The 48,750-nt window shown below is 41.8% G+C and carries 44 protein-coding genes and 1 pseudogene; 21 read left to right on the top strand and 24 right to left on the bottom strand.

The genetic code is table 11. The features are described from left to right. Positions 1-157, bottom strand: a 157-nt coding sequence (locus tag F607_RS36000; protein ID WP_169719775.1) for a transposase, incomplete at its 3' end; no start/stop codon positions are given. 642 nt (positions 158-799) lie between these two features. Between F607_RS36000 and F607_RS32655 the strand changes: the two genes are divergently transcribed. Further along, positions 800-3,403 carry a collagenase gene (locus F607_RS32655; RefSeq protein ID WP_027707704.1) on the top strand — a complete coding sequence of 868 codons (2,604 nt, stop codon included), beginning with the start codon at positions 800-802 and terminating at the stop codon, positions 3,401-3,403. 249 nt (positions 3,404-3,652) lie between these two features. After that, complete coding sequence (locus F607_RS0108135) at positions 3,653-4,444, top strand: Cof-type HAD-IIB family hydrolase (protein WP_027707703.1); 792 nt, start codon at positions 3,653-3,655, stop codon at positions 4,442-4,444. Positions 4,445-4,497: 53 nt separating this feature from the next. Here the strand turns inward: F607_RS0108135 and F607_RS28695 are convergent, their stop codons facing one another. The 3 genes from F607_RS28695 to F607_RS28690 form a co-directional block, all read right to left on the bottom strand. Next, a complete protein-coding gene (locus tag F607_RS28695) occupies positions 4,498-5,466 on the bottom strand; it encodes a DMT family transporter (protein ID WP_038290603.1) in 969 nt (322 codons plus the stop codon). Positions 5,467-5,672: 206 nt separating this feature from the next. After that, positions 5,673-6,803, bottom strand: a complete 1,131-nt coding sequence (locus tag F607_RS0108125) for a pyridoxal-phosphate-dependent aminotransferase family protein (protein WP_027707702.1) — start codon at positions 6,801-6,803, stop codon at positions 5,673-5,675. Between the two features lie 266 nt (positions 6,804-7,069). After that, positions 7,070-8,254: an MFS transporter gene (locus F607_RS28690; RefSeq protein WP_211233611.1), complete on the bottom strand. Its 1,185-nt coding sequence runs from the start codon at positions 8,252-8,254 to the stop codon at positions 7,070-7,072. Between the two features lie 300 nt (positions 8,255-8,554). Here F607_RS28690 and F607_RS28685 point away from each other — a divergent pair, with 300 nt between their 5' ends. Beyond that, positions 8,555-9,334 (top strand): AraC family transcriptional regulator, encoded by a 780-nt coding sequence (locus F607_RS28685; protein WP_051311118.1) that lies wholly within the window; start codon positions 8,555-8,557, stop codon positions 9,332-9,334. Between the two features lie 60 nt (positions 9,335-9,394). On the opposite strand, the gene glyA is transcribed toward F607_RS28685, so the two are convergent. Next, positions 9,395-10,654 (bottom strand): serine hydroxymethyltransferase, encoded by a 1,260-nt coding sequence (glyA, locus tag F607_RS0108110; RefSeq protein ID WP_027707701.1) that lies wholly within the window; start codon positions 10,652-10,654, stop codon positions 9,395-9,397. A 461-nt stretch (positions 10,655-11,115) separates the two neighbouring features. On the opposite strand from glyA, the gene ettA reads away from it, so the two are divergent. From ettA to F607_RS28680, 7 genes are all read left to right on the top strand, one after another. Further along, complete coding sequence (gene ettA / locus F607_RS0108105; protein WP_027707700.1) at positions 11,116-12,780, top strand: energy-dependent translational throttle protein EttA; 1,665 nt, start codon at positions 11,116-11,118, stop codon at positions 12,778-12,780. Between the two features lie 156 nt (positions 12,781-12,936). Further along, complete coding sequence (locus F607_RS0108100; RefSeq protein WP_027707699.1) at positions 12,937-13,308, top strand: PilZ domain-containing protein; 372 nt, start codon at positions 12,937-12,939, stop codon at positions 13,306-13,308. Positions 13,309-13,464: 156 nt separating this feature from the next. Continuing rightward, complete coding sequence (radA, locus tag F607_RS0108095) at positions 13,465-14,826, top strand: DNA repair protein RadA (protein WP_027707698.1); 1,362 nt, start codon at positions 13,465-13,467, stop codon at positions 14,824-14,826. Positions 14,827-14,921: 95 nt separating this feature from the next. Then, positions 14,922-15,545, top strand: a complete 624-nt coding sequence (thiE, locus tag F607_RS0108090; protein ID WP_038290601.1) for a thiamine phosphate synthase — start codon at positions 14,922-14,924, stop codon at positions 15,543-15,545. Positions 15,546-15,580: 35 nt separating this feature from the next. Further along, positions 15,581-16,864 carry a glutamate-1-semialdehyde 2,1-aminomutase gene (hemL, locus tag F607_RS0108085; RefSeq protein WP_027707696.1) on the top strand — a complete coding sequence of 428 codons (1,284 nt, stop codon included), beginning with the start codon at positions 15,581-15,583 and terminating at the stop codon, positions 16,862-16,864. 7 nt (positions 16,865-16,871) lie between these two features. Next, positions 16,872-17,510 carry a DUF6962 family protein gene (locus F607_RS0108080; RefSeq protein WP_027707695.1) on the top strand — a complete coding sequence of 213 codons (639 nt, stop codon included), beginning with the start codon at positions 16,872-16,874 and terminating at the stop codon, positions 17,508-17,510. Between the two features lie 473 nt (positions 17,511-17,983). Continuing rightward, entirely contained in the window at positions 17,984-18,595 is a 612-nt protein-coding gene (locus F607_RS28680; RefSeq protein WP_051311117.1) for a tetratricopeptide repeat protein, read from the top strand. Between the two features lie 28 nt (positions 18,596-18,623). On the opposite strand, the gene F607_RS0108070 is transcribed toward F607_RS28680, so the two are convergent. Together F607_RS0108070 and F607_RS0108065 are read right to left on the bottom strand one after the other, a co-directional pair. Further along, entirely contained in the window at positions 18,624-18,902 is a 279-nt protein-coding gene (locus F607_RS0108070; protein ID WP_027707694.1) for a hypothetical protein, read from the bottom strand. Positions 18,903-19,053: 151 nt separating this feature from the next. Beyond that, entirely contained in the window at positions 19,054-19,383 is a 330-nt protein-coding gene (locus F607_RS0108065; protein ID WP_038290597.1) for a DUF1820 family protein, read from the bottom strand. 322 nt (positions 19,384-19,705) lie between these two features. On the opposite strand from F607_RS0108065, the gene miaB reads away from it, so the two are divergent. The 5 genes from miaB to lnt all read left to right on the top strand — a co-directional run bounded on the left by miaB (position 19,706) and on the right by lnt (position 25,319). Beyond that, positions 19,706-21,052, top strand: coding sequence for a tRNA (N6-isopentenyl adenosine(37)-C2)-methylthiotransferase MiaB (miaB, locus tag F607_RS0108060; RefSeq protein ID WP_027707692.1), 1,347 nt, complete (start codon positions 19,706-19,708; stop codon positions 21,050-21,052). Between the two features lie 327 nt (positions 21,053-21,379). Continuing rightward, a complete protein-coding gene (locus F607_RS0108055; RefSeq protein WP_084611159.1) occupies positions 21,380-22,381 on the top strand; it encodes a PhoH family protein in 1,002 nt (333 codons plus the stop codon). 1 nt (position 22,382) lies between these two features. Continuing rightward, on the top strand, positions 22,383-22,877 hold the full coding sequence (ybeY, locus tag F607_RS0108050) for an rRNA maturation RNase YbeY (RefSeq protein ID WP_420864429.1): 495 nt from the start codon (positions 22,383-22,385) through the stop codon (positions 22,875-22,877). Then, on the top strand, positions 22,874-23,728 hold the full coding sequence (locus F607_RS0108045) for an HlyC/CorC family transporter (RefSeq protein ID WP_027707689.1): 855 nt from the start codon (positions 22,874-22,876) through the stop codon (positions 23,726-23,728). The genes ybeY and F607_RS0108045 overlap by 4 nt, the downstream gene beginning before the upstream one ends. 19 nt (positions 23,729-23,747) lie before the next feature. Then, on the top strand, positions 23,748-25,319 hold the full coding sequence (gene lnt / locus F607_RS0108040) for an apolipoprotein N-acyltransferase (RefSeq protein ID WP_027707688.1): 1,572 nt from the start codon (positions 23,748-23,750) through the stop codon (positions 25,317-25,319). A gap of 5 nt (positions 25,320-25,324) precedes the next feature. On the opposite strand, the gene F607_RS0108035 is transcribed toward lnt, so the two are convergent. Together F607_RS0108035 and F607_RS0108030 are read right to left on the bottom strand one after the other, a co-directional pair. Then, entirely contained in the window at positions 25,325-26,098 is a 774-nt protein-coding gene (locus tag F607_RS0108035) for a YdcF family protein (protein WP_027707687.1), read from the bottom strand. A gap of 325 nt (positions 26,099-26,423) precedes the next feature. Continuing rightward, entirely contained in the window at positions 26,424-26,726 is a 303-nt protein-coding gene (locus F607_RS0108030) for a hypothetical protein (RefSeq protein WP_094786111.1), read from the bottom strand. Between the two features lie 244 nt (positions 26,727-26,970). Between F607_RS0108030 and leuS the strand changes: the two genes are divergently transcribed. The 4 genes from leuS to F607_RS28675 all read left to right on the top strand — a co-directional run bounded on the left by leuS (position 26,971) and on the right by F607_RS28675 (position 33,122). Continuing rightward, positions 26,971-29,577, top strand: a complete 2,607-nt coding sequence (leuS, locus tag F607_RS0108020) for a leucine--tRNA ligase (RefSeq protein WP_027707685.1) — start codon at positions 26,971-26,973, stop codon at positions 29,575-29,577. A gap of 11 nt (positions 29,578-29,588) precedes the next feature. Beyond that, positions 29,589-30,239, top strand: a complete 651-nt coding sequence (locus F607_RS0108015; protein ID WP_027707684.1) for an LPS-assembly lipoprotein LptE — start codon at positions 29,589-29,591, stop codon at positions 30,237-30,239. 171 nt (positions 30,240-30,410) lie between these two features. After that, a complete protein-coding gene (gene holA / locus F607_RS0108010; RefSeq protein WP_027707683.1) occupies positions 30,411-31,442 on the top strand; it encodes a DNA polymerase III subunit delta in 1,032 nt (343 codons plus the stop codon). Between the two features lie 378 nt (positions 31,443-31,820). Next, the gene (locus F607_RS28675) at positions 31,821-33,122 is read left to right on the top strand and encodes a tryptophanase (RefSeq protein WP_211233610.1); all 1,302 of its coding nucleotides are present in this window, start codon (positions 31,821-31,823) and stop codon (positions 33,120-33,122) included. A gap of 66 nt (positions 33,123-33,188) precedes the next feature. On the opposite strand, the gene lipA is transcribed toward F607_RS28675, so the two are convergent. The 13 genes from lipA to F607_RS28655 form a co-directional block, all read right to left on the bottom strand. Then, complete coding sequence (gene lipA / locus F607_RS0108000; RefSeq protein WP_051311115.1) at positions 33,189-34,172, bottom strand: lipoyl synthase; 984 nt, start codon at positions 34,170-34,172, stop codon at positions 33,189-33,191. A gap of 3 nt (positions 34,173-34,175) precedes the next feature. Next, on the bottom strand, positions 34,176-34,820 hold the full coding sequence (gene lipB, locus F607_RS0107995; protein ID WP_027707681.1) for a lipoyl(octanoyl) transferase LipB: 645 nt from the start codon (positions 34,818-34,820) through the stop codon (positions 34,176-34,178). Then, a complete protein-coding gene (locus F607_RS0107990) occupies positions 34,820-35,095 on the bottom strand; it encodes an HP0495 family protein (protein ID WP_027707680.1) in 276 nt (91 codons plus the stop codon). The genes lipB and F607_RS0107990 overlap by 1 nt, the downstream gene beginning before the upstream one ends. Before the next feature lie 97 nt (positions 35,096-35,192). Beyond that, the gene (locus F607_RS0107985) at positions 35,193-36,080 is read right to left on the bottom strand and encodes a D-amino acid aminotransferase (protein ID WP_027707679.1); all 888 of its coding nucleotides are present in this window, start codon (positions 36,078-36,080) and stop codon (positions 35,193-35,195) included. Positions 36,081-36,101: 21 nt separating this feature from the next. Next, positions 36,102-37,280 (bottom strand): D-alanyl-D-alanine carboxypeptidase family protein, encoded by a 1,179-nt coding sequence (locus F607_RS0107980; protein ID WP_027707678.1) that lies wholly within the window; start codon positions 37,278-37,280, stop codon positions 36,102-36,104. Positions 37,281-37,437: 157 nt separating this feature from the next. Then, a complete protein-coding gene (locus F607_RS28670; protein WP_051311114.1) occupies positions 37,438-38,298 on the bottom strand; it encodes a septal ring lytic transglycosylase RlpA family protein in 861 nt (286 codons plus the stop codon). Positions 38,299-38,496: 198 nt separating this feature from the next. After that, positions 38,497-39,513 (bottom strand): lytic murein transglycosylase B, encoded by a 1,017-nt coding sequence (gene mltB, locus F607_RS28665; protein WP_051311120.1) that lies wholly within the window; start codon positions 39,511-39,513, stop codon positions 38,497-38,499. 238 nt (positions 39,514-39,751) lie between these two features. Next, on the bottom strand, positions 39,752-40,879 hold the full coding sequence (gene rodA, locus F607_RS0107965; RefSeq protein ID WP_027707677.1) for a rod shape-determining protein RodA: 1,128 nt from the start codon (positions 40,877-40,879) through the stop codon (positions 39,752-39,754). 7 nt (positions 40,880-40,886) lie between these two features. After that, positions 40,887-42,794 (bottom strand): penicillin-binding protein 2, encoded by a 1,908-nt coding sequence (gene mrdA, locus F607_RS28660; protein ID WP_051311112.1) that lies wholly within the window; start codon positions 42,792-42,794, stop codon positions 40,887-40,889. A gap of 30 nt (positions 42,795-42,824) precedes the next feature. Beyond that, positions 42,825-43,292: a 23S rRNA (pseudouridine(1915)-N(3))-methyltransferase RlmH gene (gene rlmH, locus F607_RS0107955; RefSeq protein ID WP_027707676.1), complete on the bottom strand. Its 468-nt coding sequence runs from the start codon at positions 43,290-43,292 to the stop codon at positions 42,825-42,827. Between the two features lie 29 nt (positions 43,293-43,321). After that, complete coding sequence (gene rsfS, locus F607_RS0107950) at positions 43,322-43,672, bottom strand: ribosome silencing factor (protein ID WP_027707675.1); 351 nt, start codon at positions 43,670-43,672, stop codon at positions 43,322-43,324. Between the two features lie 82 nt (positions 43,673-43,754). After that, the gene (locus F607_RS0107945) at positions 43,755-45,011 is read right to left on the bottom strand and encodes a glutamate-5-semialdehyde dehydrogenase (RefSeq protein ID WP_027707674.1); all 1,257 of its coding nucleotides are present in this window, start codon (positions 45,009-45,011) and stop codon (positions 43,755-43,757) included. 377 nt (positions 45,012-45,388) lie between these two features. Next, positions 45,389-45,988 carry a DUF2845 domain-containing protein gene (locus tag F607_RS28655; RefSeq protein ID WP_038290591.1) on the bottom strand — a complete coding sequence of 200 codons (600 nt, stop codon included), beginning with the start codon at positions 45,986-45,988 and terminating at the stop codon, positions 45,389-45,391. Positions 45,989-46,206: 218 nt separating this feature from the next. Between F607_RS28655 and F607_RS0107935 the strand changes: the two genes are divergently transcribed. Further along, a complete protein-coding gene (locus tag F607_RS0107935) occupies positions 46,207-47,043 on the top strand; it encodes a BPSS1780 family membrane protein (RefSeq protein ID WP_027707673.1) in 837 nt (278 codons plus the stop codon). A gap of 77 nt (positions 47,044-47,120) precedes the next feature. Here the strand turns inward: F607_RS0107935 and F607_RS0107930 are convergent, their stop codons facing one another. Both F607_RS0107930 and F607_RS0107925 read right to left on the bottom strand, forming a co-directional pair. Beyond that, positions 47,121-47,471 carry an SET domain-containing protein gene (locus F607_RS0107930; RefSeq protein ID WP_027707672.1) on the bottom strand — a complete coding sequence of 117 codons (351 nt, stop codon included), beginning with the start codon at positions 47,469-47,471 and terminating at the stop codon, positions 47,121-47,123. Between the two features lie 265 nt (positions 47,472-47,736). After that, positions 47,737-47,934 carry a hypothetical protein gene (locus tag F607_RS0107925; protein WP_027707671.1) on the bottom strand — a complete coding sequence of 66 codons (198 nt, stop codon included), beginning with the start codon at positions 47,932-47,934 and terminating at the stop codon, positions 47,737-47,739. Positions 47,935-48,200: 266 nt separating this feature from the next. Here F607_RS0107925 and F607_RS35995 point away from each other — a divergent pair. Further along, positions 48,201-48,750 (top strand): annotated as a pseudogene (locus F607_RS35995) (IS982 family transposase); the annotation flags it as partial.

Raw genomic sequence — 48,750 nt, 5'->3', positions numbered from 1 at the left:
AGCGATAACGTTTTCGGGCAATTTGCTTTTGATGATTACCATTGCCTTCTACTTGTTGAGACTGGCAGTGAGGGCAGCTGACGCCATCAGGCCAACGTCTCTGACGAATAAACTGGTAGCATTGCTCATCATTTACCAGTTGTTTGATATTGATCATTCTTTGCTTATTACTGACTTAATTTACCCAAATAGACGTGCATAATACATCTTTGGTTGTATTATATGCTACCCCCTAGGAATCCATATAGAGCCAAACGAAAGTATTAACGCTTTCAACAAACAGAGAAAGATCGAGAAGGAGGTTAACAGTTAGATAAACAATTGATTTAAGTGTGCTTCTTTATTAAATAATTAAGCCAAATATACTGATGCTTATTTGAGTTGCTATTAACATTAAGGTTGCTATACCTGATATCTTTAATAGACTGATTTCAGTTGCTTCCAACATTAATACATTTCTAACTAACCAGTTCATCCTATATCACAACCTGCTATTTCTAGGGTAAAGGCAGGTTATTCTAGCTTTTTAGTACCTATAGACCAACGAAGCACTTCAATACATGAACGCTGAATGCATCACCTTTTCACAATACTTTTTGTGAAGACAAAGCAATCTTAACCCCACCACCATTTACTGCACCCTAGTTCAGAAAACTTCATCACAATTATCCTGACTAATTGCCCTGCACAACAAACCGACAAACGCACGTTTAAACTGTGAACCAATTCAACACGATTCATTTTAAACAATTCATAATTCGCCACGCTAAACACATAATTATTACTCAGGGTTAAGAAAATGGCAGTTTTCCGCAAGAAATCGCTTGGTCTATCAATATCCTTATGTCTTAGTGCCTTTGCATGTGCCAGCTTCAGCAATGCAGCACTTGCTAATCAAGCACCAATCACCATGAGCCAAAGCAACCAGGTTAAAGCTGGTGAAATGCTTAATGCATGGGTGTGGGGCAACGATCCAGAAGGACAAAAGCTTTATTATGAGTTAGTGACAACTACCGCCCATGGTAAGCTTCAATTTAATAATTATAAAGGCACCTTTACTTATACAGTAACCTCACCTAGCGCAAAGTACGATGAGTTTAAGTTTCGTGTATCCGATGGCAAACAATACTCTAATATATCTGTTGTTCAGCTAATCATTGAACCATCAAAAACTGTCTCAAAAAACAACACCCCACCCAAAACCCTCGGTCAAAGCAACTATGTTACTGCTGGACAGCTCTTAAAAAGCCACACTTGGGGTGAAGATGATGATAAAGATAAGCTGACTTATAGCGTTGTTTCCTGGCCTAAATATGGACAACTACGACTTGACCCCCAGTCAGGTGATTTTACTTATTTTTCTAATCAAAACGTTGCTAAGGATATCTTTAGTTTCCGGGTAAATGATGGCCAAGCAGACTCTAATGTTTCTCAAGTTCATTTACTGTTTACTGGCAACACCACAACAAACAAGCCGACCACGCCCACTAAACCAAAAACAACATCGAAACCCACTACACCTACAAAACCAAAAACACCAACAACAAATAAACCAACAAAACCGACTAATCCTGAAAAACCTAAAACAACAAATCCAACACAATCAGTTTATCCTTCATCATGGACAAGTAAAAATGACTTTCCCGCTCTAGTACTACGTGTACTGAATACGAGTGATACACGCTTATTCTATAACGATGACTTTAACCATGTATCAACTGATGGGTTAAGCGAGATTTTCCAGGCGTTAGCGTTTCTTGCAGACCAGAATGATATTACAGATAAAGACCTGCAACAGCTCTTCACCTATTTAAGAGGTTGGAATTACTCTAGAGAAGTCAAAAATATTAAGCCATCAGTAGCTAAAATAGCGGATCAAGCACTGATGAAAGTGACTCAAATGAGTGATTTCTACACAGTAAAACCTGATGCAGCTGCAGCATTGGAAGGCTATGTTGTTGCGCTTAATGGCTATATTCGTATACCTGAAACGGACTCATTTTTTGCAAAGCATGTCGACATACTCAATCAACTGGTTGATCATTTAGTTAGCAATGCTGACTCAGTCAATGGTACAGCGGGCTACAGCTCTGCAATCTTTGAGCTCACCACGACTATCGATATTTTAGGATTCCAGGTTGCGCAACCAAGCAAAACGGGTAGTGCATTAAAATCTGCTTTACTGGCAACCAACCTTCCTGAAAGTATCGCTGAATTAGGCAAGCGTTCAGCTTTGGGCATTTGGTCTGACCGTTATGGACGCAAAGATCCATTCATCCTAATGAATGCCATTGAAGCATTAGGTAATTTATTTATCGATAATGAAAGTAGCTGGAATAAGCGCTTAGATAATGCCGCAATCAGCCTAATTAAAGATCATAATGACTATAGTGATCAAAAAGAATTAAAAGCAAACTTTTACAGTTACTACGTGACCAAAACACGTAAAAGCAATCCAGAAAATAGCTGCTCTACTGAGTTTGCTAATTTCTGCTATCAATACAAAATAAGTGAAGTATTACCGTACACCCACCAGTGTAGCAGCTCACTTACTTTGCGCTATCAACAGCTAGACACCAGTCAAGTCAATGAAGTCTGTCAAAGACTAAAACGCCAAGAATATGAGTTCCATTCACTCATGGCAACGAACTGGAAACCTGTTGATGAAGATAATAATACTGATTTAGAACTTGTGATTTTTGACGAGTCATCAGAGTATAAAAAGTTTGGTGCATTACTTTATAAAATAGCGACCAACAACGGCGGTATTTATATCGAAGGTGAACCAAATCAAGCTAATAACCAAGCTCGTCTGTTCGTCTATGAGCGCCCTAATGGCAAAAAGTGGGATATATGGAATCTAAACCATGAGTATGTACACTACCTCGATGGTCGATTCGACTTATATGGACGCTTTGCTTACTACCCACTAAACAAAACTACATGGTGGACTGAAGGTTTAGCCGAGTTTATCGCATGGAGTGATGATTTCCCACGTGGGATGAATGATGTAAGTAGTGTCAGCCCTTCTGCGCGTCCTTCACTACAACAAATTGTTAACATGGACTACTCATCTGGTACCTCCATGGTTTACCACTGGTCTTATACTCTGCACAGATTCTTGCAAGAAAGACATTCTGCAGAACACTTAAAGCTAGCTGAATACCTAAGAAGTAATCAGCTTGAAGCCTATAACAGTCATATACAAACCTTAGCAAGTAACTATGCGAGTGAGTACCAACAGTGGTTAGGTCAGTTAATTAGTAACTGGAAACAAGCAAACCCTTACGCAATTGGCGATCAAGTGCCTACAGAGTCAGGTTCACGACCACATACAGAGCATAATCATATGCCTACTGTTATTGACCAGGCGAGTACGGCTCGTCCGCCACTATCCTTTTAATTATAAAAAAAGCGACACCACTACTGTAAAAGCCCCTAGAAAGGGGCTTTTTTTATAGGCCAGATAAAGCAGCCTTAATACTAGGTACCTCAATACTAGCTATTTTAATACTAGGTTCTTTAGTACTAAGCATTTTCACTAATAAGCTTACCAATTTTATAGATTAGCTACATTTATGCATAATTCCTTATTTAGACAATTATTACTATCGTATGCTAATATTTGCACCTCAATGAATAGGGGTAATTTATGTATAAGGTTGTCGTTTCAGACCTAGATGGCACTTTGCTTGACTCAAACCACGCCCTTAGTCAACAAACCATCAGCACTGTACATCGCATTGTCAAACAAGGGATTCGCTTCATTATTGCCACAGGTCGTCATTATCAAGACGTTAAACATATTGCTAATAACCTGGGCTTGGATCTTTTTCTCATCACTAGCAATGGTGCGCGAATCCATAATAAGCAAGGCCAAACCATTTTTAGACAAGACATCCCAGAGCATATTGTCCAACCTTTATTGGAAATGGCGCCTAAAGATACTCAACTTAATATTTATAAAGAAGATCAGTGGCTAATATCAAAGCCAAACCAAGCACTGCTTGAGTTTAATAAAAGCTCAGGTTTTAATTATTCGATAACGAATTTATTTACAACTGATCATAACAATGTCGCTAAAGTATTTTTTGTCGGTAAACATGAAACACTTTTAGCACTAGAAAATAAGATTAATCATCTGTTTGGTGATTCAGTGAATGCTGCGTTTAGCCTTCCAGATTGTCTAGAGGTTATGGCCAAAGAGGTTAATAAAGGACAAGCACTGCAACAAGTACTGAAAATAAAAGGCTTCACCCTTGAGCAAACGGTAGCATTTGGTGATGGTATGAACGATTATGAAATGCTGTCACAAGTCGGAATGCCAGTGGTCATGGCTAATGCACACGACCGTCTTCGTCAATCATTAGCCCGCTATGAAAACACCTTAAGCAGTGATGAACACGGTGTAGCTCAAAAGCTTGAGGAAATATTTCCTGTTTAAGCGCACTTTATATCCAAAACTGCATATTTATATCTTTACTCTCTGCGCTAACATTATGTAGTCAGCTTAGATTGAAGCGGCAGAGAGTTATCTTTTTTCACCTGCTCATAAGCCTGAACTCGGCTAATTCTATATATAGCAAATAGCATTAACAAAGCACTAAAACATTGAATAGGCGACAGAATATTTCCATTAAATATATAGTCAAAAATCACTGTAAATAGTGGAAAGCATAGTTCACAAATCGTTGATACATTTGCTGGAATATAACGTAACCCATAATAATATAGTAAAATAGCGCCACTACCTGTTGTTAAGCCTATAATGATTAAAAAGAGCCAATGCGTATTAGTTGTGACTTCGAGTTGCTGATAAGTTCCCAATGATAATACTATTATCAGCATCACTAACGTCGTAAAACCATAGCGAAAAAACAGTGCTGTTTGAAAAGGTACTTTATTCAAAACTCGCTTACCAAAAACTGTAGCACTACCAAATGAAAATGCCGCAAATAAAGCATAACAAGCCGCTTCAAACAAAAGATCCTTATTTGATGTATCTGGCAAGTTAAGCTCAAATGTTAACAAATAACTTCCAACAATGGCTAATAACGCCCAACGAAAAAAATGACGGCTAAACGGTTCCTTTAAAATAAACCTTGCTAGAATAATTGCAAAAATAGGTTGTGTTTTTTGTAGTAAAGCAACAACCGTTAAATTATTAAAATTAACAAGAAAAAGTGCTTTGACAATAGCAAGAGTACCTAACGCTCCACCAAATATTGCAATTAATATAAAAAAAACAATATCTACCCAAGAAAGCTTTTTAAGGTATTTATAATGTCGGTATAAAAAGAACTGCATCCCCAAAAAAGGCAACGCATGGACCATAAATACAACGTAACTAACATCTAACTCCCAAAGTCTTGGTGTTAGCACGACGCCATCAAAACCCCACATTGCAGCCGCCACACAAACCAGCAAGGCACCCAATGCACTTTTATTTTTGACCTGAACTAACAACCCCTAGCCCTCCACATTTAGGCCATACCATCCCCTGAGCGATGCTGAGTGCTTTACTTAGCCTCAAGGATTCTCAGAGTAAGCCAAAAGGAGCGCTATAGTAGCATATACCCTTCGCGAATCAATTTTAGGGTTTGTTGCCTTCGCCAGGCTTTGCTCTTTACCCCATCATTTGATGACGCCACAAAAGATGGGGTTATCATTTATCACTGCCGCATCATGTTTAATGTCTCTTCAAATGCTTTTAGGCATAAAGCAACATTTTCAGCCTTGGCAGCATAGCCCATCAAACCAATCCGCCATGCTTTGCCTGCCAAGCCTCCAATTGCAGCACCTACTTCCAAGTTATAGTGTCGCAATAAGTGGTTACGAAAGGCCGCATCATCAATGCCTTCTGGAATAGCAATTAAGTTAAGCTGTGGTAGTCGATGCTGCTCATCAACTAAAAACTTAATACCTAAATCTGTTAACCCCTGATAAAGACGGTTATGCATCATTGCATGTCTTTGCCAGGCTTGCTCCAAACCCTCTTTTTTCAGCATCAACAAGGCTTCATGTAAAGCATAAAGCGCGTTCACAGGTGCCGTATGATGGTAAGTTCTCGCCGCTTTATTGCCCCAATATTCCATCACCAATGTTTGATCGAGAAACCAGCTTTGCACTTTTGTTTTACGAGACTTAATTTTATCGACAGCGTTAGAGCTAAAGCTAACAGGAGAAAGTCCAGGTACACAAGATAAGCATTTTTGTGACCCGGAATAAACCGCATCAATATCCCATCGATCCACATAGAGTGGAATACCACCTAATGACGTTACAGTATCAACAATTGTTAAACAATCATGCTGTTTGGCTATTTGGCAAATAGCTTCTATATCAGACTTTACACCTGTTGAGGTTTCAGCATGAACACAGGCAACAGCTGTCGTATCAGGATGCTGTTCTAATGTTGCTTGCAGTTTTTCTAAAGAGACTGGCTGACACCACTCATCCTCAACTTTAATTAATTGGCCACCACAACGTATTACATTTTCAGCCATTCTCTGACCAAACACTCCATTAATACATACAATGACCTTTTCACCAGGCTCAATCAAGTTGACAAAGCAAGCCTCCATACCTGCCGAACCCGGTGCGGATACTGCAAGTGTCACTTCATTTTCAGTAACAAAAGCATATTTCAGTAACTGTTTAACTTCATCCATCATACCAATAAAGCAGGGATCAAGGTGACCAATAGTAGGACGGCTTAGTGCTTGTAAAACCCGAGGATGAATATCTGAAGGACCAGGTCCCATCAAAGTTCGCTGCGGAGGATAAAATGAATCCTTTAACATGTCACACTCCAGTGTATTATTTTTATACCCTTCACGAATGATTTCTAGGTTTTGTTATCTTCTCTCCTCACCCTAATCACCTATTAATATAGGCTCATGGGGCTTAGTCACTCGATGGCAGCACCAAAAAACCATTCGTATTGGGTATATTATTAATTCTCGCATAATAAAAGGTTTCAGTGAAATACTCACTTCTATTTCGTCAAGAAAACGAAGTTAAAAGGCTGCTCAACTAGCCTTTTAACCAGTATCCATCTTATGAGAAATCAACCTTCTACATTGACAACCTGCTGAGCCATCGGTGTAACTTGTCGTAGAGTGTAAGGAATCAGCTGAACAAGCATAAATGATAGTAACGCCAATACTGAGCCAATATAAAATACCCACTCAGGCGATGTTAACCAGACTATACCTAAAATGACAGGTAAAAAGACTGCAGCAATATGATTAATCGTAAAGTTCATGGCTGCCGTTGCTGCAATATCCTGTTCATCGACTACTTTCTGCATGTACGTTTTTAAAGCAATGGCCATGGCAAAAAAGATATGATCAACCACGTATAACATAGCAGCTATTTCACTGGATTCTACCCATGCGTAGCCGGTAAAAACGATGATTAATCCAATATACTCTAAAGAAAGTGTAAAACGCTCTCCAAAGTGCTGAACCATTTTACCTATTTTAGGTGCTAGCCAAATACTGACCAGGTGATTAATTATAAATAATAATGTAATATCACTTACGCTATAGTGAAATTTCTCAACCATCATAAATGCAGCAAACACCACAAAAATTTGCCGTCTTGCCCCACTCATAAATGTTAATAAGTAAAAAAGCCAATACTTTCTTCTAAAAATTAATTTTTTATGCTGTTGTGCAGACTGTTGAAAAACAGGGAACTTCAACCAAAGATAACCCGCCAGGCATAACCCAATAGCACCTGCCACCAGATAAATCAATTCATAGCTTAATGATAGTTGTTGGAGCAACCAAACCATTCCATAAGCCCCTAAGGAACTATATGATGCTACTGCTAACAACTTACCTAACTGAGCAGGTGCAGTCTTTTTAGGTAACCATTGAAGTGCTAACGAGTCTCTCGTGGTTTCTAAATAATGAAACCCAAAACTCATTAATAGCGTAGTGAGATAAAATCCCAAAACACTCGTAAACTGCCCTGTTAATGCCACCCCAGCACTCAATAACACGAGCGCTAAAACAGCAAAGCGCTGCTCTAAAATAAAAAGCAAAAATAAAATTGCTGATATTGCTAATAACCCTGGTATCTCTCGAATACTTTGCAGTATTCCAATTTCCTTACCCGTAAAGTTGGCAAGCTCTACAACTGCATTATTTAGCTGTACATTCCATACAGAAAATGTAAATGGCATTGCAACAGCTAATAATACAAGAAATAAATACGGCTGATTATGTAGTTTTACTAACTTCATTCACTTACCTGCTCATTAAGGTCACTTTTATAAAAGACACATCATGCATATACTAAAGTACTATTTTTTATATGGCTTACCCCATTAATAATAAGCACTTTCGAAACTATTGATTACGAGTATGTGCAGACCAAGCATCTCTTGAGCCATGCTGTTAAGGGGTATCAGTACGTTTATGATTAGATTGTCAAAAAAGACATTGAGAGTACTGAGCAACACACGTACATTACATGATACGTGATTTTAGCTCTGAGAACGTTTCACAAATGGCCAACCACCTTTGCAAAATGGACAGTTTCCATGAGCATACCCCAGCAGTTGTTACAACGAATTATGCCCCGCACGAAAGACATTCCCATGGGCAAACAGGGTCCACGCCATCAGCATGAATGGGGACAACTTCAATATGCTGTTAGGGGTGTGCTACAGGTTGATACCTCAGAAGGACGCTTTATTTCACCGCCAAATAGAGCAGTCTGGATTCCTCCTCATGTCGATCACCAGGTTACTACGCTAACCGCTGCACAGTATCGAAGTATTTATGTAGATTTAATCTGGACTCAGCAAATTGACAAGCCAACATGTGTTATTGAAATATCTCCTTTAGTGAAAGAACTTATACTCCATGTAATGAACTTTCCTAGTTCACAATCCCCAGACTTATTTTTAGAGCGTATCTGGCAGGTTTTAGTGGACCAGCTAAGCGTTTCAGCGATTATTCCCTATGATATCCCGCTACCGTCTGAGCGCCGACTACAGCCCATTATAAATGAGTTACTTGCAGATCCAACTCACAAGATGCCACTTGAATATTGGGAAGATAAAGTAGGCGCATCAGCTCGTACTTTACGTCGCTTATTTCAACAACACACAGGTATGGGGTTTAACCAATGGCGACAGCGGCTGGTTATTTTGCATGGGTTAGAATTACTTGACCTAGGAAAGTCAATCACAGATGTTGCATTAAGCTTAGGTTACGAGTCTTCATCTGCTTTTTCTACCATGTTTAAACGCCAGCTGGGTGAAAGTCCTTCAAAATATTTACAACGAACTTATTCTCCCACAGCTGAAACACCATAAAAAAACCCAGCAAAAACTGGGTCTTTTTTTATTGAACGGGTAACGCTCGTTACTCGCTCATTATTTTCCATACACAGGAAAGCGAGCACAAATAGCTTTTACTTTTTCTCGTACACTCGCGATAACTTGCTCATCATTAATATTTTCTAATACATCGCAAATCCAACCCGCTAACTCTTTACTCTCAGCTTCCTGAAAGCCACGACGGGTAATTGCAGGAGTACCAATTCGCAACCCGCTTGTGACAAACGGTGAGCGTGGATCATTCGGCACTGCATTTTTATTGACTGTAATGTTAGCGCGTCCTAAAGCTTCATCCGCATCTTTACCAGTGTATTCCTTACCAATTAAGTCCATTAAAAACAGGTGATCATCGGTTCCTTTCGAAACAATTTTGATACCTCGTGCTTGGAATACACTACACATAGCTTGTGCATTTTTAACCACTTGCTGTTGATATGCTTTAAACTCAGGTTCCATTGCCTCTTTAAAACAAATTGCTTTAGCAGCAATAACGTGCATCAAAGGCCCACCCTGACTCTCAGGAAAGACAGCAAAGTTGAGTTTCTTTTGGAGCTCTTCATCAGCCTGGCTAGACAAAATCAAACCACCACGAGGACCGCCCAGTGTTTTATGTGTAGTAGTGGTAACAACATGAGCATGAGGAAGTGGGCTAGGATAAACATCCGCAGCAATTAAACCCGCCACATGGGCCATATCTACCAGGAGATATGCACCTACTTTATCGGCAATTGCTCTAAAACGCTGCCAATCCATGACTCTGGAATAAGCGGAAAAGCCAGCCACAATCATTTTAGGCTTATGCTCTAAGGCCAGTGCTTCAACTTCATCATAATCCACCTCACCGCTCTCAGGGTTTATTCCATATTGAACTGCGTGATAAATACGACCAGAGAAGCTTACTTTCGCACCATGGGTCAAGTGTCCACCATGGGCTAAGCTCATACCAAGAATAGTATCACCAGGTTTAACCAGTGCCATGTAAACGGCTGCATTTGCCTGTGAGCCTGAATGAGGCTGAACATTAGCGTAGCTAGCTCCAAACAACTGCTTGGCACGCTCCTGAGCAATACGTTCAACGTCATCAACGAACTCACAGCCACCATAGTAACGCTTACCAGGATAGCCCTCTGCATACTTGTTAGTTAACACAGAGCCCTGGGCTTCCATAACTCGTGGGCTAGCATAGTTTTCTGAGGCTATAAGTTCGATATGTTCTTCCTGACGCTGAGCTTCATTTTCAATTGCAGATTGCAACTCAGGGTCATAGGCAGCAATGGTCATATTGGAGGTAAACATGCAGGTCCTCTTTCAATCCTAACTGGCTCAGGCATACACTTCATGAGCCACATAATTCACAGGACTCATGAAACATAAATTGACAACTGACTCAAGTTGTATAAGCAGGCTGATTGTACCCTAAGGGCAATCACAGCGCACTTGAATAAACGACATTATAAACAGTGATTTGCTTCATAACGAAACATAAGTTACTTATTGTGCTATGCACAGCATAGCGCCTTATGTAAGGTAGACGTTATTATTACGTTTCAGGTCAGCAAATAATTTATTCATGTTGTCGTCACTCTGTCGCTATCAGTAAGGTAAAATCCTCTCCTCATAACATTTCCTCCCTTAAACACAGGATATCGTTATGACTTTTTTATGAATTACACAGCGAATCGTTTGCCTTCATAACAGGCTTCCGGTAATTTGACGGCAATTTTCATTCACTTCCAACAGAATCACATGTAGAGGATATGGCTCAGTACGTCTATACCATGAATCGGGTGAGCAAAGTGGTGCCACCCAAGCGAGAAATCCTTAAAGATATCTCTCTATCTTTCTTCCCCGGTGCCAAAATCGGTGTTTTAGGTCTCAATGGTGCAGGTAAATCAAGCTTACTGCGCATCATGGCTGGCGTTGATAAAGAAATTGATGGTGAGGCACGGCCTCAGCCAGGTATCAATGTAGGTTATCTTCCACAAGAGCCGATACTGGACAACCAAAAAACAGTTCGCGACATTGTTGAAGAAAGCGTTCAAGAGATTAAAGATGCTTTGAAGCGCCTGGATGAAGTATACGCGGCCTATGCAGAGCCTGATGCAGACTTTGACGCATTAGCTGCAGAACAAGGCAAGCTTGAAAATATTATTCAGGCTTCTGACGCCCACAACTTAGAAAGAAAACTTGAAGTGGCTGCTGATGCCCTGCGTCTTCCGCCCTGGGATGCCAAAGTTGAGCACCTGTCAGGAGGTGAAAAACGTCGTGTAGCACTGTGTCGCCTATTGCTCTCAAGCCCAGATATGTTGTTGCTTGACGAGCCGACCAACCACCTGGACGCAGAAAGTGTGGCCTGGCTTGAGCGCTTCCTCCATGACTATAACGGTACTGTCGTTGCTGTTACCCACGATCGCTACTTCCTGGATAATGCCGCAGGCTGGATACTTGAACTCGACCGCGGACATGGTATTCCGTTTGAAGGTAACTACACCGCCTGGCTCGAAAATAAAGAAAAGCGCTTAGCGATTGAAGAAAAACAGCAGCAAGCCCGCGAAAAAACCATTAAGCACGAACTGGAGTGGGTCCGCTCTAACGCTAAAGGCCGCCAAGCAAAAAGCAAAGCACGTCTTGCCCGTTTTGAAGAGTTAAGTTCGCAAGACGTACAAAAGCGGAATGAAACCAACGAAATCTACATTCCACCTGGTCCACGTCTAGGTGACTTGGTTATTGAGTTTAACCATGTCAACAAAGGCTTTAATCATGAAATGCTGATTGAAGATTTAAGCTTCAATGTACCCAAAGGCAGCATCGTAGGCATCATTGGTGGTAATGGTGCAGGTAAATCTACCCTATTTAAGATGATTGCCGGCAAAGAACAACCAGATAGCGGTACTATTCGCATTGGTGACACCGTAGAACTGGCTTATGTTGATCAAAGCAGAGATAGCCTGGACGGTAGTAAAACAGTATGGGAAGAAATCTCTGATGGTCAGGATATCCTCCGCATTGGCAACTATGAAATTCCTTCACGTGCCTACATTGGTCGATTTAACTTCAAAGGCAGCGACCAACAAAAGTTCGTCAAGGACTTATCAGGTGGTGAACGAAATCGCTTGCATTTAGCCAAGCTGCTTAAGCAAGGTGCTAACGTTCTATTGCTGGACGAACCTAGTAACGACCTGGATGTTGAAACATTGCGTGCACTAGAGGAAGCTTTACTTGCCTTCCCAGGTTGTGCCATGGTGATTTCTCACGACCGTTGGTTCCTGGATCGTATTGCCACACATATTATGGCTTATGAAGGTGACAGCCAAGTCGTCTTTTTTGAAGGCAACTACAGCGAATACGAAGCTGATCGTAAAGCGCGCCTGGGTGTCGCTGCTGATCAACCTCATCGTATTAAATACAAAAAACTAGCTTAATAAACGAAGCGTTTTTTGGCCTTTTTTAAGGGGTAGGCAGTTCTTGCTTACCCTTTAAAACCCACTATAGTTACTCATACACACTAAAGGTTTAAATACCGCACCATTCGCTGTTAAGAAGCAAGTAATCTTTTATTTAACATATAAGCGAAACGTATGAGCACAGCCACTACAGAACGCCGCAAATTTACGCGAATTAGCTTTGATGCGCGTACCGAGCTTCGCCAAGGCGACAAAACCTGGCCTGTAGAGCTGCATGATATTTCACTTCGCGGAATATTAGTCATTCCTCCAAAAGACTGGCAGATTGATCCACAGTCACCCTTCACGGCCTTTATCCACCTTGATGATGAGAAAGTTATCACCATGAAAGTCCGTTTTGCCCACCAGGAAGAAAACCACGCTGGGTTTGAGTGCATATCAATTGATATTGATAGTATTTCACTACTCAAACGACTAACAGAGCTAAATCTAGGGGACTCACAGTTATTACAAAGAGAACTATCCGCTTTAAGCCGAGATATTTAGCATTTTCAAAGCTGCTCCACACCCACCAGATATAACCTATTCGTTGTATAGCCCATATTTAAAGCTATAAATCAAAGCCTTTTTTACTGGTTAAAAGTACAGTATAGTAGCCTCAAATATCCTTCGACTTTCTAGCAATGACTAACATACCCCCTTATGGCTAAAGCAAAAAAAGTCTTCGTTTGCAGTGAATGTGGCAGTGAATCTGCAAAATGGCAGGGCCAATGCCCTGACTGTAAGGCCTGGAACAGTTTTAAAGAGTTTAGTTTAGGCAATTCACGACAAGCCTCTACCGCTCAACGTGCTGGTTTTGCTGGAAGCCTATCCAGTGTCACCTTGCTGGAAGATGTTGATATTAGTGACACACCAAGATTTTCCAGCGGAATCAGTGAGTTTGATCGAGTACTGGGAGGTGGTTTTGTACCCGGCAGTGCAGTATTAATAGGTGGTAACCCTGGTGCAGGCAAAAGTACCTTGTTATTACAAACACTCTGTCATACCGCGCAAAACATGCCCGCCTTATATGTATCAGGTGAGGAATCTTTACAGCAAATTGCCGCACGAGCGCACCGCTTAGGCTTACCCACAGGTCAGCTTAAAATGCTGGCAGAAACTTCTGTGGAACAGGTCATTGCTATAGCCCAACAGGAAAAGCCCGGTGTAATTGTCATTGACTCAATACAAGTGATGTATACGGATACAGTCGAAGCTGCACCTGGTGGTGTTGCTCAAGTTCGAGAAAGTGCAGCGCATTTAACCCGCTTCGCTAAACAAACGAATACTGTCTTATTGATTGTAGGCCATGTCACCAAAGATAACTCTTTGGCAGGTCCGATGACCTTATCACACATCATTGATACTCAGCTTATGCTCAGCAATACTGATGACTCTCGTTTTCGTATTATGCGAGCCACCAAAAACCGGTTTGGCCAAGTCAACGAACTTGGCTTATTTGCGATGACCGAAAAAGGACTTCGCGAAGTCCTCAACCCCTCAGCTATCTTCCTTTCACGGACAGAACACCCCACCCCTGGCAGTATTATTAATGTACTTTGGGAAGGTACCCGCCCCTTGCTGGTGGAAATCCAAGCGCTGGTCGTTGAGTCTCAACTGGGCAATCCCAGGCGCGTCACTGTTGGCTTAGAACAAAATCGCCTGGCCATGCTACTTGCCGTATTAACCCGCCATGGCGGTATTTTCACCAGTGATCAGGATGTCTTTGTGAATGTCGTGGGTGGCGTCAGAGTGTCAGAAACCAGTGCCGATTTAGCTTCAATATTAGCAATTGTGTCTAGCCTACGAGACAGTATTATTGACCAACATATTATTGCCTTTGGAGAAGTAGGTTTATCAGGTGAAATTCGGCCCGTAGCTTATGGACAAGAACGCATTTATGAAGCAGCCAAACATGGCTTTAAAAAAGCCATAGTGCCAAAAGCCAATGCCCCCAAGAAAGCAATTGATGGCATGGAAGTAGTAGGTATCAGTAAACTTGCTGAAGCCTTAGAGGCTATCTAACAAGCAAACCCTTCTCCAAAACAAGGGTCTTGTATTTTTAAAATCACCTGCTGCTTTCGAAACCTGCAATTCAATTTGAACCATTTATATACAGAATGAAAAGCTCATTTATTTTAAAAGGATTATATGCCATCACTGATGAGCATTTATTGCCGCCAAACCAGCTCGTTGCAAAAGTTGATGCTGCATTAGCAGGTGGCGCTCAGGTGCTTCAATATCGTAACAAGCAAGGAAGCCCAAGCTTACGTCTTCAACAAGCATTAGCACTAAAAAAATTGTGCCATCACTACCATGTTCCTTTGATTATTAATGATGATATAAAGCTCGCTCACACCATTGGAGCTGATGGTGTTCATCTTGGTCAAAGTGATATAGCCATTGCTCAAGCTCGCCATACCCTTGGTAATCAGGCTATAATTGGCGCCACTTGCCACGGGTCCATGGAACTGGCAAAGCAAGCTGTTTCGCAAAGTGCTGATTATGTTGCATTTGGTCGCTTTTTTACGTCTAAGACCAAACCTGAAGCACCCACCGCGTCACTTAACATGTTGGCTAATATTCACACGCTGGATACCCCTAGCGTAGCCATTGGTGGTGTCACCATAGATAATGCCTCTCAACTTATTGCCCAAGGCATTTCCATGGTTGCAGTCATTCATGACCTGTTTACAGCAGCAGATGTATTTGCTCAGGCAGCTCGTTTTAAGTCATTATTTTAAGCTAAATCTAAGCCACTAATTACAAAGAGTTTGTTATGTCTCGATCAACTGAATTATTTGATAAAGCACAACAGTTTATTCCTGGTGGTGTTAACTCCCCAGTTCGAGCATTCAAAAGTGTTGGTGGCAACCCTGTTTTTTTTCAAAAAGCGCAGGGGGCTTATTTATATGATGAGGATGGTAAATCCTATATTGATTATATTGGTTCATGGGGCCCTATGATTTTAGGTCACAATGACCCTGATGTTATAGCGGCTATTGAGCAGCAACTAAAACAGGGATTAAGCTTTGGTGCACCTACGGCACTTGAAGTTGCTATTGCTGAAAAAGTATGTAGCTTGATGCCCAGTATTGAGCAAGTCCGCATGGTCAACTCTGGTACTGAAGCAACAATGAGTGCCATTCGATTAGCCCGAGGTTATACCGGCCGTGATAAAGTTGTTAAATTTGCGGGCTGTTATCATGGACATGTTGACTCCTTGCTTGTCAAAGCTGGCTCTGGAGCATTGACGTTAGGTGTTCCTACTTCACCTGGGGTTCCTGCGGCTTTAGCAGAACAAACGCTAACGCTAGCCTATAACGATTTAAGTGAAGTTGAATCGGTCTTTGCTGAGGTAGGGGAACAAATTGCATGTATCATTATTGAGCCTGTTGCTGGCAACATGAACTGTATCCCTCCTGCCCCAGGTTTTCTGGAAGGCTTACGTCGTATTTGTGATAAGTATGGTAGCTTGCTGATTTTTGATGAGGTTATGACTGGTTTCCGTGTTGCTTTAGGTGGAGCTCAAGCACTTTATAATGTGACCCCAGATCTGACAACGTTGGGCAAAATTATTGGCGGTGGTATGCCCGTAGGCGCCTTTGGCGGAAAGCGCAACATCATGCAAGCCATTGCTCCAACAGGGCCTGTCTATCAGGCAGGCACATTATCAGGCAACCCTGTAGCCATGGCTGCCGGACTGGCAACACTCAATAAAATAAGCCAGCCTGGTTTTTATACACTACTGTCAGCAAAAGTCCAAAAGCTGACCGAAGGGCTGGAAGCTGTTGCCAATAAGGTAGGCGTTCCGTTCACAACACGCCAAATAGGTGGCATGTTTGGCTTATTCTTTACAGACAAAACAGCCCCATCACGCCTTGATGAAGTTATGGCTTGCAACCTGGAGCACTTTAATCAGTTTTTCCAAAATATGCTGAAGCAAGGCATTTACCTAGCCCCTTCGGCGTATGAAGCTGGATTTATCTCACAAGCTCATGGTAGCGAAGAGATAGAAAAAACACTGGTAGCTGCTGAGACCAGTTTTAGCAGTTTAACTTGAGGAACACATGACCTCTCTTGCCGTTTCTGATGCCATACTTTGCTTTAGTTGTAGCTATTCCGTTTTTTTATTGCTACAACAAAAAACCTTTGCCAATGACCAAAAGCTACCTGCCACTGCTGCATTAATTGGCTTTATACTCATGTCGTTGGCCTCTTTTTTTGGCACGCTCTACTATGGATTTTCGCCCATCTGGGCGGATATCCATCGACTATTTACCCATGCTGCAACCTTTTTAGCGCTACCACTTATTGCAGGTGCCTATGCACATTTAGTCTGGCCTCTCAATTGGCATAAACCTATGTGGGGAAGGCTAATCATTGCTTTGATGATTTGTTTTGAAATTGCGCGTCGATTCCAAGCAATTGAAACAACATATACTGCCATTGGCATAATGAGTTTACTTGTTATTTTATTAGTCGGATTTAAGTTTATCCGTCAAAAGCCAAGTTTTTTTATTTATATTTTGGTTGGCTCAGCAAGTTTTTCTGTTGCTGGCCTGGTTATTGGTACTCACGGTTATCTTGCTGGCTTTTTACGCTTAGACTTATTTCATTACCTATTAGCACTTGGATCACTCAGTCTTGGTACAGGCTATTTTCTATTTGTCCGAAAACCGCAAGGCTCTCCCCAACTCTCACTTTAATTTGTGAAAGGCGAATGTAAATTAATGTGTAAAATTGCCTGGGAGCCATTTCTTATAAATATAAAGAACAGTCGTACAAGACATAAAGATTTTCAAGTGCTGCACGCTATATCACTCTATCTGCGAATTTGACAACTAGCTCACAGTATCATTTTATAATTTGTATCAATCTTGTGATTTCATTAGAGTATCAGGCTAATTGCTTACTTAATGCCCTGTCAGCCAAAAATGCAGTTAACCGTAAACGTGTAAACTACAAACGCAGTACAGTTACATACTGTAAAAAAGGTAGAAGTGTTAACTAAAATTATACAACTGATGACAATAGCTGTTTAAAAAAAATGGCTCAACACGTTTCATGATAAAATGCCTTCAATGAACAGGGTAAAATATACCTGACACCAAGGGTATATTCACCACACAAGCAAAAACTGAATTCTACAACTTGCCCATTTTGCCTATAGGCACGTTATATGCGACTCCTACTACTATGGACTGGCTTTCTACTAACATTCCATGTCACACAACTAGTTCAGGCCACTGAGATTAATGGATTCCAGTATGGCCTGAGTGAGCTCCTTATTCCTGCTTCTGAGCGCTGCAATATTCTTCCTGAAGAACCTAACCTTGCTGCCGCCGTAGTAGCCTGTGAAGAGGCTGCAAACCAAGGGGACCCACAAGCTCAGTTTTTACTCGGTGAGCTTTACCTTATTGGCCAGGTTATTCCTCAAGATTATGACAAAGCAAAACTCTGGTTTGAAAAAGCCTCAACCAATGGCCATGCTAAGGCGCAATATCAACTTGCTTTTATGTACTACCGTGGAGAGGGAATGAAGCAAGACTACACTCAAGCCTACATTATGATGAAAATGGCGGCGGTTAATGGCTATACAGATGCGATTGATGTCAGTGATGAAATTGGCAGTTTAATGGACAGGGACCAGCGAGCCTTAGCCTTTTATACCTTAAGCAAAATTTTTCAGGATTTTGCTCAGCAGCTTAAGCAAACAACGCCATCTCACCTGGAGTTACATTCTAAGCCACAGAACAGTGGACACAGCACCCATCAAGAGGCCAGTCCTTAAAAATCAGGTTAATACAGGCCAAATTGTTTTAACCTACAAGCAAGTTAAGTAAGCGCTTTCGGGTAATCAGCATTTCACGCAGTGTTTTCAGCATTGCTATTTTTGACTGCCCTGCAGACTGCTTAACGTTCTCGATTCGCTCTTCTATTTGATAAATCTCTGTGGCTAGCTTGCTTTTAAGCTTCTGCTTCTGGTCTGACCAATCCTCACTAGCTTTAATAGTGTGCATCACTGCACTGTTCATGCCTATCTCTTGAGTATCTTGATGCTCAGATAGACCATCTTCTGCTGGTATATTTGCGAACATCGGTGCCATGCTCCCTGTGGCCATTCTTCCATATGTTCAGTCTAGCCCTCGACAAGGCACAGCAATATTAGAGGTTCAAGCTTTTACTTGTGCGAGATGTACTATCATCTTTGCCTTTTTAACTTTAATTTGGAGCAGGAAATGGCCAAACTTATGCGTCTTTCTTTGGTGGTGTGCCCGGCGGAAATGGAAAAGGCGTCACCTTATCCCCTTTAACTTCACTGATTTTACCCACACCTTCTTTTTCAACCTCATCAATCCGAATAACAGAAGTAATGGGAATAAAGCTACGCTTTACTTCCGCAAACTCAGACTTGAGCTTCTCTTCACCCGGATCAACTACGAGCTGACTTCTTTCACCAAAAATAAACTCTTCTATTTCAATAAAGCCATACAAATCACTTTGAAAGATTTGCTTGACATATACCTCATAAACCTTGCCTTGATTTAAGAATGTCACTCGAAAAATTGGTTTAGCCATGTTAATACCATCTCACCAAAGAGTATTGAGCAGCCGTACGCGAAAAGAGCGCTAGAATACCAGAGCTGCAGTTCAAGGCAAATGCCAACGTTATTCATTTCTTATCTGATCCGTTGCTAGATATTCATCACCTCATAATGTTTTTCGACCCCGTCTTCTATTAATATTCATTGCAGGCTGAGTACTAGGCAGTTACCTAAAAACCCAGGGACTATAAACCATACATCAGTACAGCACTGGGCTTTCACTACAGACCTCGATATAATGCTGCGCTAATTTTTACCCCCCTGACTGTGTGAAAAACGTGTGTAGGTAGATTTCGATGGCTAAGAAGCTCTTTATTAAAACCCATGGTTGTCAGATGAATGATTATGATTCATCGCGCATGGCAGACTTACTCAATGAAAGCCATCAGCTTGAAATAACTGACAACCCAGAAGAAGCTGATGTATTGCTGCTGAATACCTGCTCTATTCGGGAAAAAGCTCAGGAAAAAGTTTTTCACCAACTAGGTCGTTGGCGTGCTCTAAAAGATCAAAACCCCAACCTGATTATTGGTGTTGGAGGGTGCGTTGCCAGTCAGGAAGGTCAAGCCATTCGAGACAGAGCACCCTACGTCGATATGGTTTTCGGTCCACAAACACTGCACCGTCTGCCAGAAATGATCGATGCCTCTGAAACGGGTAAGCAAGCCGTTGTGGATGTGAGCTTTCCAGAAATTGAAAAGTTTGATCACTTACCAGAGCCCAGCGTCGATGGCCCGACAGCATTTGTCTCGGTGATGGAAGGCTGCAGCAAGTATTGTACTTTCTGTGTTGTTCCCTATACCCGCGGTGAAGAAGTCAGCCGGCCTTTTGATGATGTAATCGCAGAATGCGTGCACTTGGCTGAACAAGGCGTTAGAGAAATTAATTTGCTTGGCCAAAATGTTAATGCTTATCGTGGTAAAAAGTCTGACGCTGATGATGATACTGCTGACTTAGCCGAGCTTATTACCATCATCGCAGCAATTGATGGTATTGCTCGGATTCGCTTTACAACATCACACCCTGTTGAGTTCACTGAAAGCTTGATTGATGTTTATGCACATGTACCTGAGCTTGTCAGCCATCTGCACTTGCCTGTCCAAAGTGGCTCTGACCGTGTTCTTGCAGCAATGAAGCGCGGCCATACCGTACTCGAATACAAATCTAAGTTACGTAAGATTCGCAAGTTACGTCCAGATATTTGCTTCTCTTCAGATTTTATTGTGGGCTTCCCAGGTGAAACAGATAAAGATTTTGAAAACACCATGAACCTTATCCAGGACATTGGCTTTGATATCTCATTTAGCTTTATCTATAGTCCTCGTCCAGGTACACCTGCTGCTGACTTGCCTGACTATACCCCTGAAGACGTTAAAAAACAGCGCTTACAAATACTGCAGCAGCGAATCAATCAACAGGCCCAGGAAATAAGTCGAAGAATGGTTGGCACAACGCAGCGCATTCTAGTAACAGGCTTTTCCAAGAAAGACCCAGGTCAGCTGCAAGGGCGAACAGAAAATAATCGTGTTGTGAACTTTGCTGCAGCTAATCCAAGAATCATTGGCAAACTTGTCGAAGTCGTTATTACAGAAGCATTACCCAACTCGCTACGAGGTGATATGATAAACGACGAGCTATATTAATTCGCAATAACAATACTCTGTTATATACGAGTTAGTGCACTTTACAGGGATGATTATGTCAATCACCGTTGATTAACGCTTTACCAAGTGCTGGTTATTTTAAACCTGCATTATTACTGTAAAGTGCACAAGCTAACTCAGTGGCGAGTTGTGCTTTCAAGCCTCAAGTTATTCTTAGGGTTTTGGTACTCTAAACTGTAATGACCCTCTTGAGCGAAGTGCTATTTTTTTATGAAACTCAATCCGCCACTTAAACAAAAAAAGGTGCTTTCCTTCCCCATAGAGAAGGTATATTCTAAAAAATAAGTAGGGTGCCGTGTCCGGCTAATGAATAAGGTTTTGAATACAGAATTACCCCCCCACAAGTTCACTCTCAACGTCGAAGATGCTCAACACTTTGCGCAACTTTGTGGCCAATTTAATGAGCACTTAAAGCAAATCGAACAGCGCTTAGATATTCGCATCAGTAACCGTGGTAATCACTTTGAGCTTACTGGCTCACAAGCCAATGTCCATGCAGCAGAGCGAATTCTCAAAACACTTTCACAAGAGCTTGAAAACGGTGGTGATATATCACCCGATATCGTCCATCTTTATTTACAAGAGGCTGATATTGAAAATCCGCAACAAGGTAAAACAGAAAGTGTTGTTATTAAAATCAAGCGTTGCGTGATCAAGCCCAGAGGACCCAACCAACAAGAGTACGTCAAGCGCATTCTGCAGCATGATATTAACTTTGGTATAGGACCTGCAGGCACGGGAAAAACCTACCTAGCTGTAGCCTGTGCTGTTGCTGCTCTGGAGAATGATCAAATTCGACGAATTCTGCTCGTTAGGCCTGCCGTAGAAGCAGGTGAAAAGCTGGGCTTTTTGCCTGGTGATCTAGCTCAGAAAATCGACCCTTACTTAAGGCCTCTTTATGATGCGCTTTATGAAATGCTCGGTTTTGAGCGGGTCGAAAAGCTTATAGAGAAAAATGTTATTGAGGTAGCGCCTCTGGCTTACATGCGTGGGCGAACACTCAATAATTCATTTATTATTTTAGATGAAAGTCAAAACACTACGATGGAACAAATGAAAATGTTCCTTACCCGTATCGGCTTTGGTTCTACTGCAGTAATCACAGGCGACACTACTCAGGTCGACTTACCTCGAGGCACACGCTCTGGATTAGCTCACAGTGCAGAAGTACTTAAGAAGGTCAAAGGGATTGGCTTTACCTATTTCAGTGCTAAAGATGTTGTACGTCATCCTTTAGTTCAACGTATTGTTGAGGCTTACGATACATTCGACAGCAAGCAAGCCTCTAAAAAGCAAAAGGATGCTTGATGTGCTTACCGTTGATTTGCAAATAGCATGTGACGAAACAGCACAACTACCCAGCCAAGAAGATATTGAGTGCTGGGTAGAAACCGTCTTAGTCAATGAGTCTGTTAATGATGCCGAGCTTAGTATTCGAGTTGTGAATACAGCCGAAAGTGCTGAGTTAAATGGCACCTATCGCCAAAAACACTATGCCACCAACGTGCTTTCCTTTCCTGCTGACTTACCCGAAGAGCTAGATCTACCTCTACTTGGCGACTTAGCCATTTGTGCAGATATTGTTGCCAGTGAAGCCGCTACTCAAGGAAAACCATTACAAGCCCACTGGGCCCACATGGTTATCCATGGTGTCTTGCATCTGCTTGGGTATGACCATATTAATGATGATGAAGCTACTTTGATGGAGTCGCTAGAAGTTCAACTGCTTAAACAGTTAGGCTTTAATGACCCATATGTGTGGACCATTGCTGACGAGTGTACCACTAGAGACCAACAACAATGAGTGATGATCGATCGAGTGTGAACGGAACAGCCTCTGCTAAAACATGGCTTGAGAAATTAACCCAAGCATTTTCGGGTGATCCCAAGAATCGAACAGAACTGCTAGACCAACTTCGTGAGGCTCAGTCTAATCAAGTGTTAGACCCTGAGTCATTGAGTATCATTGAAGGGGCAATGCAAGTTTCTGAAATGCAGGTTCGAGAAATTATGATTCCACGCGCTCAGATGGAATGCGTGGAGTTATCTCAACCACCCATAGAGTTTATTCCTCAAATCATTAAAACAGCCCATTCCCGCTACCCTGTGATTGGGGAAAACAAAGATGAAGTAATTGGTATTTTGCTTGCCAAAGATTTACTTTCTTTAGCACTTAAAGACCTCCAAGATACAAAAGATCAGTTTTGTCTTAAAGATATTCTCCGCCCAGCAACATTTGTTCCTGAAAGTAAACGTTTAATCGTCTTATTGAATGAATTTCGAACTAATCGCAATCATATGGCCATTGTGGTTGATGAATATGGTGGTGTCTCTGGTCTCGTGACTATCGAAGACGTACTTGAGCAAATAGTCGGCGATATTGAAGATGAGCACGATGTAGAAGAGGACTACTACATTAAACAGCTCAATGAGAATAATTTCATTGTAAAAGCTTTGACCCCTATTGAAGACTTTAACGAGCACTTTCAAAGTCAGTTCAGTGACAAAGACTATGACACCATTGGTGGTATAGTGATGCAAAACTTTGGACACTTACCCAAGCGAAGTGAATCTGTCACGATTGAAGGTTTTGAGTTCCAGGTGCTCAATGCAGATAACCGACGCATTCGCTTACTTCGAGTCACCCCCGTTTAAACATCATGACTAAAACCCCATGACCAAAAAACTTGTTGGCTGGCCAGGTCATTTCCTGGCCCTTAGCGTAGGAATCATCTGGGCATTTGGCTTTGCCCCCTTCAATATTTGGCCACTTACAGGCTTATCACTGCTGGGCTTCTTTTTTTCATTGCAGTCATTAACGCGTCGACAAGCACTATGGCGAGCCTTGTGGTATGGCATTGGTTTCTATGGCGTTGGAGTGTCATGGGTTTATGTGAGTATTCATCAATATGGCTCAGCTCCCATAGCGCTGGCAGTCTTCTTAACCAGCTTATTCGTTATTTTTCTATCATTCTTATTTTTTGCACCTTTGGGCTGGACCTATGTCTGGCTAACTCAGCGCTTTAAAGCTTCTACTCTAGGCTCACGACTTGTCTTGTTTGGTCTACTTTGGCTAGTGTTTGAGTGGCTAAAAACCTGGTTTCTGACAGGTTTTCCCTGGTTGTTACTAGGATACGCCTATATTGATACGCCCTTGGCCAACTGGAGTCCTGTCATTGGTAGCTTAGGCCTATCAGCTCTCGTCTTAGCAAGTTGGTTGGGTTTAACCTGGCTAACTATCCAACGTAAACAGTGGACCTCTAAGCTCTGGCAGTGTGTTCTTGCTTGTACAACGTTGCTATGGGTTGCAGGAGCACTGCTATCTAACCAGCAGTGGACTGACAATGCACAGACCAAAACACTCACAGTGAGTGCAGTTCAGGCTAATATTCCACAACAACTAAAGTGGAATAAAGAGTATGCACATACAACATTAGCCACTTATCGCTTGCTTAGTAAAGACCACTGGAAAAGTGATCTCATTATTTGGCCAGAAAATGCCATTCCACTCGTTTATCCACTGCAAGCAAAGTCATTTGTTGATATGTTCGCTGAGGAAGCCAACAAGTATCAAAACACGTTAATCACTGGTTTACCCTTCATGAATCAAAAAGTCATTGACGGGCAACCCTATCGCACTTTTTATAATGGCATCATTGCTGCTGGTAATGGCAGTGGCAGCTACCACAAACAAAAACTTGTACCCTTTGGCGAGTATGTTCCTTTAGAGGATTTATTACGTGGACTGATTAAGTTCTTTAACCTGCCAATGTCGTCATTTTCTTCTGGGGACAGTAATCAGCCTCACTTAATCGCTGATCAAACGAAAATAGCCGCTTTTATTTGTTACGAAATTGTTTATGGCGATTTTGTTGCCAAACAAGCCCAGCAATCAAACTTACTCATTACCATTAGTAATGACTCCTGGTTCGGCGCTTCGATTGGCCCACACCAGCATTTTCAAATGGCTCGTATGCGAGCATTGGAGACAGGACGTTACCTTATTCGTGCCACCAATGATGGTATAAGTGCGATTATTAATGATCAAGGTGATGTAATTACACAACTTCCTCAGTTTCAAGCTGACGTACTCACAGGTAAAGTACAAACCAAACAAGGGAACACGCCTTATATGATTTGGCAGTCTTACCCATTACTTCTGATGATTGGGTTTATTTTGGCGGTGTTTGGTTGGAATGCACGACAAAAGCAGTCCTTAGCTATGGAGCAGACATCTACACCTTAACCAATTTAAAAGTATTTCCAACGATACCAAAGCAAGCCCACAAACTCATGCAAAGCATAGGTCGCATTTGTAAATGACTTAGGAGTAGGTAGCCAGTGGTACCACATCACGCTTTTACTTCTACCAGAGATAAAACGGGTTGGAGCAGGTAAAACATTTAGCCCAGCCCTTTTAAAAGAGGCAACTGACCTTTTCATATGCCAAGCATGAGTCACCAATACAACAGTACGAACATCCTCTTTCGCAAGCATTTGCTGAGTATAAAGCGCATTTTCCCAGGTATTGCGACTTTTATCTTCTTGCCATCGTACCTCAACACCATAATTTTCTTGTAAAAAATCAGCCATAATCTTTGCTTCTGGAGGCTGATCGCTACCTAGTAATTTTCCTCCTGTAACCAAAATCGGTAAATTCAGCTGTTTATTTAAATAGGCTGCATACGTCATTCTTTCTAACTCAAAGGCACTTGGGATATCTTTTCCTCCAAACTCTTGCGCATTGCGATGCCTTCCAGCCCCCAGTATTACCATTGCCTCAGGTTTTTCCTCCCCTGAAGCGTATACGCTGTATCCCGACTCTAATAACGACATAAGATAAGATGAAACAACGGGAGTACATAATAAGTACAAGCTAATCAGTGATAACCAGATTATTATCATTGTCATATAACGCCACCAAAAACGCTGTATAAAAGCCCTAGAAATAAATGCTAAAACAATCAGAACAATATTAAATACGGGTGGTAATAAAAAATATTTAGCAAAGCTAATGATTAACATGCTTTCCTCTAAGTAGCGCAGCTTGCAGAATAAAACAGAATATATCCTTCACTATGGGTATAACCTATTACTAAATAGAGTGGATTTGCTTAATTTTGCAAAAATAAGAGCAATTTTCCCCAATACGAGGGTATCGCAAAAGGTCAGGAGCGGAGCAAAGACTAGGAAAAAATCAGTAGCAAAGCGGAGTTTATAGCTCATAAATGAGCATTTTGAGCTGATTTTTAACGCAGCATTTGCAAGCGCAGTAGTTTTGCGACAGCCTCATATATGAGTGTGGGGCATGAGGTCTTCATCGTGAGGAGAGCATGAAGTTTGACTCAAGCTAGCGTGAAGAAATATTTAAAAGCTTGCAGATCTCTGTGGCATCTTTACGTAAATAAGCTTTTAATAAATGATGTTGTTGACGTGTTAACCCTTGCAGCTCAACAGTTACGGTGGCTGCCGAGGGCTTTAGCTCATGCATTAATTCATGCCAAAGCTGTTGCTCAAAGCCTTTAACAGCCATTTGAATTTGTTGAAGCAATTGATCATAAAGAAATAAGGTTGGATGCTGCTGTTCCAACGCATCTATTTTGGACTTTTGTCCTTGTCCAGGTAAACGGTTCCTTGCTTGTTTTTTTTCCATTGGCATGACACCACTGCAAGCGAAGGCCTTACTAAATACCTTAAAATCTCGTGTTCAAACAGCATTGAAGGTTTTGGGTAAAGCCAGGATATTTTAATGAGGGTTCGTACAACCTACTCAATATAAGCGTAGACTATTCATTAAGACTACCCGTAACAAATGGAGTCATGTATCCTAAGCTGCTTAGACTTTATCACTATTAAACCCTGCGCTTTTTTTAGATTACTTTAGAAAAAGAGAGACAATGGAAGAACATTACCAACACCAGCAAATCGAGCGTGAAGCACAGCAACACTGGCAAGACAATCAATCCTTTGCCGTAAGTGAAACGCCTGACAAAGAAAAATTCTACTGTCTCTCAATGTTCCCCTACCCCAGTGGACGACTTCATATGGGGCACGTGAGAAACTACACCATTGGTGACGTTATCTCACGTTATCAGCGAATGCTGGGCAAAAATGTCTTACAACCTATGGGCTGGGATGCTTTTGGTTTACCCGCAGAGAATGCCGCAATCAAACATGGTGTTGCCCCCGCTAAGTGGACCTATGAAAATATCGGTTACATGCGGGAGCAGTTAAAAAGTCTAGGCTTTGCTTATGACTGGAACCGTGAAGTGACTACCTGTGATCCAGACTATTACCGCTGGGAACAATGGTTCTTCACCAAGCTTTACGAAAAAGGCTTGGTTTATAAAAAAATGGCGACTGTCAACTGGGATCCTGTTGATCAAACTGTTCTGGCTAATGAACAAGTGGTTGATGGGCGCGGCTGGCGTTCCGGTGCGCTGGTTGAACGTAAAGAAATCCCTCAATGGTTTATCAAAATTACAGCTTATGCTGATCAATTATTGGAAAGCTTAGAGCAGCTGGAACATTGGCCTGAGCAGGTCAAAACCATGCAGCGCAATTGGATTGGCCGCTCTGAGGGGATAGAGATGACCTTTTCCCTTGCGGAAACTATTCCCGGCGTTGAAGATTCATTTACCATTTATACCACTCGTCCTGATACCTTGATGGGTGTGACCTATGTCGGGGTTGCAGCAGAACATCCCATTGCCTTGGCCGCAGCAAAAAATAATCCTGCAGTTGCAGCCTTTATTGAAGAGTGCAAGCACAATGCCGTTGCTGAAGCAGAAATGGCCACCATGGAAAAGAAAGGTATGGCTACTGGCTTCCATGCAGTCCACCCTATTACCGGTGAGGAAGTTCCTGTTTGGATTGCAAACTTTGTACTCATGGAGTATGGCTCAGGTGCCGTCATGGCTGTTCCAGGGCATGATCAGCGTGACTGGGAGTTTGCTACAAAATATGGTCTACCCATAAAGCAAGTTATTGAAAGCCAGGAAGAAGGCATCAAAGCCGACATTTCACAAGAAGCCTTTACTGAATACGGTGTTTTAGTCAATTCTGGCACCTTTGATGGTTTAAACTCCAAAGAGGCTTTTGATGCCATTGCTGAACATCTTATTAACGCAGGCAAGGGCCAGCGAAAGGTTAACTATCGTTTGCGTGACTGGGGAGTGTCACGCCAGCGCTATTGGGGAACACCGATTCCCATGATTAACCTGGAAAATGGTGACACGATTGGCGCACCCGCTGAAGAGCTTCCTGTTACCTTGCCCACTGATGTCACCCTTGACGGCACTACATCTCCGTTAAAAACTGAATCATCATGGTCTGCTACAGTCAGTCCTTTAGATGGTACCCCAGCCAAACGAGAAACGGACACATTTGACACCTTTATGGAGTCATCTTGGTATTACGCGCGCTACTGTAGTGCAAATTACCAAGACGGTATGCTCAATCCTGAGCAGGCTAATTACTGGTTACCTGTTGATCAATATATTGGTGGTATTGAACATGCCGTCATGCATCTATTGTATTCCCGTTTTTTCCACAAACTGTTGCGTGATGAAGGCCTGGTTAATACTGATGAGCCTTTCAAACAGCTACTTTGCCAAGGCATGGTGTTAGCCGAAACCTATTATCGGGAAGACGACAAAGGCGGCAAAGTATGGATAGCACCAGGGGATGTCACCATTGAGCGTGATGAAAAAGGACAAATCGTTGCAGTATACCATAAAGAGGATGGTCAACCTGTTCACTATGCAGGCATGGGTAAAATGTCGAAGTCTAAAAATAATGGCGTCGACCCTCAAGGTACCATAGAGCAGTATGGTGCTGATACCGTTCGCCTGTTCACCATGTTTGCTGCGCCACCGGATCAAGACCTGGAATGGTCAACAAGTGGTGTTGAAGGTGCTCATCGCTTCTTGCGTCGTTTCTGGCGTCTAGCACAAGACCATAGCCAGCAAACGGAAATTCCAGCATTGGACATCAGTCAATTAAATGATGGACAAAAAGCGCTAAGAAGAATTACTCACAGTACCATCAAGCATGTTACAAATGATTTCGGCAACAGACTGACCTTTAATACAGCCATTGCCCGCGTGATGGAGCTGGTCAATGCGATGGGTAAATTTACTGATCGCTCACCTCAAGGCGTAGCTGTTATGCACGAAGCCTTAATAACCTGTATAAAACTGTTAGCGCCTATTACACCTCATATCTGTCATCATATTTGGCAACAGATGGGTAACTCAACTGAAATTATTGATGCCCCCTGGCCTGAATGTGACGAAGATGCACTGGTAGCAGACTCGGTATTGATCGTGGCTCAGGTAAATGGCAAGGTACGAGCCAAGCTGACAGTTCCTGCTGATGCCGATAAAGAAACCATTGAGTCCTTAGCGATGACGAATGAAAATGTACTAAAGTTCTTGACCGATAAAACCGTTCGAAAAGTCATCGTTGTTCCTAATAAACTGATCAATATTGTCGCCTCATAGAGGAGTAAGGTATGCGGTCATTATCAAAACGACTGTTTATGTCCCCTATCTTTAAGATGGCCACGCTATTTAGCGTGGTTATGCTGTTAACTGCTTGTGGATTCAAGCTCAGGGGTATGGTTGATGTTGCCAGCCATTTGCAACAACTCAGTGTGCAATCACCAGATAATTACGGGGTATTTAATCGTCGCTTAAACCGTACTTTAGAAAGTAATAACATAAAGATCATTGCCAGCGCACCCTATGTGTTGCGTATTACTGAAAACCTGGATGAGAATAAAATTGCGAGCTTTACTGGTAATGCTCGGGCAGCTCAGTATCGCTTAATCAAACAGGTTAAGTTCCAACTGGAAAATAGCGAAGGCTTACTGCTACTCGGACCATTTGACGCTATGTCTGAACGCGTTTACCTTTATTCATCCAGTAATAAGACAGCCTCTGATTCTGAAGAACGCTTAATTAGAGAAGAGTTAGAGCGCGATATTATTACCCAGATTACCCAGCGTTTGCAGGCTATGACTAATGAAAAAATTGACGTTGCTGAAGCCAATGCCCGCAAAAAGCAAGCTGAAGCAGAAAAAGCTAAACAGCTGGAAGCGCAAAAAAATGTAAAACCCATGCCAAAGCGAAATGCTATAAAGCTAGCACCACCTAATCTTTAATCATTTTTAGTCAAAAACCAAGGTAGTCTCCTGACTCAAGCTTAGCTAAAACCCGCGTCTACCTTGGTTTTTTTATGTGTATTTCATATTTACGGCTATTTTCTTATTCATATCAATAAACACTATTAATGCTCTAACCAGCCATATATTCGCAATAGAACTTACCTCTTAATGAAAATTCGCAACGACCAGCTTCAACAACACCTAGCTCAAAACACATTAGCTCCCATTTATATTGTCAGCGGTGATGAACCCCTTATTCAGCAGGAATGTTGCGATTTAATTCGACAAAAAGCCAGAGACAAAGGATTTAATGAGCGTATTTTGTTGCAGGTAGATGGTAGTTTTGATTGGGAAACGCTCCAAGAGCACACGAATAGCTTGTCATTATTTAGTGATAAAAAAGTCATTGAAGTACGCTGCCAAAACAATAAATTTAACGAGAAGGCTAGCAAAATACTTAAAGCCTGTGGAGAATCACCCATACTCGACAATGTGTTACTACTGATTACACCTAAGCTAGAAAGTGCTACACAACAAAGTAAATGGTTTAAAGCATTAGAAAAGTCTGGCATTTTTATTCCCATTTGGCCCATCGATGCTCAGCACTTACCTCGTTGGGTCAAGCAACGTATGCAGCAAGCAGGTTTAACTGCCACCACACAAGCAATACAGCTCCTCACAGAACGCGTTGAAGGCAACTTGCTGGCAGCTTCGCAAGAAATCGCAAAGCTAACACTTTATGCAGAAAACCAGCATGTCACCGAAGAAACCATTAACGCGTGTGTTGCGGATAGTGCTCGCTATTCAGTTTTCGACTTAATTGAGAATGCACTTGCAGGATCAATAAATCACTGTCTGCGCATTTTTAATGGATTAAAAGCAGAGGGCATTGAACCAGCGGTTATGCTATGGGCAATTACTCGCGAAGTCAGGACTTTACTACAGTTAATCCAATTACAACGCGAAGGTCACTCCCTTGAGCAAGCTATGCAAAACCAACGTATTTGGGAAAAACGAAAACCGCTTATTCGCCAAGCATTAAAGCGAAACTCTGAACAAAGCCTTGAACAAATATTAATGTCTGCCGGTCAGGTTGACGAAGCCATCAAAGGACTATCTGAAGATAATATATGGTCTTCGCTTCAGTTTTTACTATTAAAACTAGTTGGAGTCTCTGTTATTCAGGGTTTTCCTCAATAGTTTTTAGAAGAAGCCTTTATTAAGGCCTGTTAATAAAATATATTTTGCAGATTCAACAACACTTTGTTAAATAACGCTTAGCAATATCAAAAAAATCATTAACTTATACTTTATAGCCTTCGCGAATCATTTTTTTGGATTTGTTGTCGATATGAGAATATCCCGGCCAATTATTATTTCGCTATAGGTATATAAGAAAGCAGTTCCAGCTAATCTCGCCATCACATATTAAAAGCTTATTATTTCTCTAACAATTCATTACATATAGCTTTTATAAAAGGAATTACGATATGGAAATAATTCCAGAACCCTTTCGCATTAAAATGGTTGAACCTATTAGCTTGATTAGTTCTCAACAACGTCAAAGAGCACTAAAAAATGCTAGTTTATAACCTTTTTTTACTCGGTAGTGATGAAGTATTTATCGATTTATTAACCGACTCAGGCACAGGTGCTATGAGTCATAAGCAATGGGCTGGGTTAATGGTTGGTGATGAGTCTTATGCAGGAAGTCGAAGTTTTTTTCACCTCCAGAAGAAAGCACAAGACGTCTTTAATTATCACTACATATTGCCCACTCACCAAGGCAGAGGGGCAGAGCAAATCCTGTTTCCTGCACTTATTGAGTATCGCAACTGTCACAATCCAATTTTTATTTCGAATTATCATTTTGACACCACGGCTGCCCACGTAGAAATTTCTGGCGGAAAAGCAATTAATACTCCCACACCTTATGCATTTGATACAACTTCATCTTATGACTGGAAAGGTAACTTTGATTTAAACGCACTGGAAGCAACCATCAAGCAATATGGAGCCAACCGTATTACCGCTATTATTACAACTATTACATGTAATAGTACAGGTGGACAGCCTGTTTCTATGGATAACATGCGAGCAGTTTATCGCCTAGCCCAACATCATGATATTCCTGTGGTAATTGATGCTGCACGTTTTTGTGAAAATGCTTGGTTTATCAAGCAACGCGAAAGCGGATATCAAGATAAAACTATCACAGCTATTATAAAAGAAATGTTTCAGTATGGTGATATGCTCACTCTTTCTGCCAAAAAAGACAGTTTAGTTAATATTGGCGGCTTATGTTGTATCAGAGATAATGAAACACTTTTCCGTAATGTTCAGATTCGTTGTATTCCACAAGAAGGTTTTATTACCTACGGCGGACTGGCAGGTCGAGATATGGAAGCACTGGCTATCGGTTTGCATGAAGCAATGGATGAAAACTTTTTGAACTATCGCATCGCACAAGTGCAGTTCTTGGGTAATTTATTGCTTAAAGCAGGTATTCCAATACAGTATCCAACAGGGGGTCATGCTGTATTTGTTGATGCAAAAATATTATTACCCCATATTCCCAGTCAGCAATTTCCTGCTCAAGCACTTGCAAATGAACTGTATTTAGAAGGTGGTGTTAGAGGTACAGAAATTGGTTCTTTATTATTAGGCCGAGACCCACAAACTAATCAGCAGAAAATATCACCCTTTGAATTCTTACGCTTAGCAATCCCGCGACGTGTTTACACCAAAAGCCATATGGAATATGTTGCAGACTGTTTAGTTAAAGTAAAAGCACGAGCAAAAGAGATTAGAGGTTTAACTTTCAGTTACGAACCTCCCGTTTTACGTCACTTTACGGCACACTTTAAACCGTGTTTGTAGTATATAAGCCTGAATTCAATGGTCCAAAAGCGAGGGATTTGCAGCCCCTCACTTTGTAGGCAAGAATTACACAATTAAATCGCCTTTAGCTTGTTCATCTGCATGATAAGAAGACCTTACCAAAGCACCACTAGCAACTTTACTGAAACCTAATGACTTAGCGATATCCGCTAATTCAGCAAACTCATCAGGATGAACAAAACGATCTACAGGAAGATGGTGGCGGCTGGGCTGTAAATATTGACCAAGAGTAATCATTTCGATGTCATGTTCACGCATATCATGCATCAGTTCAATCACTTCTTCCTTAGTCTCTCCTAGCCCCAACATAATGCCAGATTTAGTAGGAATATGTGGCACCTGTTGTTTATAACGCTTTAATAGTTGTAGCGACCACGCATAGTCAGAGCCTGGACGAGACTTTTTATAAAGTGATGGTACAGTCTCCAGATTATGATTGAATATATCAGGTGGCTCAGCCCCCAAAATATCCAATGCCACATCCATACGCCCACGGAAGTCAGGTACCAGTACTTCAATTTCAGTTTTTGGACAGCGCTGACGAATCTCACGAATACAGTCAGCAAAATGCTGCGCTCCACCATCACGTAAATCATCACGGTCAACTGATGTAATAACCACATACTTTAAGCGTAAATCGGCGATCGCCACAGCTAGATTCTTCGGCTCATCCACATCAAGGGGGTTAGGCCGACCATGAGCAACATCACAGAATGGGCAGCGACGGGTACAAATATCTCCCATAATCATAAACGTGGCTGTACCACCACCAAAGCATTCCCCTAAGTTAGGGCAAGATGCTTCTTCACACACAGTATGTAGTGAGTGCTTTCGCAGTAACTTTTTAATACGCTCAACTTCAGGTGATGCCGACAACCTGACTCGAACCCAATCCGGCTTTCTCGGCATTGCTTCCTTCTCAGTAGGAATCACCTTTACTGGAATTCGAGCAACCTTTTCAGCACCACGCAGTTTCACACCCTGCACAGCACGTTGCGATTTAGGTTTGTTCACAGAGGCATCAGTCATCAGCTAATTCCAATCATTTTTTGTGATTACTTCTTGGTAATCCAGGTGTGTTGTGAGTTGCTGTTGCAACTGTTCTCCTACTTCCGCCACAGTTATTTCTGGTAACCATTGCGCAAGCTGAGTCATTGCCATACCTGCATAGCCACATGGATTAATTCGACTAAAGGGTTCTAAGTCCATCTTAACATTCAGGGCTAAACCATGATAAGAGCAACCTTTGCGAATTCTTAGCCCTAAAGAGGCAATTTTGGCCTCATCAACATAAACGCCAGGTGCATCTGGCTTTGCTACAGCATTAATGGAGTAACCTTTGAGCGTTTCAATAATTGCATTTTCCAATGCTGTCACTAAAGCCCTAACACCCAACTGTTTTCGTTTAACATTAATAAGCAGGTAGACAATCAGCTGACCTGGACCGTGATAAGTAACCTGCCCTCCCCGGTCAACACTGACAATGGGTATATCGCCAGGTGCAAGTATATGCTCAGCCTTACCAGCCTGACCTTGGGTAAAAACCTGAGGGTGTTCTAGTAACCAAATTTCATCGATATCATCTTGATGCCGTGCTGCAGTATAAGCCTGCATACGTTGCCAAGTCGCTAAATAGGGCTGCAATCCAAGATGCCGTACGATCAATGGTAAGGACATTACAGTACCATCGATACCCGACCACTGGCTTTAAGGTCTTCAAACAAGGCTTTTAACTGATCTTCTCCTGTCGCACGAATTGTGACATTGACAGACATGTACTTACCATTACGACTATCTTTCACAATCGCCTTACCATCGAAGTCCGGAGCATGCTTGAGAATCATTCGGCAAACAAAATCTTTGTAGTCAGGGGCGGCATCACCAATGACTTTGATAGGATAGTCACAGGGAAAAACGATTTTAGGTGGTTCTGGTGGTGTAGATTGAGGCATAACAACATTTAAGCTCGAATTAAACAGACCAATGGTAAATCAGCAGGAAGATTTATGTATGCGTAAATTATAAATGATTCTTCTCAAGGAAGAACCCTTAGATTAGCGAGTTTTTTCTGTACTCAGCTGCCAGCTGTAACTTGTATTGCTGATAACGTGCCGCAATATCGTGCCACACAGGACCGACGCTGCCATTACCAACGGGCTTACTATCCAGCATGGTCACTGGGCATATTTCTTTCGTAGAGCTAGTAATCCATACTTCATCAGCATTACGTAGCTCACTTTGTAACACCATTCGTTCTGACAGTTTATACTGAGTGTTAGCCTGCAGCAGCTCAATGACCAAATCACGAGTAATGCCACCTAATATAGGCATAGTTTTGGGTGGGGTTGCTATTTCATTGCCCTTCACAATGAATACATTGCTAGATGATCCTTCAGTTACCTGGTCCTGTTCATTAATTAAAATAGCTTCATCTGCACCAGCTTCTTCTGCACGTTGACGATGAAGCACATTAGGTAATAGTGCAATCGCTTTAATATCACATCGTTTCCAGCGTAAGTCCTCTGTGGTCATTGCAGTTATTCCTTGAATATCTGACAACGACTCATCTAGCCTCATTTTCAATGGGGAGGTCATGACCAGAACAGTTGGCACCAAGCCTTTTGGCCACAAATGGTTACGATTAGCAGCCACACCCCGCGTCACTTGTAAATAAATGGATTGATGTTCTCCAGCATTTTCAGCTAAAAGCTGATCAAAAACACCTCTCCATTGCTCATGTGTCAGGGGATTTTCAATACGGATACTTGATAAACTAAAATCAAGACGTGCTAGGTGCTGATCAATTCGGAAGGGTACCCGATAAAATGCAGGAATAACTTCATATGCGCCATCAGCAAACATAAAGCCACGATCCATGACAGAAACCATAGCATCTTGCTGGTTTATAAAACGTCCATTGAGATAAACCTGCGTCATTAGTTGGGTACACTCACCAAATTAAAGAAATAATTTATAGAAAAATAAGCGGATTTCATCCCAAATCACTTTGAAAAATCCCGCCTCATCCACAGCATCTAGCGCAACGATAGGCACTTGCTCTAGTACTTTATCATCCAACTTAACCTCTATACTGCCTAAAGTTTGCCCTTTGGCAACCGGTGCCTCCAATAGTGTATTAAGCTGAAAATTAGTTTTAACGCTGTCAGTCTTGCCTCTAGGAACAGTGATAATTAAATCCTCAGTAATACCTACAGATACTTTATCGGTTGTTCCTTTCCAAATCTCAGCTTGCTGTAGTGGAACGCCACCTTTTTTAATTGCGACATTTTCAAAGAAGCGAAAGCCATAGGTAAGTAGCTTTTGAGACTCACTTGCACGAGCTTTAGGGCTTTTAGTTCCCATAACTACTGCAATTAACCTACGACCATCTTTTTTAGCCGATGATACAAGACAGTAACCAGCCTCTTCTGTATGTCCAGTCTTTAAACCATCAACATCATCATCACGCCACAACAGAGAGTTTCTGTTAGCTTGGCGTCTTAATGGATTACCTGTTTTCTTATCAGTACCATATTGAAAGTATTTTTCTTTATACACGGCATAACGGTCAGGATGCTCATAAATAATCGCTTTTGCTAGCGTGGCTAAATCACGGGCTGTCGTGTAATGGTTTTCAGCCGGCCAACCTGTTGAATTAACAAAATGCGAATTACTCATGCCCAACTTTTGCGCTGTAGCATTCATCAAGCTAGCAAAAGACTCTTCACTGCCTGCAATATGTTCAGCTAAAGCAACACTTGCATCATTACCTGACACAATAATTATGCCTTTCAATAAGTCTCCAACAGATACCTTTGAGTTCACCTCAATAAACATAAGGGAACCTTTCATGCGCCAGGCTTTTTCACTGACCAATACTTGATCATCAAGCGAAATATTTCCTGCTCTTAGTTCATTGTCCGCAACATAGGCAGTCATCAACTTAGTCAGGCTTGCTGGAGGTAAACGTTTATCTACGTCTTGTTCAACAAGCACCTTACCGGTATCAGCATCAAACAATAAGTAACTTTTAGCCGCCAACTGTGGTGGGGAAGGAATAATGGTGGCAGCCTGTACAGAGCCAACCAATAGTATGAGAATCAACCCAATATAACGTGTCACAAAATTTTTTTTCATGGCAACTGTAGTGCTTTAGATTAAGTTAAGAGCTGTATATAAGCTCCATGCATCTGTAGAGAAATAATAACGTTAACGCAGGGCTCTACTCAAGAACCCTGCAGAAGGTTTGGCAAATCGCTACTTGTATTATAAATCAGTCAATATACAAAGCTTACTACTCTACCACCAAATGGGGTTTGCCTAAGCGGGCTTCATTTAGCTGTTGCTGTATTTTGTTAACTACTGTTGAGGATGGAAGTGGTCCAATACGCACTTTATGCAAAGGTCGCTGTGTATCTGTACCTTCAACGATTTTTACTGGCATACCCGTCAGCTGTTGTAATCGATGTCTTAGTTTAAAAGCAGACTGTTGGTCTTGTAATGCAGCAACCTGTAAAAAGAGCTTTTTAGAATGAGCCGAAGAAGCACCTGTAGTATGTGCTTTGCCAGGAGTATCTGCGTATCTGTCTGCCTGAGGCTTTGCTGCTTGATATGTACTTAGCAAGTGTGATGAACCTGTATCCTTTTTAACCGCTGTTTTCAGTAACGGCTTATTGGTAACAGAGGTTTGACTGGCCGTGTAAGTGCGAGGATCAATACCTTCCACGCGAACGGTCGCAGTACCTTGCTGTTGAAAGCCAAGTTTTAAAGCGGCAGCATACGACAGATCAATTTCACGGCCTTTGACAAATGGTCCACGGTCATTAACACGTACAATAGCTGATCGACCATTTTTGAGATTGGTTACCCGTACATAAGAAGGGATGGGCAGCGTCTTATGGGCTGCTGTCATGCTATACATGTTGTATGTTTCACCAATAGCAGTAGCTTTTCCATGAAACTTTGTGCCATACCATGAGGCAATACCTTGTGCTTGATAGCCCACAGCAGTCTTTAGTGGATAATACTTTTTACCTAATACTGTATAAGGTGAGTTTTTCACTGGGCCTTTATGTATTTGTGGTACTGCATCAGGTATTTGACTGGCATCAAAAGTACCATTAGGTGCGCCATCGTTAACATCTTTAAGAGGCATGGTACAACCACTTAACAATAAAAACGACACCAGAAAGTATTTAGCGAAGCGCGAAACAGAATAAGGGGAACACCCGCAAAATCCTGTTGCATATTTAGATATCAACACGTTAAATAAACCTATTTATCAATAAGTGTTAGCAAAAAACCCTTCAACAAGGATAGCCAACATTGGTTACCTTGTTAAAAAAGAGTATTGCTAAGCCTCTTTAGCTTTGGCCTTTGACTTAGGTTTTATTTTGGCTTTTATTTGGTTACTCAGTTGATGCACGGCCATAGCATAGAGCGTGCTGTGATTATAGCGGGTAATTACGTAGAAATTATTCAGGGTCAACCAGTATTCTTTGCCTTTAACACCTTGCAGCTCAACGCCTCTAGCCTTGGCCTCCCCAGATAAATTAGCATGCTGGTAACGCCAGCCTAGCTGTTGTAATTCCGATACAGTTGAAGCAGGTTTTAAGTCTTTACCTATGCCTTTCTCAAACTGTTTGCCTTTAACAGATACCGGGAATGCTACTGCTTCTCCTGGCTGCCAGCCATGACGACGAAAGTAGTTGGCCACACTGCCTATCGCATCAGTGGGATTATTCCAAAGGTTGATTTTTCCATCATTGTCAAAATCAACAGCATAATGACGAAAACTGCTAGGAATAAACTGGGGATAACCCATTGCCCCAGCATAGGATCCCTTCAGACTTAAAGGGTCTACTTTTTGCTCTTCAGTCATCAGTAAGTAATGCTTTAGTTCAGATTTAAAAAACTTAGCTCTGGGAGGATAATCAAACCCAAGTGTGGCTAACGCATCTAATACACGATAACTGCCTTTGTTTTTACCGTAGAACGTCTCAACACCAATAATCGCTAGAATAGTCTCTGCTGGCACACCATAGCGCTGCTCGGCGAGCTTAAATGCCTTCAGGTTATTTTGATAGAACGTGACAGCCGCTTTTACTCGTTGAGGTGTCAAAAAAATCTTTTGATACTCGCCCCATGTTTTAGTTTTTTCTGCAGGCCTGGAAATAGCATCGAGAATACTTTGCTGACGTTTAGCATTTGTTAAAAGCTTAGTCAGCTTTTCCTCAGGCATTTTATGCTCGCTTTTCATTTGCTGAATAAACGACTTTGCCTCAGGGTGGTTTGAATAATCACCTGCCCACACATTAGTGCTACCCATTGCTGCAAGGGTTATATTGAGCGCGATAAAACCATAATTCATGTGCTTACACGTTTTTACAAATTTGTAAGGCTTCTTTAGCATGCTTCACCCTACCTAACTGTTGGCTAGGAGCTTGTCTGATAGAAAAATAACAATTGCTTTTATGTGTGACCACAAGAGAAGGAAAATGACTTCATTCCCACAACATTTGATTTTGTTCACACGACTATATTAGGCAGTTTTCACACAAATACTTTCATAGCAACTTATAAAAAACAACGATTCATTTATCCGGCAATTATCGTCCAATCAAGTTGCGGTGTGTATACACTGACATCATTATACCAAAACCAGCCATCAACGTGACGATTGATGTTCCACCACGGCTGACCAAGGGTAATGGAACCCCTACCACAGGTAAAAGGCCACTCACCATACCAATATTGACAAAGATGTAGACAAAGAATGTTAAAATAATACTACCACTCAACAGTCGTCCAAAAATGGTTTGCGCCTGCACGGAAATAAACAGGCCACGCACAATGATGGCCAAATAAATAAGCAACAAACACATCACTCCCGTCAAACCAAATTCTTCTGCAAGCACAGCAATAATAAAGTCCGTGTGGCTTTCGGGTAAAAAGTCTAAGTGAGATTGAGTGCCCAACATCCAACCTTTTCCGTGAATACCTCCTGAGCCTATTGCTACTTTTGATTGGGTAATATTCCACCCTGCACCTAGCCGATCACTTTCAGGATCTAAAAAGGTCAATACCCGCTTTTTTTGGTATTCCCGCATCACAAAATGCCACATTGCCCAGCCAGAGGGGATTGCAAGTACAACGGCTGAGCCAATAAGCTGCCAGCTTAATCCTCCAAGAAACAGCACAAACACTCCAGAAGCCGCAATCAGTAACGAGGTACCTAAGTCAGGCTGCTTAGCAATCAAAGCAACTGGAATTGCGATTAAAGCTAACGCCACCATCACATGCCTGAGTTTTGGCGGTAGAGTTGAGCGACTAATGAACCACGCAATCACCATAGGCATCACCAGTTTCATAAGCTCAGATGGTTGAAAGCGTACAGAAGACATCCCTGGCACCGCTAGCCAGCGTTGTGCGCCCATGGCACCGACCCCAAACAGCAACACCCCCACAAGCAGCAAAATTCCCAATAGAAAAACAGGTAGCGACCAGCGAGCGTACATCCGTGGTGGAATCTGTCCAAACACAATCATCACGACAAAACCAATTCCCAAGTAAATGATTTGGCGCGTCATGATATCTACACTACGGCCGCTCGCACTGTAGAGTACAAATAAGCCACCGCTAGTTAACAGCAGTAGTAATAACAGCAGAACTGGATCAATATGTAAGCGCTGCCAGATAGAAGGCTCTTGCTTCAGCACATCCTTACTCGATGACATAAATGCTTTACCCTTGTCCTGCTGAAGGTGTTTTTTGTTCTTGCTTTTTAGCCTGCTCTACGGCTTGCTTTTGCAGGCGGGGAATTAAATAGGCGTCTAAGATTTTACGTGCAACAGGCGCTGCTGCCGAACTCCCCCCACCACCATTTTCAACAATCACTGCAATTGCAATTTGCGGATCATCTAGAGGCGCAAAACCAATAAATAAACCATGATCATGGTGTTTTTTAGCAAGCTTTGACGCATCATAGCGCTCGTTCTGTTTAATACCAACGACTTGTGCCGTGCCGGTTTTACCTGCCATCAAATAAGGAATATCTTTTCCAATCCGGTAGTGGGCTGTTCCTGAACGATCATGAACCACTTTGCGCATGGCTTCATAAACCTGTGTCCAATACTCTGGGTTATTGACTTCTATATCCTTCATTGGGTGAGTGGGCTTCAGTTCAATAGGACTTGTTGATGACTTAAGTAATCGTGGGTAAATCCATTTGCCCTTATTGGCAAGTACTGCGGTAGCAGCAGCCAACTGCAAGGGTGTTGCTTTCATAAACCCTTGACCTATACCTGTAATTACTGTTTCTCCAGGAAACCAAGGTAAATTACGTACGCCCATTTTCCACTCACGTGAAGGCATCAACCCAGGGCGCTGCTCTCCGACATCCAACGCAGTTCGAATACCTATACCAAAACGCTGTAAATAGTCATGCATTGTGTCTATGCCAAGCTTTAATGCTAAATCATAAAAATAGGTATCATTTGACACAACAACAGCTCTTTCCAGATTTACCCAACCATGCCCTCCCCGCTTCCAATTACGATACAGGCGCTTCTGGTTTGGAAGCCGATACCAGCCAGGATCAAACACCTGATTAGCAGGTGTCACACTCCCAGTATTTAAACCTGCAATTGCCAAAAACGGTTTGATCGTTGATGCTGGAGGATACTCACCAGAACTTGCTCGGTTATACAAGGGCCGGGCAGGATCATTGAGCAAGGCCGCATAAGCTTTAAAGCCGATACCTCTCACAAAGGGATTAGGATCATAGGAAGGTTCACTGACCATGGCTAAAATGCCACCCGTTTTAGGGTCAAGCGCGACAATAGCACCACTTTGGCCATCAAGTGCTTCTATAGAGATTTTTTGTAACTCTGTATCTAAATAAAGCGTCAAATTTGTGCCTGGAATTGGCTCTTTTTGATCAAGTACACGCAAAACTCTGCCACGCGCATTAACTTCTACTTCTCGATAGCCAACCTTGCCAAGCAGCTGCTCTTCATAAAAACGTTCTATACCAATTTTGCCAATGGTCGATACACCTTTGTATTTTTTTTCATCAAGTTTTTTTTGCTCTTGGTCATTAATATTCTGAACATACCCTATAGTGTGGGTGTATATATCGCCTTGCGGGTAATAGCGAATCAGATCAGCTTCTACTTCAACACCCGCCATAAGGTGTTCATTCACTGAAATGCGTGCAATTTCCTCTTCTGTTAAGCGAAACTTTAAGGGTACTGACTCAAAAGGCTTTCGGGGCTTATTACGCAGTCTCTTTTTAAACTGAGCAATTTCTTCTGGCTGAATTGGAATAATTTGATTTATATCTTTAAATGTTTTCTCTAGATCAGCAATACGTTCAGGAGTTAGTGTCAAGTTAAAGCTTGGCTTATTGTCTGCCAAAAGCAGTCCATTAGTGTCGTATATTAAACCACGTATTGGAGGAATGTATTGCAGATGGATTCGGTTTTCATCAGACTGCGTTGAATATTTCTCATGCTCCACGACTTGCAAATAAAAAAGCCGGGATATTAATATCCCGGTCAATATTACTAAAATAATGGATGCTTTTAGAATTCGACTATTAAAAATACGAATTTCTTTACTGTGATCTTTAAAAGTCACTGAATCAGTCATACAGTCATCCTGGGTTTTCCAACCTCCAGATTAACGATGATATGGGTGATTATTTAGAATGGTCCAAGCGCGATAAAGCTGTTCAGCTACCAACACTCTAACCAAAGGATGGGGCAGGGTTAACGGTGAAAGCGACCAACGCTGTTCAGCCGCTTGGCGACATTGAGAAGAGAGACCTTCAGGCCCCCCTATTAGCAAACTGATATTTCGCCCAGACAACTGCCAATCCCCTAACTGGTGTGCAAGCTGATGGGTATCCCACATCTTACCATTGACATCTAATGCAATAATTTTATCTCCTTTTCCAACAGCCGCTAACATAGCGTCTCCCTCTCGCTGAATTGCACGTTCAACATCAAGAGATTTGCTTCGTTTGGAAAGAGGAATTTCCCGGCACTCCAGAGACACTTCATTGGGAAGACGCTTGGCATATTCAGAATAGCCACTAACAACCCATGCAGGCATTTTAGTACCCACTGCAATGAGGCGAATTTTCATGACAAGCCTTTTGTTAAATCAAAAAAAGGCTACGCCTGTTGGTGCTCAAGATCAGATGATGATGTTTCCCACAACCGCTCCAAATCAAAAAACTGACGTGTTGAAGGCAACATGATGTGTGTGACAACATCTCCTAAATCCACCAGTACCCATTCAGCACCATCTTCACCTTCTATCCCCATAGGACGAACGCCATTGGCTTTGGCTTGTTCAATCACGTTATCAGCAAGGGATTTGACGTGGCGGTTGGAGGTTCCGGAGGCAATGATCATATGATCAGTGACGCTGGTGAGATTTTTTACATCAAGGCAAGTGATGTCGTTACCTTTCAGATCTTCAAGTGCAGATATAACTACCTGCTTAAGTTCATCTGATTGCATAAAGCCTTATTTAGTCCTCTCTTTTATCATATTAAATTACATTATACTGTCAGCCAGCCAAGACTGACAGTATAACTGCAGATTATTTTCGAATATGTCCGTTGCCAAAGACGATGTACTTTTGTGAAGTCAGCCCTTCAAGACCTACTGGTCCGCGGGCATGGATTTTATCCGTAGAAATGCCAATTTCAGCTCCCAACCCATATTCAAAACCATCCGCGAACCGAGTAGATGCATTTACCATCACAGAACTGGAGTCCACTTCAGCCAAAAATTGTCGAGAGCGCTGGTAATCTTCCGTGACAATTGCATCTGTATGATGTGAGCCAAAGGTATTGATATGCTCAATAGCCTCACTGACATCAGCCACAACTTTTATTGCTAAAATTGGCGCAAGATATTCTGTTGCCCAATCTTCATTAGTTGCAGGCTTTGCTTCAGAGATAATTGCTCGTGTTTTAATACAACCCCGAAGTTCAACACCATGTTCAGTGTATGCAGAAGCAAGTCTAGGCAAGATAGTAGAAGCCACAGACTCCGCAACCAACAATGTTTCCATCGCATTACACACACCATAACGATGTGTTTTTGCATTAACAGCAATAGCCAGAGCCTTCTCTAAGTCAGCACCATCATCAATATAGACATGGCAAATACCATCCAGGTGCTTTATTACTGGTATTGTTGCCTCTCGGCTAATACGTTCAATGAGTCCTTTCCCTCCCCGAGGCACGATAACATCCACATGCTCTGCCATCGTAATCAGGTGTCCAACGGCTGCTCTATCAGTGGTTGCAACTACTTGCACTGCATCAGCAGAAACACCTGACATACTCAAACCTTGCTGAATACACTTGGCTATTGCTTGATTAGAATGAATTGACTCAGAGCCACCCCGCAAAATCGTTGCATTGCCTGACTTCAAGCACAGTGCAGCAGCATCAATGGTTACATTAGGGCGAGACTCGTAGATAATTCCAATAACACCCAGTGGCACTCTCATCTTGCCTAACTGAATACCACTCGGTAAATAACGCATGTCATCAACAGCCCCTATTGGGTCATCTAATGCTGCAACATGAAGAATACCTTCTACCATACTATCAATTCGAGGCGGCGTTAGTGCCAACCTGTCTAAAAGCGCTGAATCCAAACCAATAGCGCTTCCTTGCTCAAGGTCCTGATGGTTAGCATCCATGATCATTTTTTGCTGATCATTAATAACACTAGCGATTGCATTTAATGCTGCATTTTTTTGTTCTGTTGTGGCTTGAGCCATTAACCGGGAAGCGCTTCGTGCACGCTTTCCTACATCTTGCATATAAGTTGCAACATCCATTGAGTTTTCCGCCATGAATAAAAGCTATGTAAGTATAAACTTAACCATCTACCAAGCATTTTTAGGAAAAGCTTTCTGATACAGCATATTAGCCGTTGCTTCTTTGCAAACTAAGGGTCCAATACAATGTATCCAATAACAGACAGCAAAAGTTGTACTGCAATCTTTTCCCCAAAGAGGGTATCGCACAAGCTCAGAAGTGAGACAAAGACTAGGCAAAAGTCAGTGAAAAAGCAGAGTTTATAGCTCATAAATGAGCATTTTGAGCTGACTTTATAACCCAGCTGCCAGTACAATAGTTTTGCGACAGCCTCCAAAATGGTTAATAACGAGCTATATCAATATGAGTTAAGTATGCAAAGCTAAATTACATCAAACTAGTCATCATCTTCAATTTCTTCACGGTACAAAGTACGCAACCTACCGTTTACAAACTGCAAAACTGCCTTTTCGTCATCTCGGGAAAAATAGTAATGCCATTCAAACACATCTTGATCTTTGAATTGGCCAACCTCACTGCTACCTGCTATTCGTTTGACTCTTCTACCGACACGTTTCTCCCTACTTGGAGGACCACAGCGATAACGAATATAAGGCATTACATCACCTACACTCACGACACTAGATAAATCCTTGCATAGTGCAGAGTCACTCGATTTACCTCCATAATCCTTGCTCTCAATTGATACCAGGTCATCATCTTCAAAACGTAAAACACGTACGAACTGATTACTACTTTGAGCATAAACGAAGTAAGTAACATCAATAAAGCGTGTTTCAGCCAAAACATCGCCTTGTTTTAAAATAAGCTCTACTTGAAAAGAATCTTGCTCTGTAGGTTGTCCACAGCGTTTTAGCACCTTACCAATCGAATCACCTTCTGAAATTAGGCGGTTACCACAGCGCAAGGCATAAGAAGGCACACTGACAGCCAGTAAAAGACTACAGGAAACTAACCACTTAAAGAAATGTCGCACGCTTTATATTCCCCCTAAAACGCTGAGTAAATGTCTGTGTATAACATCAGCACTACTATTAAATAACATAAACACATCACAGTTCATGTTGAGCTCGACGTAATTAACACTAGTATTGATAAGCACAGCCCGAACGAGTTCATTTTCATTGCTTGCTTACAAACTGTGCTTTAATACCCCACACTCATTAGAATGTGCTTTTTCAGTTGGAGCCTTAAATGACTTCCCCATCGCCATACAATACCCCAACCTCTCAAGTGTTACCTGAAACCAATGAGATACAGCCGATAAAACGCCCCAGTGGACATGGCATTGCATGGTGCACATCGGGTGTAAAGCTTTTTAGCCAACAATGGGGATTATTCATAGCGATTGGGTTTACCTTTGTATTCCTTTCAATTGTTTCGCAGTTTATACCTTTCATTGGCTGGATAATCTCCTCCTTACTTACCATCCTGTTATGGGCAGGTTTTATGTACTGCTGTGACAATTTAGAAAAACATGGACAGTTTTCATTTAACCAGTTTTTTGTCGGCTTTAACCAGCAAACCGGGCCATTACTCCTGCTTGCTGCAGTTTATCTTGTCGCCATAATGCTTATTTTTATGATTGCTGGGATGTTTCTCATTTTTACAGTCGGCATGGATTTTATTTTTGGGCTTCAGTCCAGCTCGGGTATGCCTGCTGTATCTGATGAGCGTTTACTCCTGCTGGGAGTAACCGCCTTACTCATTGTCATGGCACTGATGATACCGGTTTTAATGGCAATCTGGTTTGCGCCTACGTTAATCGTGCTTGACCAAAAACCATTTTGGGATGCAATAAAGCTCAGTTTTCTTGGCTGTCTTCGTAATATGCTGCCCTTCCTAGTTTATGGTTTGGTACTCTTAGTTATCGGTGTTGTAATTATGCTGCCCTTACTGGTCAGCTGGTATTGGCTGATTGCAGTCTTTTTTCTTTATATCTTATTCAACCCGATCATTTTCTGCACAATATATACCAGTTATAAAGATATTTTTGAACATCAATTCAGTGAAGGCGAGTCCTTAAAGTGATATCAAGCTTCTGGGTATCACATTAAAGCAGGCTAACCTAAACCTCATACAGAAAGATAAATTACTTTAAATGCATCTCACCCTTGAGGCTGTAAAGTAGTTTGCCTCGCCATGATACACTTTGGCTGCCGAGTAATCTGTTCTGCAGCCTTAGGCCCTCTCATTTCAAATGCAATACTCGCTCTCGCCTCACAATTAACCCAATACACATGAGCCGTGAGGTAATCATCTTGTAATTCCTCTAATGAAGGCTGATACCAGCTGGATAACCAATCTCGGTGGCTACCCCACAAAGCCAATAGCACGATTAATATAAAAGCCAATGTACATATCAGTGCTAAATACCAACATCTACCAGGCAATAAAAAAAACTGGCGTACATGGTGGTACGTTATGATCTTAGAAAAAGGTAAACTCAACTTGTTCATGAGTGCTGACTTAGAAATACATCAAGTGTGTTTGTCAGAACTCATCATAACGGTAGGCATACCCACAACTGAGCAAATATTATACAGTTTGTGATGCTGTATTACTCAAGTTGCGAGCTGAACGAAAAAGTGGGAAAGACATCAATTGTATAGATTGAAGTACGTATACCATCAACCCATAAAAACAAGCACGAAAGCTAAGTTATGTAACTGGGATCTCAGCCTTTCAAAGTCCTAGCCATCCTTGGCATGCACATCAACTCAATTAAGCTTTGTCATAGTTAGTAAGCTGATCCCTCCCCCATGCATTTTGATACTTATTACGAATAGTATCTAAAATTTCTTCATAGCTAGGTGCTGGCACCTCAGTGATTACCCCCCCACCTTGTATATACTCTTCAATGTGATTTTGGATTTCTACTCGCTGCTTTGCTTTTTCATTGGCAGAAGTTTCGCTTTTCATAGCTAGCCCCAATAGACAATATCTTAGTACACTCAAGTAAATTCTATTGATTATTGTTACAAGTAAGTCGAGGTTGTTGACCATTCAGTCGCTAATTATATTGTACTTTTCTCAACATACTTCAATGTATTAGCTAAGACGATTTTTTTATAATACGCAAGTCGTTGAAATAAGATATTAACGCGATGCTCGACTTTTATTAGTTTGAAATGACAACCCCTGACCCCAACCTTTGTTTTGCCGAAACAAATTCAAAGGGACAGGGGATGTCAGTAGAAGAGTTTATCATAGCAGTTTATTGCTGGGTTGATGATACCTTTAATGATTTACTTAAAGGCCAGCGATTACGTGAACGAGGGACTATGCCTTCCCTTTCTGATCCTGAAGTGATTGCAATGGAGCTCATCGGCGAGTTTTTTGGGCTAGATGAAGATACACATATCTGGCGGTATTTTCGCGAACATTGGCGAAATTATTTTCCAGGTATAGGCTCAAGAAGCCAATTTTCAAAGCAAGCAGCAAACTTATGGGCGGTAAAATAGCAGTTGCAAAAACGAGTCACTATGGCACTGGGAACAATCACTGACCCACTCCATATTGTCGATGCTTTTCCTTTACCCGTGAGCCACTTTAAACGGGCAAAAAGCTGTAGCCGTTTTAAAGGAGAGGCTGACTACGGTTATTGTGCTTCAAAAAGTGAAACTTATTATGGGTTTAAAGGGCACTTACTCATTGATTTTCATGGTGCAATTGCAGGGTTTACGTTAACACCCGCTAATGACAGTGAGCGAGAAGCCGTCTGGGAGTTAACGAAAT

This window comes from Zooshikella ganghwensis DSM 15267 (assembly GCF_000428585.1).
Lineage (GTDB): Bacteria > Pseudomonadota > Gammaproteobacteria > Pseudomonadales > Zooshikellaceae > Zooshikella > Zooshikella ganghwensis.
Note: the sequence above shows the minus strand (reverse complement) of the source record. Positions and strands in the feature narration are given on the sequence as shown.

Bases quoted from the DNA above. Each gene is read 5' to 3' on its own strand.
- ettA (WP_027707700.1), top strand. From the start codon at position 11,116: ATGGCTCAGTACGTCTATACCATGAATCGGGTGAGCAAAGTGGTGCCA.
- F607_RS0108070 (WP_027707694.1), bottom strand. From the start codon at position 18,902: ATGTTCGCAAATATACCAGCAGAAGATGGTCTATCTGAGCATCAAGAT.
- glyA (WP_027707701.1), bottom strand. From the start codon at position 10,654: ATGTTTACCTCCAATATGACCATTGCTGCCTATGACCCTGAGTTGCAA.
- F607_RS0107925 (WP_027707671.1), bottom strand. From the start codon at position 47,934: ATGAAAAGCGAAACTTCTGCCAATGAAAAAGCAAAGCAGCGAGTAGAA.
- F607_RS0107985 (WP_027707679.1), bottom strand. From the start codon at position 36,080: ATGACGCAGGTTTATCTCAATGGACGTTTTATAAACCAGCAAGATGCT.
- leuS (WP_027707685.1), top strand. From the start codon at position 26,971: ATGGAAGAACATTACCAACACCAGCAAATCGAGCGTGAAGCACAGCAA.
- F607_RS0108030 (WP_094786111.1), bottom strand. From the start codon at position 26,726: ATGGAAAAAAAACAAGCAAGGAACCGTTTACCTGGACAAGGACAAAAG.
- F607_RS28675 (WP_211233610.1), top strand. From the start codon at position 31,821: ATGCTAGTTTATAACCTTTTTTTACTCGGTAGTGATGAAGTATTTATC.
- rodA (WP_027707677.1), bottom strand. From the start codon at position 40,879: ATGTCATCGAGTAAGGATGTGCTGAAGCAAGAGCCTTCTATCTGGCAG.
- F607_RS0108055 (WP_084611159.1), top strand. From the start codon at position 21,380: ATGAATAAGGTTTTGAATACAGAATTACCCCCCCACAAGTTCACTCTC.
- F607_RS28685 (WP_051311118.1), top strand. From the start codon at position 8,555: ATGAGCATACCCCAGCAGTTGTTACAACGAATTATGCCCCGCACGAAA.
- F607_RS0107990 (WP_027707680.1), bottom strand. From the start codon at position 35,095: ATGCCTCAATCTACACCACCAGAACCACCTAAAATCGTTTTTCCCTGT.
- F607_RS0108045 (WP_027707689.1), top strand. From the start codon at position 22,874: ATGAGTGATGATCGATCGAGTGTGAACGGAACAGCCTCTGCTAAAACA.
- F607_RS28690 (WP_211233611.1), bottom strand. From the start codon at position 8,254: ATGAAGTTAGTAAAACTACATAATCAGCCGTATTTATTTCTTGTATTA.
- F607_RS0108135 (WP_027707703.1), top strand. From the start codon at position 3,653: ATGTATAAGGTTGTCGTTTCAGACCTAGATGGCACTTTGCTTGACTCA.
- F607_RS0107980 (WP_027707678.1), bottom strand. From the start codon at position 37,280: ATGAAAAAAAATTTTGTGACACGTTATATTGGGTTGATTCTCATACTA.
- mltB (WP_051311120.1), bottom strand. From the start codon at position 39,513: ATGAATTATGGTTTTATCGCGCTCAATATAACCCTTGCAGCAATGGGT.
- F607_RS0108065 (WP_038290597.1), bottom strand. From the start codon at position 19,383: ATGGCTAAACCAATTTTTCGAGTGACATTCTTAAATCAAGGCAAGGTT.
- F607_RS0108100 (WP_027707699.1), top strand. From the start codon at position 12,937: ATGAGCACAGCCACTACAGAACGCCGCAAATTTACGCGAATTAGCTTT.
- lipB (WP_027707681.1), bottom strand. From the start codon at position 34,820: ATGTCCTTACCATTGATCGTACGGCATCTTGGATTGCAGCCCTATTTA.
- miaB (WP_027707692.1), top strand. From the start codon at position 19,706: ATGGCTAAGAAGCTCTTTATTAAAACCCATGGTTGTCAGATGAATGAT.
- F607_RS32655 (WP_027707704.1), top strand. From the start codon at position 800: ATGGCAGTTTTCCGCAAGAAATCGCTTGGTCTATCAATATCCTTATGT.
- lipA (WP_051311115.1), bottom strand. From the start codon at position 34,172: ATGACTGATGCCTCTGTGAACAAACCTAAATCGCAACGTGCTGTGCAG.
- F607_RS0107945 (WP_027707674.1), bottom strand. From the start codon at position 45,011: ATGGATGTTGCAACTTATATGCAAGATGTAGGAAAGCGTGCACGAAGC.
- radA (WP_027707698.1), top strand. From the start codon at position 13,465: ATGGCTAAAGCAAAAAAAGTCTTCGTTTGCAGTGAATGTGGCAGTGAA.
- F607_RS0108015 (WP_027707684.1), top strand. From the start codon at position 29,589: ATGCGGTCATTATCAAAACGACTGTTTATGTCCCCTATCTTTAAGATG.
- lnt (WP_027707688.1), top strand. From the start codon at position 23,748: ATGACCAAAAAACTTGTTGGCTGGCCAGGTCATTTCCTGGCCCTTAGC.
- rsfS (WP_027707675.1), bottom strand. From the start codon at position 43,672: ATGCAATCAGATGAACTTAAGCAGGTAGTTATATCTGCACTTGAAGAT.
- F607_RS0108080 (WP_027707695.1), top strand. From the start codon at position 16,872: ATGACCTCTCTTGCCGTTTCTGATGCCATACTTTGCTTTAGTTGTAGC.
- F607_RS0107930 (WP_027707672.1), bottom strand. From the start codon at position 47,471: ATGAACAAGTTGAGTTTACCTTTTTCTAAGATCATAACGTACCACCAT.
- F607_RS0107935 (WP_027707673.1), top strand. From the start codon at position 46,207: ATGACTTCCCCATCGCCATACAATACCCCAACCTCTCAAGTGTTACCT.
- thiE (WP_038290601.1), top strand. From the start codon at position 14,922: ATGAAAAGCTCATTTATTTTAAAAGGATTATATGCCATCACTGATGAG.
- mrdA (WP_051311112.1), bottom strand. From the start codon at position 42,794: ATGACTGATTCAGTGACTTTTAAAGATCACAGTAAAGAAATTCGTATT.
- F607_RS28680 (WP_051311117.1), top strand. From the start codon at position 17,984: ATGCGACTCCTACTACTATGGACTGGCTTTCTACTAACATTCCATGTC.
- holA (WP_027707683.1), top strand. From the start codon at position 30,411: ATGAAAATTCGCAACGACCAGCTTCAACAACACCTAGCTCAAAACACA.
- F607_RS0108125 (WP_027707702.1), bottom strand. From the start codon at position 6,803: ATGTTAAAGGATTCATTTTATCCTCCGCAGCGAACTTTGATGGGACCT.
- F607_RS0108035 (WP_027707687.1), bottom strand. From the start codon at position 26,098: ATGTTAATCATTAGCTTTGCTAAATATTTTTTATTACCACCCGTATTT.
- hemL (WP_027707696.1), top strand. From the start codon at position 15,581: ATGTCTCGATCAACTGAATTATTTGATAAAGCACAACAGTTTATTCCT.
- rlmH (WP_027707676.1), bottom strand. From the start codon at position 43,292: ATGAAAATTCGCCTCATTGCAGTGGGTACTAAAATGCCTGCATGGGTT.
- F607_RS28670 (WP_051311114.1), bottom strand. From the start codon at position 38,298: ATGCCTCTTAAAGATGTTAACGATGGCGCACCTAATGGTACTTTTGAT.